Origin of the sequence: Streptomyces sp. AC558_RSS880 (assembly GCF_019049255.1) — a bacterium.
GTDB lineage: Bacteria > Actinomycetota > Actinomycetes > Streptomycetales > Streptomycetaceae > Streptomyces.
The window spans coordinates 172557-216656 of sequence record NZ_JAGMUJ010000191.1; the positions used below are offsets into that span (position 1 = coordinate 172557).

A 44100-nucleotide genomic window follows, 5' to 3' on the forward strand; every position below is an offset into this window, starting at 1 on the left:
CGGTGCCCGAGCAGCCGCTCCAGCATCCGGGCCGTGCCCGGGGTGTCGACGATGGTGCCGCGCTGGATGGGGTGGACCGCACCGGTGCCCGGGAAGGTCACGGTGGGCACGTCGAGGACCATGCCCCGCCCGGCGATCCACGCGCGTGTGCGGGCGCTGCCCAGGTCGAGAGCGATCCCCGAGCAGCGCCGGCACAGCGGCCGGTGCCGGTGCCGTACCGGCGCCGGGAGGGAACGCCGGATCACGGTCACCGGCCGGCCTCCCTCACCTGCTGGCAGCGCCCGCAGTAGCGGGCCTGGGGGACGATCAGCAGGCGGTGGCGTTCGACGGCGCGGCGGCACAGGTGGCAGGTGCCGTACTGCCCGGAGTCCATCCGGGCGAGCGCCGCCTCGACGTCGGCGAGCACCATGCGGGCGGACGCCGCGAGCTTGACGCCCACCTCGATCTGTGCGGCGTCCGTCCGGCGCCGGTCGTCGGCACGGTTCGAGGAGTGGACGGCGAACTGCCGCAGCTGCTCCTGCCGGAACAGCCGCTGCTCGTACAGGTTCTCGCGCAGCGCGGCGAGGTCCTCGGGGGTGAGGACCGTGTCGCGCTCGCCGATGGTCTGGTGGGTCACCACTGCACCCCTTGGGCAGAGCGGGAGAGGAGGACGGACGGGGTCAGGCGCGGCCCTGGCAGCCGACGCAGTACCGGGTGTGCGGGAGGATCTCCAGCCGCTCCGGCGGTACGGCCTTGGAGCAGCCCAGACAGGTGCCGTAGGTGCCGTCGTCGACGCGTGCGAAGGCCTCGTCGATCTCCGTGAGGACGCGCTTGATGGCGTCCCTCTGGTTGGACATCAGGTGGTCGCCGGGACTCTGCCCGGTTTCGTCGAGGGCCTTGAGCTGCGCCAGCCGGGTCGTGCGGGCGTGTTCGAGGCGCCGGCGGACCTCGTCGGCGGCCGGGTGGGCGGTACGGGGTTCGGTGCGGGGCAGGTCGAGCGACACGGACGGTTCTCCTCGGTGACGTACGGATGACGTCTTCACCCTCGTCCGTTTCCGCCTGGGCGCCCATCGGGCGCGGTACCCATCTGCGCGGGGTCCGAGGACCCACCGCGTGCGGCATGGGTCGGGCGGGCCGCGGGAAATGGGGCGCGGGGCCCATCGACCGGAGCCCGGCCCTGGTGCACGCTGGCCGGTGTCCGCCGGGACGAGGGGCCGCTGCCGCACCAGCGGGCGCGGTGACCGACAGTAGAGGCAGACGAGAAAGAGGAAGGCGTGACCTCCGTGTCCCTGTACTGGCGGATCTTCGGGCTCAACGCGGTGGTGCTGGGCAGCGCCACCGCGCTGCTGCTGTGGGCTCCGGTGACCGTGTCCGTTCCGGTGCTGCTGACCGAGGCGGTGATCCTGGTGGGCGGCCTCGGCGTCATGCTCGTCGCCAACGCGGCCCTGCTGCGCATCGGCCTCGCCCCGCTGGACCGGGTGACGCGGTTGATGACCACCGTCGACCTGCTGCGTCCCGGTCAGCGGCTGCCCGTGCACGGTGGCGGTGAGGTCGCCGAACTGGTCAGCACGTTCAACTCGATGCTGGAGCGGCTGGAGGGGGAACGCGTCGCGAGCAGCGCCCGCGCCATTCTCGCCCAGGAGGGTGAGCGGCGCCGTATCGCCCAGGAGCTGCACGACGAGGTCGGGCAGAGCATGACCGCCGTGCTGCTGGCCCTGAAGCGGGCGGCCGACGAGGCGTCTCAGCCGCTGCGCGGTGAGCTCCAGCAGGCGCAGGAGATCACCCGGGAGAGCCTCGACGAGGTGCGCCGGCTGGTGCGCCGGCTGCGTCCGGGCGTCCTGGACGATCTGGGCCTGGTCAGCGCGGTCACCTCGCTGGCCACCGAGTTCGCCACGCACACCGGGTTGCGCGTGCTGCGCCGCTTCGACTCGGATCTGCCCGTTCTCGACCACGAGACGGAGCTGGTGATCTACCGTGTGGCGCAGGAGGGCCTGACCAACGCCGCGCGGCACGCCGAGGCGCGGTGCGTGGAGGTGAGCCTGCGCGGTGCCGACGGGTGCGTCGTCCTCGAGGTGGCCGACGACGGCCGCGGCATCGGGGCCGCACGCGAGGGCGCCGGGCTCCGCGGGATGCGGGAACGGGCCCTGCTGATCGGGGCCGTGCTGGACATCTCGAGCCCCGACGGGACCTCCGCGCCGTCGGCCGGTACCCGGATCCGGCTGACCGTTCCCACCGCCAGGAAGCAGTCATGAACCACCAGGACATCCACGACGGCCACCGGACGGACGCCACGATCCGGATCCTGCTCGCCGACGACCACGCGCTGGTGCGGCGCGGCGTCCGGCTCATCCTCGACCGGGAGCCGGACCTGGAAGTGGTCGCCGAGGCGGGGGACGGTGCGGAGGCGATCGCCATGGCCCGCACCCACGACGTCGACCTGGCCGTCCTGGACATCGCCATGCCGCGGCTGACCGGCCTGCAGGCGGCCCGCGAGCTGACCGCGCTGAAGCCGGGGCTGCGCATCCTGATGCTGACGATGCACGACAACGAGCAGTACCTGTTCCAGGCGCTCAAGGCCGGGGCCGGCGGGTACGTGCTGAAGTCCGTCGCGGACCGGGACCTGGTCGCCGCCTGCCGGGCCGCGATGCGGGACGAGCCGTTCCTGTACCCGGGGGCGGTGACCGCCCTGATCCGCAACTACCTCGACCGGGTGCGGCACGGGGAGGAGGCGCCGGAGCAGTTGCTGACCCCGCGCGAGGAGGAGGTGCTCAAGCTCGTCGCCGAGGGCCACTCGTCGAAGGAGATCGCCGAGCTGCTGTTCATCAGCGTCAAGACGGTGCAGCGGCACCGCGAGAACCTGCTGCACAAGCTGGGGCTGCGGGACCGCCTCGAGCTGACCCGTTACGCCATCCGCGCCGGGCTCGTCGAGCCTTGACCGCCGACCGGCGGGGACGCCCCGCCCGCCTTCCGTACCGGGCCGCCGCGGCGGCCCTCGCCGCGTTCGCGGCCGTGCTGCTGACCCTCGGGTGCACCGGCGGCACGGAACCCGTCCCCGCCGCCCCACCCGCCCCGTCGGCGTACGAGTCCGACACCCGTCCGTACGGCGACGACGCCTACGTCGGTGCCCGCGCCCTGCTCACCAGGCCGGAGCGGGACGCCGGTGAGCGGACAGTGCCCGCCGGTCATCCGCTCTTCACCGCGGCGCACACGCCGCCGGTCCCGCCCCGGCCGGCCCGGCCCGCGCCGACGGCCGGGCACGCGCCGCCCGCCGCCGCGCACATGCCGTCGGACCTGGGGCGCGCCCCGCCCCCGACCTCCAGCACCTGAGCTTCCCCTCTTCTCTCTTTTCCGCGTGCCTGCTGGAGGCATCTGTGAAACGTCCCGCCCGCGTCAGGGCGTTGTTCGCGCTCGCCGTGATCGCCGTGTCCGTGTTCGTCGCCGTCACCGTTCCGGTCCGTCTGGGCCTGGATCTGCGGGGCGGCACCCAGATCGTGCTGGAGACCCGTTCCACCGAAACCGTGAAGGCCGACGGGGCGGCCACCGACCGCACCCTGGAGGTGCTGCGCGGCCGCGTCGACGCGCTCGGCGTCGCCGAACCGAGCATCGTCCGCTCCGGGGACAACCGGATCATCGTCGAACTGCCCGGCGTACAGGATCCGCGCAAGGCGGCCGACGTCCTCGGCCGTACCGCGCAGCTCTCCGTGCACGCGGTGCTCGGTGCCGCCACCGAGTCCGACAAGGCTCGGGCGAAGGGCGAACGCGTCCTGCCCGACGAGCAGTCCGGTGAACGGCTCCGGCTGGCCGCCGCGTCGCTGACCGGCCAGGACGTGAAGGACGCCGAGGCCCTCTTCGACCCGCAGAGCGGTGCCGGCTGGCACGTCACCGTGGACTTCGAGGACGGCAAGGGCTGGGCGAAGCTGACCGGTGAGGCCGCCTGCAACCCGGCGGGGGACCCGAAGCGCCGGGTCGCGATCGTGCTCGATGACAAGATCATCTCCTCGCCGCAGGTCGACCCGTCCGTCGCCTGCGGCGCGGGCATCACCGGCGGGTCCACCCAGATCACCGGTTCCTTCACCAGTGACGAGGCCAAGGAACTCGCCCTGCTGGTCAAGGGCGGCGCCCTGCCGGTGCCGGTCGAGACGGTGGAGCAGCGGACCGTGGGCCCGACGCTGGGCGCCGAGGCCATCGAGGCGAGCGCCTGGGCGGCCGTCGTCGGCACCGCGCTGACCGCGGTCTTCATCATCGTCGTCTACCGGCTGATGGGCGTCCTGGCCACGCTGGCCCTGCTCTGCTACGGCCTGATCTCCTACGCCGGTCTGGCGGCCCTCGGTGCGACGCTGACCCTGCCCGGTCTCGCCGGTTTCGTGCTGGCCATCGGCATGGCGGTGGACGCCAACGTGCTGGTCTTCGAACGGGCCCGGGAGGAATACGGCAAGCGCAACCGGCCCAGCGGCCGCTCGGCCCTGACCGCCGGTTTCAAGGGCGCGTTCAGCGCCATCGCCGACTCCAACGTCACCACGCTGATCGCGGCGGCGCTGCTGTTCCTGCTCGCGTCCGGTCCGGTGAAGGGCTTCGGCGTCACGCTGGGCATCGGTGTGCTCGCGTCCATGATCAGTGCCCTGGTGATCACGCGGGTGTTCGCGGAGTTCGCGGTGGCCCGCCGCTGGGTGCACCGCCGACCGGGGGTCACCGGTCTGGCCTCGATCGGCCGGGTCCGTACGTACCTCACCCGTCGCGACCCGCAGCTGATGCGGCGTCCGCGCCGCTGGCTGGCGGTGTCCGCCGTGGTGCTCGCCGTCGCCGGCGCGGGCATCGTGGTGCGCGGGCTGAACTTCGGTGTGGAGTTCACCGGCGGCCGGCTGATCGAGTACTCCACCGGTGAGGCCGTCGACCCCGACCGGGCTCGGGAGGCGCTGGCCGACGCCGGTTTCCCGCAGGCGATCGTGCAGTCCTCCGGCGACGACAGGCTGACGGTGCGCACCGAGGAGCTGACCAACGCGGAGGCGGTCGAGGTGGCCGACGCCGTCGCGGAGGTCGGCGGCGGGGCGGAGAAGGTCCGCGACGAGCTGATCGGCCCGAGCCTCGGCGACGAACTGCGGCGCAACGCGCTGATCGCGCTCGGTCTGGCGCTCGGCGCCCAGCTGCTGTACCTGGCCGTGCGGTTCCGCTGGATGTTCGGTGCGGGCGCGGTGGCCGCCCTGGCGCACGACGTGGTGATCCTCACCGGCGTCTTCGCCTGGCTGGGCAAACCGGTCGACGGTGTGTTCCTGGCCGCGCTGCTCACCGTGATCGGTTACTCGGTGAACGACTCCGTGGTGGTGTTCGACCGGATCCGCGAGCTGTGGCGCAAGGACGGCAAGGCGCCGCTGGCCCAGGTCACCAACCGGGCGATCCTGCAGACGGTGCCCCGTACGGTCAACACCGGTATCGGTGTGATCTTCATCCTGGCCGCGCTGGCCCTGCTGGGCGGCGACTCGCTCACCGACTTCGCGCTCGCGCTGCTCATCGGCATGCTCGTGGGCACGTACTCGTCGGTCCTGACCGCCTCGCCGCTCGCCGTCGAGCTCGGCGCGCACACCGGTGGCGGCAGGGGCGGCAGGGACGGCCGGGGTCGTGGCCGGGGCGGTTCCGGGCGGACGGAGTCCGGCGCCACGGAGCGCCAGGACCGGGCCGGGGCCGCCACGCGGGCACGGTAGGAGCGAGCGGAAGGGACGGACGGGGCGGGCCACCCGGAGGTGGTCCGTCCCGTCCGTCCCTTCCGCCCGGCACCACCTCTACGCCGCCACCGTCTCCTCCGACTGCCGTTCGAACTGGGTGCGGTACAGCTCGGCGTAGCGGCCGTCGGCGGCCAGCAGCCGCTCGTGCGTGCCGCGTTCCACGATCCGGCCGGCCTCGACGACCAGGATGAGGTCGGCGGCGCGGACGGTGGACAGCCGGTGGGCGATCACCACCGCCGTCCTGCCCTCCAGCGCCTCCGTGAGCGCCTCCTGCACGGCCGCCTCGGAGGTGTTGTCCAGGTGGGCGGTGGCCTCGTCGAGGATGACGACGCGCTGGCGGGCCAGCAGCAGCCGCGCGATGGTCAGGCGCTGGCGTTCACCGCCGGAGAGCCGGTAGCCGCGTTCGCCGACCACCGTGTCCAGGCCGTCGGGCAGGGCCCGTACGAGGGCGTCGAGGCGGGCGCGGCGCAGGGCGTCCCACAGCTCGGGCTCGCTCGCGTCCGGCCGGGCCAGCAGCAGATTGGCGCGGACCGTGTCGTGGAAGAGATGACCGTCCTGGGTGACCATGCCGAGAGTGGCGCGCAGGGAGGCGGCGGTCAGGTCGCGGACGTCGACGCCGCCCACGCGCACGGCGCCGGCGTCGACGTCGTACAGCCGTGGCAGCAGCTGGGCGATGGTCGACTTGCCCGCGCCGGAGGAGCCGACGAGGGCGACGGTCCGCCCGGGTTCGGCGCGGAAGGAGATGCCGTGCAGGACTTCGTCGCCCCCGCGCGGGTCGAGGGACGCGACCTCCTCCAGGGAGGCCAGGGAGACCTTGTCGGCGGACGGGTAGCCGAAGCGGACGTCGTCGAACTCGACGGAGACCGGGCCCTCGGGCACCTCCCGCGCGTCCGGCTTCTCCCTGATGAGCGGCTCGAGGTCCAGGACCTCGAAGACCCGCTCGAAGCTGACCAGCGCGCTCATCACCTCCACCCGTGCCCCGGCGAGCGAGGTGAGCGGCGCGTACAGCCGGGTCAGCAGCAGCGCCAGCGCCACGACGGCGCCCGGCTCCAGGGTGCCGCCGAGGGCGAGCCGGCCGCCGAGGCCGTAGACCAGGGCGAGGGCGAGGGCGGAGACGAGGGTCAGCGCGGTGATGAACACCGTCTGCGCCGTGGCCGTGCGGACGCCGATGTCCCGCACCCGGCGGGCGCGCAGCGCGAACTGGGCGGACTCCTCCTCGGGGCGTCCGAACAGCTTGACCAGGGTGGCGCCGGGTGCGGAGAACCGCTCGGTCATACGGGTGCCCATGGCCGCGTTCAGGGCGGCGGCCTCGCGCTGCATCCCGGCCATGCGGCAGCCCATGCGGCGGGCCGGGACCACGAACACCGGCAGCAGGACCAGCGCGAGCAGGGTGATCTGCCAGGACAGGGTGAGCATCACGGCGAGGGCGAGCACGAGGGTGACCAGGTTGCCGACCACGGTCGACAGGATGGTGCTGAAGGCCCGCTGGGCGCCGATGACGTCGTTGTTGAGACGGGAGACGAGCGCTCCCGTACGCGTGCGGGTGAAGAACGCGACCGGCATCCGCTGCACGTGGTCGAAGACCGCGGTCCGCAGGTCGAGGATGAGTTCCTCCCCGAGGGCCGCCGAGAGTCTGCGGCCGAGTACGCCGAGCGCCGCCTCCACGACCGCGATCAGCGCGATGAGCAGGGCCAGGCGGACCACCGTGCCCCCGTCGCCGCCCGAGACGATGGTGTCCATGACGCGCCCGGCGAGCACGGGGGTGGCGACGGCGAGCGCCGCGGTCGCCGTGCCGAGGAGCACGACCAGGGTCAGCCGGCGGCGGTGGGGGCGGGCGAAGGCGCCGATCCGGTGCAGTGTCGCCCTGGTGAGGGGGCGGTGCTCGTCCTCCGCGGTCATGACGCCGCGCAGCTGTGTCCACGCTGTGGTCTCCATGCTCATGTAAGCGAAGGTAGAACCTCAAGCATGATTGAGGTCAAGGGCGGCCCGGGCCCGCTCCCCCGGCCGCTGCCCAGCCGTAAGCGGACGTCCGGGCCGGTGCAACCCGCCGTTGGTGCGCGGCGGTCAGGCTCGGTGGATGTGACGGGGACGATCCGCCGGATCCTGATGGTGTTGCCGCTGCTGCTCGTGACCGTGGTCGCGGTGCGGCACCGGTCGGTGCTGGCCGAGGGGTTCGGCCAGCTGGGGACCGCCCGGTGGCCCTGGCTGCTCGCCGCGGCCGGCGCCACCTGTCTGACCTGGGTGGCGGCCGCGTGCACCCGGCAGGGCGCGGTCCCCGAACGGCTGCCCGCGCGGCGGCTGCTGGCCACGCAGTTCGCGGCGGGTGCCGCGAACCACCTGCTGCCGACGGGGCTGGGCGCGAGCGCGGTCAATCTGCGGTTCATGACGGTGTGCGGGCTGCCGGCGGCCCGCTCCTCGGCCGCCCTGGCGCTGTATCTGCTGGCGGAGTCCGTCGGCCGGGTGGGGCTGCTGGCCGTCCTGCTCGTGGCGTTCCCCGGCGCGCTGCGGTTCGGCTCCCTGCTGCCCGCGGGGTGGTTCGGCCCGCTGCTGCTCGCGGCCGGTGCGGTGGTGGTCGTCGCGGCGGTCGTGCTCGCGGCCGTACGGCGACTGCGGTCGGTGGTGCGGTCGTTCCTGCGGACGGCGCTGGGCGAGGCGCGGTCGGTGCACGCCCTGCCCTCCCGGGCGCTGGCGCTGTGGGGCGGGGCGCTGGCCTTCCCCGCGCTGCAGGCGGCCGCGCTGGTGCTGGTGGGGCTGGCGTTCGGGCTGTCGGTGCCGCCGGCCCACATGGCGGTGGCGTATCTGGCGGCGACGGTCGCGGTGGCGCTGGTGCCCACTCCGGGCGGGATCGGCTCGGTGGAGGCGGCGTTGATCGTGGCGCTGGTGGCGGTGGGCGGGGCCGCCGCGGTGGCCACGGCGGTGGTGCTGGTCTTCCGGATCATCACGGTGTGGCTGCCGCTGCTGCCGGGGGCGTTGACCCTGGGCGCGCTGGTGCGGCTGAAGGTGATCTGACCGGCGGGTTCCGGCCCTCGGTCCGTGCACGGGACCGTGCGGCCGGGCGTGGTGCGAACAGCTCTGCGGAATACGGCAGGATGAGCGATCGCGCCGACCGCGGGTCAGGGACGGCCGGCGCGACGTACATCCCGTAGAAATCGAGCAGGTGACGACACGTGACACGACTTCACATACGGCCGTCGGCCAGGGCGTTCGCCGGGGGTGAGCGGTGACCCGCGCGCTCACCGGCCACGACCTGCTGTACGCCGGCATCGCCCTCGCGGCCGGCCTGCTGGCGGCGTTCCTGCTGCGGATGCTGCTGCGCTGGCTGGGCCGGCACGCGGACCGCACCCGCTGGCACGGGGACGACGTCCTCGTGGACGCGCTGCGCATGATCGCGCCGTGGGCGGCGATCGCGGGCGGTGCGGCCTCCGCCGCGGCGGCGCTGCCGCTGACCCGCACCGTGCAGCACAACGTCAACCAGACGCTGACGCTGATGGTCATCTTCGCCGCGACGATCTCGGCGGCCCGGGTGGTGGCGGGGCTGGTGCGCTCGGTCACCCAGTCCCGCTCCGGTGTCGCCGGGTCGGCGACCATCTTCATGAACATCACCCGGATCCTGGTCCTGGCGATCGGTTTCCTGGTGGGGCTGCAGACGCTGGGCATCTCGATCGCCCCGATGCTCACCGCCCTCGGCGTCGGCGGTCTGGCGGTCGCGCTGGCGCTGCAGGACACGCTCGCCAACCTGTTCGCGGGCATCCACATCCTCGCCTCCAAGACCGTGCAGCCCGGGGACTACATCCAGCTGAGCAGCGGCGAGGAGGGCTACGTCGAGGACATCAACTGGCGCCAGACGACCGTCCGCAACCTGTCCAACAACCTGGTGGTCATCCCGAACGCGCAGCTCGCCAAGACGAACATGACCAACTTCATGCGTCCCGAGCAGCAGCTGACCATCCTGGTGCAGGCCGGGGTGTCGTACGACAGCGACCTGGAGCAGGTGGAGCGGGTCACCATGGAGGTCGTCGCCGAGGTGATGACGGAGATCACCGGCGCCGTGCCGGAGCACGAGCCCGCGGTGCGTTTCCACACCTTCGGGGACTCCCGCATCGGCTTCACCGTCATCCTGGGCGTCGGCGAGTTCAGCGACCAGTACCGGATCAAGCACGAGTTCATCAAGCGCCTGCACCGGCGCTACCGCGAGGAGGGCATCCGCATCCCGTCGCCGGCGCGGACGGTGGCGCTCCAGCAGGGCTCCGTGGTCTTCCCCCAGCAGCGCGGCACGGACTCCGCGACGGACTCCGCACCGGACGACATGACCACCGCCCGGCCCATCTGAGCCCACCGTCCCGGGTGATCTCCCGCCGCGCCGGAAGGACCGTGGCGGGAGGTCGGCCGGAAGTCGGCGCGGACCCCTGTCGAGCCCCGGTCGATCACGAGATATCTTGATGTCGAGCAATGTTGCAGACGTGGAGCGGAGCACCCGGTGACTGACTCGACCATCATCTATACGCACACTGACGAGGCCCCGGCCCTGGCAACGTATTCCTTCCTGCCGGTGGTCCAGGCGTACGCCTCGCAGGCGGGTGTCACCGTGGAGACGCGTGACATCTCGCTGGCCGGGCGCATCATCGCCCTGTTCCCGGAGTACCTGGCCGAGGACCAGCGCATCCCGGACGCCCTCTCGGAGCTCGGTGAGCTGGCCAAGACGCCGGCGGCCAACATCATCAAGCTGCCGAACATCTCGGCGTCGATCCCGCAGCTCAAGGCCGCGATCGCCGAGCTGCAGGGCCAGGGCTACGCGCTTCCGGCCTACCCGGACGACCCGAAGACCGACGAGGAGCGCGACATCCGCGCCCGCTACGACAAGGTCAAGGGCTCGGCCGTCAACCCGGTGCTGCGCGAGGGCAACTCCGACCGCCGCGCCCCCGCCTCGGTGAAGAACTACGCCAAGACCCACCCGCACCGCATGGGCGCCTGGAGCTCCGAGTCGAAGACGAACGTCGCGACCATGGGCGTCGACGACTTCCGCTCCACCGAGAAGTCCGTCGTGATCGCCGAGGACGGCGCGCTGCGCATCGAGCTCAAGGGCGATGACGGCTCCACCACCGTGCTGCGCGAGTCCGTCCCCGTCCTGAAGGGCGAGGTCGTCGACGCCTCCGTGATGCGCGTCGCCGCGCTGCGCGAGTTCCTGACCGCGCAGGTCGCCCGCGCCAAGCAGGAGGGCGTGCTGTTCTCCGTGCACCTGAAGGCCACGATGATGAAGGTCTCCGACCCGATCGTCTTCGGCCACGTGGTGCGCGCCTTCTTCCCGAAGACCTTCGCGCAGTACGGCGACAAGCTCGCCGCGGCCGGCCTGACCCCGAACGACGGCCTGGGCGGCATCTACAAGGGCCTGGAGGCCCTGCCCGAGGGCGCCGAGATCAAGGCGTCCTTCGACGCCGAGCTCGCCGAGGGCCCGGCGCTGGCGATGGTCGACTCCGACAAGGGCATCACCAACCTGCACGTCCCCTCGGACGTCATCGTCGACGCCTCCATGCCGGCCATGATCCGCACCTCCGGCCACATGTGGGGCCCGGACGGCCAGGAGGCCGACACCCTCGCGGTGCTGCCGGACTCCAGCTACGCCGGCGTCTACCAGGCCGTGATCGAGGACTGCCGCGCCAACGGCGCCTACGACCCGTCCACCATGGGCTCGGTCCCGAACGTCGGTCTGATGGCGCAGAAGGCCGAGGAGTACGGCAGCCACGACAAGACCTTCGAGATCCCCACCACGGGCACGGTCCGCCTGGTCGACGGCAACGGCGACGCCCTCATCGAGCAGGCCGTGTCCGCCGGTGACATCTTCCGCGCCTGCCAGACCAAGGACGCCCCGATCCGCGACTGGGTGAAGCTGGCCGTCACCCGCGCCCGCGCCACCGGCGACCCGGCGGTGTTCTGGCTGGACGCCACCCGCGCCCACGACGCCAACCTGATCGCCAAGGTCGAGCAGTACCTGCCGGAGCACGACACCGAGGGTCTGGACATCCGCGTCCTGTCCCCGGTCGAGGCGACCAAGCTGTCGGTGGAGCGCATCCGCCGCGGCGAGAACACGATCTCCGTCACCGGCAACGTGCTGCGCGACTACCTGACCGACCTCTTCCCCATCCTGGAGCTGGGCACCAGCGCCAAGATGCTGTCGGTCGTCCCGCTGATGGCGGGCGGCGGCCTGTTCGAGACGGGCGCCGGCGGCTCCGCGCCGAAGCACGTGCAGCAGCTGGTCAAGGAGAACTACCTGCGCTGGGACTCGCTCGGTGAGTTCTTCGCGCTGGTGCCGTCCCTGGAGCAGTACGCCGAGGCCACGGGCAACACCCGCGCCAAGGTCCTCGCCGACACCCTCGACCGCGCCACGGCGACCTTCCTCAACGAGGACAAGTCCCCGACCCGTCGCGTCGGCGGCATCGACAACCGCGGCAGCCACTTCTACCTGTCCCTGTACTGGGCGCAGGAGCTGGCCGCGCAGAGCGACGACGCGGACCTGGCGAAGGCGTTCGCGCCGCTCGCCGAGACGCTCACCGCCAACGAGGCGACGATCGTCGAGGAGCTGAACGCCGTCCAGGGCAAGCCGGCCGAGATCGGCGGCTACTACCAGCCCGACCCGGCCAAGGCCGCCGCGGTCATGCGTCCGTCCACCACGTGGAACGAGGCGCTGGCCTCCCTGAGCTGACGCGGGCAGCCCACGCGCTCCGCCCCGGCCGGCCATGCGCCCGGCCGGGGCGGAGCCGTCTCCCGGGGGCGTTGTCAGTGCCGTGTGGCATCTTGATCATGTCGTGCACCACCGAGAATGCCCCTGGAGCAGCCGTATGACCGATGTGCCGTCCTCCTTCGAGTTCGTCTCCGGTGATCCGGACTCCCCCGTGATCCTGCATGTGCCGCATTCCGCCCGGGAGATACCGGGGGACGTACGGGCCGGGATCGTGCTGGAGGACGCCGGTCTCGAGCGGGAGCTGGACCACATCACCGACTCGCACACCGCGTCGATCGCCGAGGCGGCGGCCCGGGCGGCCGGTGTCGCGCCGTGGCGGTTCGTGAACCGGTTGTCGCGGCTGGTCGTCGACCCCGAGCGGTTCCCGGACGAGCGGGAGGAGATGCTGGCCGTCGGCATGGGCGCGGTCTACACGCGGACCACGCACAAGGACGTGCTGCGGCCCGACGGGTTCGACGCCGAGCCGCTGATCGAGCGGTACTTCCGCCCGTACGCGCGGGCGATGACGGAGGCCGTCACCGACCGGCTCGCGGCGACCGGCCGGGCCGTGATCATCGACGTGCACTCGTACCCGAGCGCCCCGCTGCCCTACGAGCTGCACGGCGACGGTCCGCGGCCGGAGGTCTGCCTGGGCACCGACTCCTTCCACACCCCGCCCGGGCTGCTCGCCGCCGCCCGCGAGGCGTTCGCGCCGTGCGGGGAGACGGGGCTGGACAGCCCGTTCGCCGGGACGTACGTACCGCTGGAGTTCTACGGCAAGCGGGCGGAGGTGTCCGCCCTGATGGTGGAGATCCGCCGGGACACCTACATGACCGAGCCGGGCGGCCCCGCGGGAGAGGGCCTGTCCCGCCTCGCCTCGGCCCTCGCCACCCTGATCGACGCGGCCTCCCGCTGACACCGGCGCATATCAGCCCCTCCGGCGTTCGAGGAGCGGGGGTCCGGGGGCAGCGCCCCCGGGGGGACGGGGACGGGAACGGGAAGGGGCGGCGGGGGCGATGAACCCGGCCCCCGCGCAACAGCGGCTGCCCACCCGCCGCGCAGTGCCCTCGAAGGGCCGGGAGTCCGTGGGCGGGCCCGGTCGGACCCCCGGTTCCAGGCCCGGCGGGGTCATGCGCGGAGCCACTCCGTGACGACCACGTCGTCGTCGGTGCGCAGGCGCAGGGCGAAGGGGCCGGAGGGCGGGGTGGCGGTGGTGAAGCGGCCCAGGTCGTCGGTGGTGAGCGGGACGGTGGTCTGCGGGCCGCCGAGCACCTCGACGCGGGCCGGCCGGGGCGGCAGCACCTGGCCCATCAGGCCCTCCGCGGTCACCTCGACGTCCAGCGTCACCTCACCGGCGGTGAAGGTGAGCATGCGCGGCACGTCCGTGGCGCCCCTGACCGGGATGGCGTCGACCAGCGAGTCGAAGGTCAGCTCGGCCACGCGGGCGTCGAGGTCGTGCAGCGCGTAGGCGTCGACGGCGATCTGCAGCAGGGCGGGAGGCAGCGGGTCCAGGACGGCTGCCGCCTGCCGGAGTTCCTCCTCCAGCAGCCCGTCGTCGAAGTCCGCGTCGAATCCCGCGTCGTCGGTCATGTCGTTCACATCGTCCCCCGTGCCTCGAGCCGGGCCCGCAGCCGGCGCAGACAGCGCTGGCGCAGCGGCCCGATGCTGCCCACCGCGATGTCGAGCGCGGCGGACACCTCCTGATAACTGGGCGGCGGCGAGGCGATCAGCACCCGCAGCAACTGCCTGCACCGCTCGCCCAGTTCCTCGAACTCCTGCCACAGCCGTCGCACGCGTTCGCTCTGCGCCGCGGCCTCCTCCGCCTCCAGCAGCGACTGCTCCGGCGCACCGTCCTCGCTGACCCGGTCCAGCAGCTGCGGATCGTCCGTCAGCATCAGCCGTCGCGCGTTCCTGTGCACCTTCAGGCACTCGTGCCGCGCGGTACTGGCCAGCCAGGAGCCCGTCTTGTCGGGTTCCCGGATCCGCCCCAGGTGCTGGGCGAAACGGAACCACACGGTCTGGTAGACCTCGTGCGCGTCGGCGTCGGAGAGCCGGTGCGCGCGCACCACGGACCACACCAGTGGGCCCAGCCCTTCCACGATCGCCTTCCAGGCCGCCGCGTCGCCGTCGACAGCGGACCGGACCAACGCGCCGACTTCACTACGCTCCACGGTCCCACCCCTCGTGTACGGCACGTCATCGTACGCCGTGGAGGGGAGGACTCCGGTCCTCATGCCCGTGCCGAGGGTGGTGAGACCTGCACGGGGCGCCAAGTGGGCGGAAGGAGCGCGGGGACGTGCGCCCCGCGCACTTGCGCGTACTCGGTGGTGGCGTCGAGCAGTTGCCGGCGGGCCTTGCGCGGGTCGGTCTCCGCCTGCGCGGTCATGTGGGCGGCGACCATGCCGACGGCGACGGGGGTGGCGAACGAGGTTCCGCTCCACTGGGCGAGCCCCTCGAACATCACCTGGTCCGGCTTGCCGGAGCCGCCGTCCTCGCTCAACACGCCGGTGTGGCGCGGGTGGTGACACGTACAGGTGTACGTGAAGCCGTAGCGGCAGGCGTCGTAGGTGGAGTGCTGGTACACGTACGGGACGGGCGTGTCGAAGCCGGTGAGGGCGCTGGTGAGGCGCTCGCCGGGGGCGTAGGCCTTCACCCAGCCGCCGTGGTTGCTGAAGCAGGCGCCGAACTCGCCGTCCCCGCGCAGCGCGCCGACGGACAGCACGACGTTCTCGTAGCCGGGCAGATCGGCGTAGGCGGCGGGCCAGAAGGGCGTGGCGCTGCCGTTGTTGCCGGCGGCGGCGACCAGCAGGGTGGGCCGCTCGCGCAGCTCCCGCATGAAGGCGTCGACGCCGAGGAGTCCGTCGGTGCGGCCGTTGGAGGTGCCGGCGGAGAGGCTGATGACGTCGGGCCAGCCGCCCTGGTCGACGGCCTCGAAGAGCTTCTCGCCGAACTCGGACTCCAGGACCGCGCCCGCGTCGTTCAGCGTGCCCCGGACGGTGATGTCGGTGTTGGGGGCGACGGCGGCGACGAGTCCGGCGATGAACGTGCCGTGCCCGCAGTACTGCTTCAGGACGCCGTCCTCCCCGCACTCCTCGGCCTGGGCGTCGCCGTGGGTGTGGGCGAGCGGCGGGTAGGAGCGGTGGTCGTGCATGAGGCCGGTGTCGATGACGAGCACGCCGACGGCGGTGTCCGGGTCGTGCGCGGCGTCGGCGGCGGCCGGGTTGGGCTGCCCGCCGCGCGGTACGGGCACGGGCTCGTCGCCCGGGCAGGCGTTGACCGCGATCGACACCACGTGGTTGCGGCTGATCAGCCGGCGTCCGGCACGGCCCTCGGCCGCCGACAGCGCGCGCAGCGCTCCCGCGACCGCCGGGTCGCCGCTGCCGTCGCCCTGGCCGGGGTCGGCGACCCGGATGCGGGTGATGCCGGAGCGGTTGGTCTCCGGGCTCGTCCGGCGCACCTGGTCCGGGGTGAGGCCGGCGAACGTGGTGAAGTGCTGTCGCACGGTGTCCTCGACGACGCGGGCCTCTTCGCCGTCGCGGGCGAGGACGACGCCCTTCTCGTAGAGGAACTCGCCCGCGTCGTCCGGCCCCATCGCCAGGGGGACGTCGGGCATCGAGCGCTGGATCTGTGCGAACTGCTCACGGAATCGCTGTGGTGCCATGGCGTGTCCTCCACTGGTGCGACGGCGGCCGGTGCCGCGGAGCTGTCGTGTATGCAGAGCCGTGGAGCGGGCGTTTGATACAACGTCATACCTGTGAGGCGTGGTTGCGGACCACTACCATCGTGGGGTGACAGCCGGAAGCGACACGGTGCTGGAACTGCTGCCGATGGTGTTCGCCGCCCCGGGGGAGGCGCTGGCGAGGGCGGAAGAGGTGCTGGGCGACCGTCCGCCGCCCCTGCACGCCTCCGTCGCCCATCAGGTGATCGGCATCTGGCAGCGGGACTTCGGCGACATGCGGCTGGCCCTGGCGCATCTGCGCCGGGCCCGGGCCTGGGCGGCGCGCGCGGACTCGGCCGAGCGCGAGGCCGACGTCCTCGCCACGCTCGGGGTCGCGCTGGTGCACGCGGGGCGCACCCGGCAGGGCATGGACGCGCTGGGGCGCGGCGTCGAGCGCGGCACCGGGCACACCCGCGCGCGGGTGCTGTTCCGCCGGGCGTACTCGTGGTGGGTGCTGGGCCATCACAAGGAGGCACTGGAGGACGTACGGCGGGCCATTCCCGTACTGCGGCAGGCCGACGACGTGATCTGGACGGCGCGGGCACTGACCCTGCGGGCGACGGTGCACCTGGCGCTGGGTTCGGTGGAGCGGGCGAACGCCGACTTCACGGCGGCCGAGGCGCTGTGGGACACCACCGGCCAGGAGCACGACAAGGCGGACGCGGTGGAGAGCCGGGGGCTGGCCGCGTTCCGCGCGGGCGACGTCCCGGCGGCGCTGCGGCTGCTCGACGAGGCGGAGGAGCGGTACGCCAAGCTCGGCACGCCGACGTTCATGCTGAACATCCGGCGCTGCGAGGTGCTGATGGCGGCCGGTCTCGCCGCGGAGGCACTGGCCGAGGCGGACGCGGCGCTGCGGGCGCTGGACGGGATCGGCGGGCAGTCCACGCGCAGGGCGGAGCTGCTGCTGGCCGCCGCGCGGGCGGCCCGGCTGGCCGACGAGCCGGGGACCGCGATCGCCCGCGCGGCGCTCGCGGTGCGGCTGTTCGCGGGGCAGCGGCGCACCTGGTGGGAGACGCACGCGCGGCTGGTGCTGATCGGGGCCCGGCACGCGGCCGGGCGCGGTTCGGGCCGGCTGGTCGCGGACGCGGCGGCGGTGGCGGAGAAGCTGGCCGCGCTCGGTGCCCCGGCCGCCCCGGAGGCGTCCCTGCTCGCCGGCCGGATCGCGCTGGAGCTGGGCTGGACGGCGGACGCGGAGCGGCATCTCGCGGTCGCCGCGCGGAGCAGACACGGCGGGCCGCCGCTCGCGCGGATGACGGGCTGGGCGGCGCAGGCGCTGCGCGCCCGGGCCGCCGGTTCCGCGCGGGGCGTGCTGGAGGCCTGCCGGCGCGGTCTCGACGTGCTCGACGACCACCGGATGACGCTGGGCGCCTCGGAGCTGCGGGCCCGCGCCACCGCGCAGGGCGCGGAGCTGGCCGCGCTCGCGCAGAAGGCCAGTCTGGTCTCGGGCGGGCCACGGCGGCTGCTGGTGTGGAGCGAACGCTGGCGGGCCACCGCGCTGTCCGCACCGCCCACCCGGCCGCCCGCCGACCCGGCGCTGCTCAGCGGCATGACCGCCTACCGGGAGATCGCCGCCCGCGCGGAGGAGGCCCGCATGGAGGGCAGGCCCGTGCCGGCGCTGGAGCGGGAACAGCGGCGGCTGGAGCGGGAGATCCGTTCCCGGACGCTGCACATGCGCGGCGAGGCCCCCGGCGACGAGGACGGCTTCGACGTCGGCCGGCTGCTCGCGCGGCTGGGCGACAGCGACGACGGACAGCTGGTGGAACTGGCCGTGCTCGACGGACGGGTGCAGGTGCTGCTGTGCGGGCAGGGCAGGGTGCGGCGGTTCGAGGCCGGGCTGCTGGCGGCGGCGGAGACCGAGGCCGAGCACGTGCAGGCGGGGCTGCGGCGGCTGGCCCATCCGGGGGCGCAGGCGCGGCTGCCGGTGGTGGAGGCCGCGGGCCGCCGGCTGGAGGAGCTGCTGCTCGGTCCGGCCGCGGCACATCTCGGTGACGGCCCGGTGGTGATCGTGCCGCCGGGACGGCTGCACCGGGTGCCGTGGGCGCTGCTGCCCTCGCTGCGGGAGCGGGTGCTGAGCGTGTCGCCGTCGGCGAGCAGCTGGCTGCGCGCGAAGGAGACGGCGCCGCCGCCCGGGGAACGCCAGGTGCTGGTGCGCGGTCCGGGTCTCGCGACGGGTGGCGCGGAGGTGCCCGAGCTGGCCGGCCGCTACGGCGGTGCGACCGTCCTGGAGTACGACGACGCGACGGTGCCGCGCGTGCTGCGGGAGCTGGACGGGGCGGGGCTGGCGCACATCGCCGCGCACGGCACGTTCCGTGCGGACGGCCCGCTGTTCTCGTCCCTGCGGATGGCCGACGGACCGCTGATCGTGCACGACTTCGAGCGGCTGGACCGCAGCCCGTACCGCATCATCCTGTCCTGCTGCGACACCGCGCGGTTCGCCACGGTGGGCGCCGACGAACTCCTCGGTCTGGTCACGGCGTTGCTGCCGCTGGGCACGGCGGGGGTGGTGGCGTGCAGCGCCCCCGTCAACGACGCGGCGGTCGTCCCCCTCATGGTGGCCCTCCACAAGGCCCTCGACACCGGCCTCTCCTTGGCGGAGGCCTTGCGCGATGCCCGTGCCGGCCTCCCGGCCGACGCGCTGCACCGGGCCACGGGCTGGGCCTTCACCGCCTTCGGGGCGGCGTGACCCCGCCGTGGGCGGCTGCGGGTGGCCGGTGGCTGGTCGCGCCCACCCGCAGCCGCTGTCAGGCGATCTGCCGGGGCACGGTGGCGCCCAGCCGGGTGTACGCCCCGTACAGGTGATTTCCGACCGTGCGAACGGAAAGGGTGAGGCGTTCCGCGATCTGGCGGTTGCTCAGCCCCTCCGCGGCCAGCGTGACGATCTGCCGTTGGCGTGCGGTGAGTTCACCGAAGGCAAGGCCCGCGAGCGCCGGCGTGCGGGCGTCCTCGCAGCGGCGGGCGAGAGCGGCCGCACGCGTGCGCGCGGTGCGGGCGGCGTGCGGTTCCCGGTGGGCGGAGACGGCCTGCGCGTGCGCCTCCGCGGCGAACAGCAGGAAGCCCCGCCGCTCGAACTCCTCGCCCACCCGGTCCAGTGCGGGCCCGTCGGCCCGCGCGAGGGCGTCGGCGTGGTCGGCGAAGACGCCGGTGAGCCGGCCGGCGGCCCGTTCGGGGGTGCCGAGGCGTACGGCGTCGTACGGGTCGCCGTACGCCTCCGGGGTCCCCTCCGCGAGGGTGAGTTCGGTGCGGCAGGCCGGGTCGGCGGGGGCGGTGCGCAGGCCCTCGCGCGCCCATGCGGCCGCCTCCCGCAGTGCGCCGCGCAGCCGCGCGTACCGGGCGCGCAGGGCCGCGTACCCGGCCGGGACCGGCGCCCCCTCGCCCACCAGCCAGTCTCCGACGGGGGCCGGGACCGCCGCCACGTCGGCCCGTCCGATCCGCCGGGTCAGTTCCGCCGACTCGGCCTCCAGGGCGGGGGCGCAGTCCCCGGATGTGCGGGCGAGCCGGCGGGCGCGCAGCCGGCCGGCGGCGGCTCGGAGGAGCGGGCCGTGCAGGGGGTGGGCGAGGCGGACACCGCCGTGGTCGTCGACGTGGACCAGGCCCGCGGTCTCCAGGCGTTCCAGGACGGTGAGGTCGAGGTCGTCGCCGTCGAGCGGCAGGGGTTCGGCGAAGGCGAGGCGGTCGAGCGTCTCGCGCTCCTCGGGGCGGGCGCGGTCCAGGAGGTGGGCGGTGCGTTCGCGTACGGCCGGGGTCAGGGGCAGCGGGCCGCGCCATTCCCAGGTGCCCGGTGCCCCGGTGGGCCGGCCGTGTTCGCGTACCGCGTCCAGGAGGTCCCGCAGCAGCCGCAGATCCCCGTCGCACAGCCGGTGCAGCCGGTTCGCGGTGAGCGGCTCCGGGGTGGGGTCCGTGCCCGCCGCGAGCAGTCGCGCGGTGTCCTCCCGGGGCAGCGGCGGCAGGGCGAGCCGGGGCAGCAGTTCCCCGGTCCACAGCCGGGACACGGCGGCGGGCACCGGCTCGCCGTCGGCGACGACGACCAGCAGCCGGGTGCGTCCGTGCACGGCGAGCTGGTGGAGCAGGGCGGCGGAGGCGTCGTCGAGCAGATGGGCGTCGTCGACGAACAGCGTGCGCACACCGGAGAGCTGCCGCAGGGCGTGGTGCAGGGTGACGGGTTCGGGCAGCAGCGGGGCGAAGGCGGCGAAGGGCAGGTGCCGGGTCCCCGGCGTCCCGGTGACACGGGCGCAGTCGGTGCCCCGCACCGCCTCGGTGACGAGCCGGGTCTTGCCCCGTCCCGCCGGTCCGGTCACCACGAGCCCGCGCCCCGGGCCGGTCAGCGAGCGCCGTACCAGGTCGAGTTCGTCCTCCCGGCCGGTGAACGGCCAGGGCGGCCGAAGGGTCGTCGCCTCCTTCCCGTTCGGCTCGTACGGCCCGGTGGCATCCCGTCGCGAAGTCGTCACGAGAACAGGAGCACGGCTACTCAAGCCTGATACAGGGCCACTTGAGCAGACCCCGACTCAGGCGCCCGGCCGCACCGCACGGCAGTCTGTGATCCATGACCGCCCGCCACTGCTCGCTGCCGCCGCAGCCGGCCCCCGCGTATCCGCCGGGCCTGGCCGCCGAGCGGCTCGGCGCGCTGATCGGCGGGCGGCGGCTGTGGGTCAACGGCACCGTGCTGCACTACTGCTTCTCCGGCGACACCGCGGGGTCGGAGATCGCCGTTCCCGGAACCGGGCGGACCCGGTGGGTTTCGTGGGGCGGGGCCGAGGAGCAGCAGGACGTCGTGCGCGAGTGCTTCGAGGAGTGGCGGGGGCTCGGGCTGGGCCTGACGTTCACCGAGGTCCGCGACCGCACCGAGGCGGAGCTGCGCATCGGGTTCCAGCTCGGTGACGGCACCTGGTCGGCCGTGGGCAGGGACGCTCTCCGCGTCGGTGTGCACGAGCGCACCATGAACTTCGGCTGGGACCTGACCGCGCCGGGGGAACGCGCCACCGCCCTGCACCAGATCGGGCACGCGCTGGGCATGCTGCACGAGCACCAGAGCCCGTACGCCGGTATCCACTGGGACGACGAGGCCGTGTACGCCGAGCTGGCGGGCCCGCCGAACCACTGGAGCCGGGACAGGACCTACCACAACATCCTGCGCAGGCTCGGCCCGGACGAGGTCAACGGCTCCGTCTGGGACCCGCAGTCGATCATGCAGTACGCGTTGCCGCCGGGGCTGATCCTGGAGCCGGAGCAGTACCACGGGGGTGTGTACCCTCCCGGCACCCTCTCCCCCGCCGACAAGGAGTTCGTGCTCCGCCGGTACCCGCCGGCCGATCCGCCGCGGCCACCCCCGCTGGTGCCGTTCCGTTCGGTGCCGCTGGGTCTGGGCCCCGGTGAGCAGGCGGACTTCCGTATCGATCCGCCGGAGACCCGCGACTACACGGTGGGCACCTTCGGCGAGGCCGACCGGGTCGTCGTGCTCTTCGAGGAGCGGGACGGGGAGCCCCGCTTCCTCGCCGGCCACGACGACGGGGGAACCGCGCACAACGCGGCCATCGCGGCCCGGCTGGTCAAGGGCCGCCGCTATTACGTCCGTGTCCGCCTGTACTCCGCGTGGGGTCCGGGCGAGACGGCGGTCATGTGCTGGTGACGGCACACGACGGCCGCCCGCGGGGATCCGAGCCACAGTCCGGCGCCGGGGGAGCGGCCGGGGACGTCGCCTTCGGGGGAGGGCGGCGTCCCCGGCCCACGCCACGCCTGGTGTCCACACGGTATCCGTGCGGCCGGCGATGACCGCGGCCGAGCCCTGCGGCGAGGGGCGCACGGCATCGACGACGGGGTGTGCGGGAGGGTTCCGGCGGGCGTCGGCGGCAGCGAGGCCCCGCGTTGCGGGGCGTGCCGTGCGGGTGAAGAGTGGAATTACATCGGTCCCATATCGCCCGATTCACATGTCAATCTCTCCGCAGCGCCGCCCGCAAAAGGGCAGATCGCGTGAGAGGGACTCAATACGAGGCCAACCGCATCTGGAATCCTCATGGCCACAACCACCCGGCGACATGTATCACGCGCTGTCAGCGCATCCGTCGTGGCTGCGACGCTCGCGTTTCCCGCAGGTCTGACGGCTGCCGCGGCAGCATCTCACGCCGGCGACGGAATCACGGCGGGAATACCCGCCCAGACAACGCCTCCTCCGGCCACCCCGACGGCAGAGCCGACGCCCACGGAGCCTCCGCCGACGGAACCGACGGAACCGACGGGACCGACAGAACCAACGGGGCCGACGGAACCGACAGAGCCGACGGAACCGGGCGACACCTCGCCGAGTGATACGCAGAAGACGGACGGAACACCGGACCCCGACCAATCACCCGAACCCGGGGAGGATTCGCCTCCGCCGATGCCCGATCCCGTCACGGGCCAGGAGAAAGAAATTGAAAAAGTAACTGAAGAACTGAATCAGAAAATGACGGAAGCTCCTGAAGAACTGACGTCGAGCGTGACGCGACTGACTGACCTCCTGGAGACGGTGGGAGCCCCGGATGTGCCACCGCAGGAGAGGGAAGGAGTCATCGAGAGCGCACAGGACATCGCTGCCGCACTGGATGTGATCAATGACCCCGGAACACCCGCCGAGGTGCGGGAAAAGCTGATCGGGGTCGTGAAACGGATGATTTCCGCGTTGGACGCGGTCAGCGACCCGAGCGTTCCGGCCGAGGAGCGGGCCGTGACCATCCTGACCGTGCAGAGGTGTACCTCCGTCCTGGACCTGATCGGCGCCTCCGGGACGCCGCAGGAGCCGAGGGAGCATCTGGTCAACAGCATCAACCAGGTGTACCAGGTCCTGGTGCCGGACGAAGGCTCGTACCCGGGTGAAAGCTCGGCGAAGAGGGGGAGCAGCGCCGCGCGGCAGCCCCGCCAGGACGCGGCGACGATAGGCGTGGCGCTGGAGACCACCGGCCGGTCCGAGACGTCCGAGGGGAATCGGATCGGTCTCGCGCAGACCGCGGACGAAGCCAGTTCCTCACTGCAGGACAGCAGCGATCCCACGGTGTCGGACGAGGACCGGGAAGAAGCTCGGAGAGAGGCGGACGAACAGCTCGCCCGGTTGAACGAGCAACTGAAGAAGGTCGCCCTGGCCCAGGGTCTGCCGGATGCGCCGCTCGGTGAGTCGGCCGAAGTCTGCACCAATGCCATCTTCGCATCCGTCTCCGAGCGCAGTCTCACCCAGGCCCTCGAGGAAATGATTCCCGCACGCTGGAACAGCGAAGGGGTGAAGGACTACTGGAAGGCCAGGGAATCCGGGTCCGACGCCCTCGATGTCCAGGCCCAGTTGCAGAACAACACGTACGACAACGCCCCGATCGAAGTCGCACAGCTCATCACGGGGCTCGACCACGTCGTACCGGCGGACCAGCTGTTCGGCACCGTCGGCGTTCCGGGTCTTCACTGCCTGCAGTCGGCTCGGCACCTCGACCGGCAGGGGGTGGAGGCCGAGACATGGCTCCAGATGGCCGAGGAGGAGGCGTAGGGACTCGCCCCGGTCAGTCTCCGACCGCTCTCAGCAGTTCCGCGACGGGAACCGCCGTGTCGGCGTAAGCCGTCGAGACGTCATACCGTTCCACGTCCCTCCTCTCTTCCGAGCCCTCGACCCCGCCCTCGAAGTGGAACGACGAAATGGAATACATGGGAGTTCCTCCGGGGGACCAGACCGCCGTCACATAACGCGGCTTGCGCGTCACATTGACAAGATTGTTGTTGTGCCGCACCCTGCCGTGGTAATAGAGCTCTTCTCCACATTTTTCCGGAGGGCAGTAGTACCGGCCTTCCCTCTTGTCCCACGAGCGGTGTGCGCGCCGGAACTGAGTCACGTCGATTTTCCCCCGGTCCTTCCTCATGTACGTGATCTGCAGGTCGACGTTTACCGTGTCGAACTCGGAATCCACCGGGATCTGGACCACGCGCTCCATGGCGTACTCCTGCCCGACGTCGAGCGAGTAACCCGGGTGATAGAGACGCCCGCTGCTCACTTTGGTGAATCTCAACCGGTTGACGTAGCGTTCGGCGTCCTCCTCACGCTTCTCGTCCAGACTCGTTCTCCACTCCTTGAGCCGGTCCTCGCCCCCAGAGGGTTCGGCGACCCTGCCGTACACGGTGAAGTTGTTGTTGATGATGTAGACCGGGATCCCTCCGTCGTTCTTCATGTAAAACTTCAGCGGGACGTGTACGAACGGATGCCTGGGGTCGGCCTGCGGCTCGCCGAATTCTGCCTTCAGGACGAAGTGCGTAGGTGCTGCCGCGGGCTGGTACATGGTTGAGTACGCCAGGCTCACGGCGGTCAGGACCGCTGTGGCGACCACTCCGGCCGCAAACGTCTTCGGTCGCGGGGTCCCCTCCCACGCCTTCTCCCGCACGAGGAGCCAGAGCGCCCACAGGGACCATCCCAGGAGAGGCATGAAAACCAGCAGATAAGGCGTGTATTCTTTTTCGTCGAACCATATCAACAGCAGAAGACCGTCGGTGGCGAACGCGATAAGCACCCCCAGCAGGGCGACCGCCCCGGAAATTCTGTGCTGTCGCCTCCTCCAGTAGTCGAACATCGCGATCACCGCTGCGCCCTGCACCACAGCGGACAGAACAATCAGGGACCCGGTTATTCGTTGCGCGAAAGTGAGGGCGCCAAGGGCGTCCGGCCATCCGATCACCATGTTCAGGACCATGGAAGCGAGCATTCCCGCCACCATCAGCACGAGGATCGTGCGCCTTCGCCCGGCGCGGTCGGGCCATTCCCCGCTGTCTCCCCCGCGCCAGTACACGGACGCCGGGTCCTCCAGGTCCATGTCCTTCGGATAACCGAGGCGACCGAGTATTTCCCGCAGCTGGGTCAGTGACCAGGCACCGCCCACCGTCTTACCGCCTACGACGACCCGGCGGAGCCCCCGGTGGTCCGGAGCCTCGACTATCACCCATGGACGGATACTCATGGCCCCAGGCTCACGCCCGGGCCGGCACCCCGCATGCGGGGCTCCTCCGATCGGCGGCCCCAGAACGACCGAGGGCCCTGCCTCGCCGAAGCGAGACAGGGCCCCGAGCAGGGCCTGCTGCCCGTCGCACGTCGGGACGACAGGATGTGAACCTGCGACCCCTTGACCCCCAGGAGCGCGGGCTACAAGGACTATCTGGCTGAACCGCCCATTTCCAGGGCAGATACCGTGCGCTTCGCGGTGTCAAGTTCGGCATCGCGCATGCCGTTTGGTCCCCAACTGGTCCCCATGACGCAGGCCAGGTTTCAGTCCCACAGCCAGCTCCCAGGGCTCTGTCAGTGGCCGACGTCACCGTGAGAGATCAGCCGGATCGGTTCGTGGCCTCGGAGGGTGGCAGGCGTGGGTGACGTGGAGTGGCCGAGAGATCCACGGGCCTACGGACAGGCCGTCGCCGCCCTGGTCAGCTGCATGCACCCGCGGCTCCTGCGCGTCGATGGATCAGGCGGCGATGGCGGCAGAGACGCACAGCTCACGGATCCCGACGGGCTCCACGTCTTCGTACCGATCGACCTCAGCCCGACCGAGGAGAAGTGGTTCAGCGGCCTTCAGCAGCGGTCCTCGTGTCCCCTTTCGTGGCGCGGGGCCGCCTGGATCAAGGCCCGACCGGCCGAGCACCCGGCTGTGCGCCGGTTCTGTCTCGCTGGCCATCACGCGGAGCTGGGGCACCTGCTTCAGGAGATCGCACGGAGCCACATCTCGCCCATTGACACGGCGCAACGCTGCCGCTCACGCGGCCGGCGTGGGAGTTCCCCCTCATCCCTGGGGGCAGCCTGTCTGCCGGACCGGATCCAGGGGCCCGCGTGGGGCCTGCACCGTATGCTCCGGTGCCCAGTCCAGGATCCTCACCGCCGCGCCCGCCGCTTCCCGGCCACGGCAGTGCGCGTGGTGTCGTAGCGCGATGCCGTTCAGATCGAGATGCGCGGCGAAGGCGGGGTGTTCCGCGAGACGGCGGGCGTATGCCCACAGGTGCGGGTGGTCGGTGATGCGGTGCACCGCGCCGGCGTCCAGGTGCCAGCGGTGGACGGTGTCCAGTTGCAGCAGCGTCACCCACAGCTGGACGTCGGCGGCTGTCAGCTGGTCACCCAGCACGTAGGGCCGGCGGACCAGGGCTCGTTCGACCGAGTCCAGTCCCTGGAAAAGCGTTTCCAGTGCCCTGTCGCGTGTGCCGCAGTCGGTGGCGGCCTTTCCGGCCAACTGGGCGGCTGCGGTGATGTCCCGCTCGCAGAGCCGCTCGACGGCGTGGATCGCGCCATGGGAACCGGGCGGGTGGAGGGCGACGCCGAGGCTGCCGCCGAAGTGCCGGACCAGGTCGCTGAGGATGTCCGGGGTGTGCGTAGTGACGATCCGTCCCGTCCAGTCGTCGCTGAGCACCGGGGCCGTTGCCGGTCCGGGATACCGATGCGCGCTCGCCTCGTACAGCGGGCGCAGAGCCAGGTGTCCGCCGTCCGGCCCGTCAGGCACGGCCGGCAGTGGCTCTACGGGGAGGGTGTCGTCCAGGCTGAGCAGGCTGTGTGTGATCGCGATCCGGAGACAGTGTGGGCAGGCGAGTGCGAGGTGGAGCCGGTAGCGGCGGGGCGCGGCGTGGTAGCCGCTGCGGGCGTCACGACCGATCCTGCCGCGGAGGGAGGGGACGGCTGTCGGGTGGGTGGCGGGCATTACGTCTCCCTGGAGCGCTTGGTCCGGTAGCCCGGTCCGGAGCATCCGGCGGCGTCGGCGGGTGCGTGTCCGGAGCTGCGGAGCATCGGAGGGCCGGCCGCCGGCCCGTGGCACGGGTCCGGGTCCGGGTCCGGTGGAAGAGGGAATCAGGCGCCGTGGGCTGCCGGGGCGTGGGCGGTTCGGCGGTGTGCGGCCGACGCGCTGCACACGCGCAGCAGATCGATGTGGCGGCGGCTGGTCAGCAGAGGCAGGGATGCCGGTGCGAGGAGACCTTCGTCGGGGTCCCGCGCCGAACGGCCCATACCATCCCTACCTTTTCACTGGGGATTCCACTCCGGAGTGTGCGGCTGCTCCACCGTCGCGTCAAGAGCGCGTACTGCGGACACTCCACCGCCCGGTGCGGACGCCGGGTTCGCGTCGGCACCGGGCGGTTCCACCAGCCCCCCGGGCCACCGGTCCGTGGGGGAGACGCATCGGACCGGTCGACGGATCACGCGCGCGCGACAGCTCCGTCCGTCGAGGCGCCGGAGGCGACGCCGTACCCGGGCTCCAGCACCGTCTCGGGGAGAGCAGCACCGAGCGGCGGCCGTCCACGCCGGCCGGGGCGCCGCCGTCGATGGTGGCACGGCGCAGGGTGCGCTCGTGGTCGTCGGAATCGTCCACGCCGTAGTGCTGCGTGGCGCGGTCGTCCCAGAGGGCGACATCGCCGGCCCGCCACTGCCGGCGCACGGTGTTCTCCGGGCGCTCCACGTGCGACTGGAACACGCCGATCAGCGCGCGGGGGTCGGCGCCGCTGAAGCCGGTGAGCTTCTGCAGGAAGTCGCCGAGGATCAGGCTGCGTTCACCGGTTTCGGGGTGGACCCGCACGACGGGGTACTCGGTGCGGAACCTGGTCGGTGTGAAGACCTTGCGGTGCTGTTCCAACGCCTCGGAGAGGGCGTCCGGGCGTCTCGTCGAGTCGCCCACCGCGTGGGTCATCGCGGCCTCGCGACGTCCGCGAGAGCCACCTGTGCCGCTGACGACGACGCGACCACGCCGGGGTGGAACGGGTGGGTCCACAGACCCTGTGCCCGAAGCCTCGGCAGGACGCCCTCGCCGAACCAGTACGCCTCCTCCAGATGCGGATAGCCGGAGAGGACGAACTCGTCGATGCCGAGTCGGTGGTATTCGGCGATCCGTGCGGCGACCTCGTCGTGACTGCCGACCAGCGCGGTGCCCGCGCCACCCCGCACCAGCCCGATCCCGGCCCACAGGTTGGGATGGATCTCCAGGTCGTCCCGGCTCCCTCCGTGCAGGTCCAGCATGCGCCGCTGTCCCTCGGACTCGCTTCGGGCGAGGCCGGCCTGCACGGCCCGTACGGTCCCCGCGTCGAAGCCTTCGAGGAGCCGGTTCGCCTCGGCCCACGCCTGCTCGGAGGTGTCGCGGGTGATGACGTGGAGGCGGATGCCGAAGCGGATACGGCGGCCTTCCCTGTCGGCCAGCGCCCTGATCCAGGCGATCTTCTCGGCGACGGCGGCGGGTGGCTCGCCCCAGGTGAGGTAGACGTCCGCATGGCGTGCCGCGACCTCGCCGGCGATGGGTGAGGAGCCGCCGAAGTACACCTCGGGTACGGGGTCGGGCAGCCGGGCGAGCCGGGCGTCCTCGACCTGGAGGTGTTCACCTCGCAGGTCGACGGTCCCGCCCTCCCACAACCCGCGTACGACCTCCAGGAACTCTCCGGTACGGCGATACCGGGCGTCCTTGTCGAGGAAGTCGCCGTACGCCCGTTGCTCGCGGCTCTCACCGCCCGTGACCACGTTCAGCAGGAGCCGCCCACCGGTCTGCCTCTGGAAGGTGGACGCCATCTGCGCGGCCAGGGTCGGCGAGACGAATCCCGGGCGGAAGGCGACCAGGAACTTCAGGCGCTCGGTGTGCTGGCTGACCATGGCGGTGGTCAGCCAGGCGTCCTCGCACCAGGCGCCGGTCGGGGTGAGCGCGCCGACGAAGCCCAGGTCCTCGGCGGCGCGGGCGATCTGGGTGAGATAGGCGACGGTGGGCGGCCGGTCCCGGCCGGACGACGTGGCGGGGGTGCCATGACCGCCGCCGACGACGTGGCGGCTGTCTCCGTTGGTGGGAAGGAACCAGTGGAACGTGAGGGGCACCTGGGTCTCCGATCAGGGACGCACTCGGAACGGTGCGGGAGGACTGGGCAAGGGGGTCACGCACGCAACGCTCATCCGGTGGCCGCCAGCAGGGTCGTACGGCCACCCAGCGCTGCGGAGAAGAGGTCCGACACCTGCGCCAGGGGCTCGGCCGCGCTCGGCGCGAGGGTCAGTGCGCCGTCGTCGCCTCCGGTGATGTCCTTGTCGAGCGTGAACCAGCCGGGGACGATGTGCGAGGCGCCCATGGAGCTCAGCACGGGGCGCAGGGCGTAGTCGATGGCCAGGACGTGGGCGGTGCTGCCGCCGGTGGCCAGAGGGAGGACGGTCTTGCCCTCCAACGCGTACTGCGGGAGCAGGTCGAGCAGCGACTTCAGCAGCCCGGAGTAGGCGGCCTTGTAGACGGGGGTGCCGATCACGACCCCGTCCGCCCGGTCGAACAGGGCGGTGGCCTCGACGATCGCGGGGTGCCGGAAATCGGCACCGAGCAGCGCGTCGGCGGGGAGGGTGCGGACGTCGAGCGCGATCACCTCGTGCCCCTGCGCGATGAGCCGCTCGTCCAGGTGACGCAGCAGCCGGGCGGTGCGGGAGGTGGCGGAGGGACTTCCGGAGACGGAGAGGACGGTGGCCATGGTGGGTGAACCTTTCAGGAGTACCGGGCGGGGTGGGCGGTTCGCCCGGTGACGAGGTGACGGCCGGGGTCGGGGTCGTCGAGCTCGTCGGGCGAGGAGGTCATGCCTTCCGTGGTGGGGAGGAGCGGCCCCGGCGGTGCCACTGCACGGGGCAGGCGGACTTCACGACGCCGCCCGTTGCTCGCCGCGTGCGTCGTCGGGGTGGGCGAGGCCGAGCTGGTGCCGCAGGGTCGGGCCCTCGTACTCCGCGCGGAAGACGCCCCGTTCCTGGAGGAGGGGGACCACCTTGTCCGCGAAGACGTCCAGGCCGCCCGGTGTGATGTGGGGGACGAGGATGAAGCCGTCGGAAGCGTCGGCCTGCACGAAGTGGTTGATGTTCCTGGCGACGGTCTCCGGGGAGCCCACGAAGTTCTGGCGGTTGCCGGTGTTGATGACGAGATCGCGGATGGACCAGTTGTTGGCCGCGGCGAGCTCGCGCCATTCTCGGGCCGTGGCCAGCGGGTCGCGGTACATCCGTACCTGGGCACGGCCCTCGGCGATGTGGTGGTCGCCGACGTCCGGGTCGATGTCGGGAAGCGGCCCCTCCGGGTCGTACGACGACAGGTCCCGGTTCCAGACGAACTCCAGGTGCCTGAGGGCGGTGGCACCGCTGACCTGCCGGCGGCGCACCTCCTGTGCCAGTTCCTCCGCCTCCGCGTCGGTGTCGCCGAGCACGAAGGTGGCGGCGGGCAGGACGAGGAGCTCGTCGGGGCGGCGGCCGTACGTGGCGAGGCGGTGCTTGACGTCGGTGTAGAACGCCTGGCCCGCCTCCAGGGTGGCGTGCCGGCTGAAGATCGCGTCGGCGCCCGCCGCGGCGAACTCACGGCCCTCGTCGGAGTCGCCCGCCTGGAAGATCACCGGGCGCCCCTGTGGGGAGCGCGGGACGTTGAACCGGCCGTGGATGTCGAAGTGCTGCCCCGTGTGGACGAAGGAACCGGCCTTCGCATCCCGCAGGAAGGTGCCGGTGGCCTGGTCGGCGACGATCTCGTCGCCGTGCCAGGAGTCGAGGAGTTCGTTCGCCGTGGCGAGGAACTCCTTGGCACGGCTGTAGCGCTCCTCCTGCGGGAGGAAGCCGCCGCGACGGAAGTTCTCGCCGGTGAAGGCGTCCCAGGAGGTGACCACGTTCCAGGCTGCGCGGCCGCCGGAGAGGTGGTCGAGGCTGGCGAACTGACGGGCGACCTCGTAGGGCTCGTTGAAGGTGGAGTTGATGGTGCCGGTCAGCCCGAGGCGCTCGGTGACGGCGGCGAGCGCGGCCAGGACGGTGAAGGTGTCGGGGCGGCCGACGACGTCCAGGTCGTAGATCTTTCCGCCCTGTTCGCGCAGTCTGAGCCCCTCGGCCAGGAACAGGAAGTCGAACTTGGCACGTTCGGCGGTCTGCGCGAAGTGCACGAACGAACCGAAGTCGATATGACTGCCGGCCTCCGGGTCGCTCCACACGGTGGTGTTGTTGACGCCCGGGAAGTGGGCGGCCAGGTGGATCCGCTTCAGCGGCTTGCTCATGACGGTCGCGTCCTTCCGGCTCAGGCGGCGTAGCGGTTGGCGGGCCGGGCCAGTCCCAGCAGCCCGCGCAGGGTGTCGGCCTCGTAGGCGAGGCGGAAGGCTCCCCTGCGCTGGAGTTCGGGGACCAGGCTCCGGGTGATCGCCGGAAGGTCGTGCCCCAGGACGGCGGGACGCAGCCGGTAGCCGGTGAGGCCGGCCGACCGCCACTCCAGGAGCAGATCGGCGAGTGCGGCGGGTGTGCCGGTGAAGACGCGGGCGTCGCTCGTGTACGGCTCACCCGCGAGGGCATCGAGCCGCTCACGTCGGGCCGCCGCGGCACCGGGGTCGTCGTCGAGGAGGACCACGAGATCGGCGAAGACGTGCAGCGGCTGTCCGGCGCGGCCGGCCGCTTCCTGCTCGGCACGGATCTCCGCGACGATCGCGCGGGCCTGCCCGCGGTCGTGCGGGGTGACGTAGCCGACGTCGGCCTGCCGGGCGACCAGCCGGTACGGCACGGTCCGGTGGGCGAGGGCGGTGACGACGGGCTGGCCCTGCGGCGGGCGGGGGGTGATGGACGGACCTCTGACGCTGAAGTACCTCCCCTTGAAGTCGATGTGGTGCAGCTTGTCCCGGTCGACGAACCGACCGGTGGCCACGTCCCGGATCTCCGCGTCGTCCTCCCAGCTGTCCCAGAGGCGACGTACGACCTCGACGTGGTCGGCGGCCTCGTCGAAGAGGTCGGTCATCACCTCTCGCGCGGCCGGGCTGTCGTAGGCGTCGATGCGGGGGATCGTGCGGCGGCCGAAGTGCGCGGCCTCGTTCGGGCGCGCGGTGATCTGCGCGCGCAGACCGGCCCGGCCGTTGCTGACGTGGTCGAGCGTGGCGATCGCCTTGGAGAGATGGAAGGGCTCCGTGTGGGTGACGACCGCGGTCGGGACCAGGCCGATGTGCCGGGTGAGGGGCGCGACCCGGGCCGCTGTCTGGACGGCGTCCAGGCGGCCGCGGACCTGGTCGGTGCGGTCGTCCGGTTCGAGGAAGTGGGAGGACTGCGGGCCGAGACCGTCCTCGATGGTCACGAAGTCGAGCAGCCCGCGCTCGGCCTCGGTGACCAGATCGGCCCAGTAGCCGGCGGTGAAGAGCTCCTGGGGGCGGGCGGTGGGCTCTCGCCAGGAGGCCGGGTGCCAGCCGGTGCCGTCCAGGGCGACGGCGAGGTGCAGCGGGGTGGAAGGGGCTGAGGACACGAGTGGGTACCTTCCTGGCAGGAGGCCGGTGCGCGGGGACGGGCGGCGGCCGGACGACCGCCGGTGGGGCTACTTGTCGGTCCTCGGCAGGCCGGGCGGGTTGATCTCCGACTTCGTCACGGCCTCGTCGGTCAGGCCCCAGCGCTCGAGCACCTTCGCGTACGTTCCGTTGTCGATGACATGGTTGAGCGCGTCGGCGAGCGGCTCGACCAGGCCGCTGTCCTTCTTGGTGGTGGCCGCGATCAGTCCCTGGAGGGTGGCGCCGGCGCCGGAGTAGGTGCCGACGACCTCGGTCTTCCCGGTGGTGGCCGCGTGGTGAGCGGCGGTCGGGTTGGGGCCGAGGTAGAGGTCGATGCGGCCGGACCGGAGGGCGAGGTAGGTGTCGCTGTCGTTCTGGTAGTACTTGATGTCCACCGGCTCGCGGCCGGCCTTCTCGTTCTCCTTGCTCCACTCGATCAGCAGCTTCTCCTGGTTGGTGCCGCTCTGGACGGCGACCGTCCTGCCCGCCACGTTCTCCGGCCCGGTGACCTTCAGGCCGCTGCCCTTCTTCGCCTCGAAGCCCAGGTTGTCCTCGCGGTAGGTGGCGAAGTCGTACTTCTCCTTGCGCTCCTCGGTGACCGTGATGTTGCTGAAGCCGACGTCGTACTTGGCGCTGTCCAGGCCGACGAAGACGTTCTCCCAGGAGACCGTGTTGATGTGCGGTTCGAGGCCGAGCACGTCGGCGACCAAGTACGCGATGTCGGACTCGACACCGATGACGGTCTTGTCGTCGGTGGCGTAGAAGGTCAGCGGTGCCGCGGAGCCGGAGGACTGGACGAGCTCCAGCGTTCCTCTCTCGCGGATCCTCTCCGGGACCTCGGCGGCTATGGAGTCGACCTTGCCGGTGGTGACGCGGTGCTGCTGCGGACTCAGGTTGATCTTCGTACCGGCGCCCTTGGTGGCCGCGACCTCGGTGGTGCCGCCGTCGGAGGGGTTGCCGCAGGCGGCAAGGACGAGGGCGGAGGCGAGTCCGAGCGCGGCAGCGGCGGTACGGCGGGGAATCGAGAGGGACACGGTCGGGCTCCTTGCGAAGGGAAACGGGGTGAAGTGCGGTCAGAGGACTTTGGAGAGGAAGGCGCGGGTGCGCTCGTGCTGTGGGGCGTCGAGTACGGCTGCGGGCGGGCCCTGCTCCACGACGACGCCGCCGTCCATGAACACCACGGTGTCGGCGACCTCGCGGGCGAAGCCGATCTCGTGGGTGACGACGATCATGGTGGTTCCGGTGCGGGCCAGGTCCTTGATGACGTCGAGGACTTCGCCGACGAGTTCCGGGTCCAGTGCCGAGGTGGGCTCGTCGAAGAGCAGCACCTTCGGTTCGAGGGCGAGTGCGCGGGCGATGGCCACGCGCTGCTGCTGGCCGCCGGAGAGCTGCTGCGGATAGGCGTCGGCCTTGTCGGCGAGGCCGACTCGCTCCAGCAGGCGACGGGCGGTCTCCGTCGCCTCCTTGCGCGGGCGGCGCAGGGCGGAGACGGGGGCCTCGACGAGGTTGTCCAGCACGGTCAGGTGCGGGAAGAGGTTGAAGTTCTGGAACACGAATCCGATGTGGGTGCGCTGCTTCAGAATCTCTTTCTCCTTCAGCTCGTACAGCTTGCCGCCGGAGCGGCGGTAGCCGATGAGCTCGCCGTCGATGCTGATCCAGCCGCGGTCGACCTTCTCCAGGTGGTTGATGGTGCGCAGCAGCGTGGACTTTCCGGAGCCGGACGGGCCGAGGACGACGGTGACCTCGCCGGCGCGGACCTGGAGGTCGGCACCGCGGAGCACCTCCAGCGGTCCGAAACTCTTGTGGACGTCGTGGACGTCCACCATCACCTCGCTCATCGGCTGTCTCCCGAGTGCTTCAGGGGTATGACGGGCTGGTTGGGCCGCGCTGCCGCCGTGCGCAGGTCGCGGACGAAGCGCCGGGCGCGCTGGAGTGGCGTGGGTGGCGGAGTGCGGTTGGTTCCCCGGGCGAAGTGCCGTTCCACGTAGTACTGGGCGGCCGACAGCAGCGAGGTCAGTACGACGTACCAGGCGGTGGCGACGAGCAGCAGCGGGATCACCCGGCCGTTGCGGCCGTAGATGACCTGTACCTGGTAGAAGAGTTCGCCGATGGCCATCACATAGACCACCGAGGTGCCCTTGAGCAGGCCGATGATCTCGTTGCCGGCGGTGGGCAGGATGGCGCGCATCGCCTGGGGCAGCACGATCCGGCGGATCTGCCGCAGCCGGGGGATGCCCAGGGCCGCGGCGGCCTCCACCTGTCCGTGGTCGACGGAGATGACGCCACCGCGCACGACCTCGGCGGCGTAGGCGGCCTGGTGCAGCGTCAGTCCGATGACGGCGGCGCCGATGGTGCCGATGAGGCTGTTGCTGTCGACGGACCAGAACACCGGACCGAAGGGGATGCCGATGCCCAGTTCCTCGTAGAGCGCGCTCAGGTTGAACCAGAACACGAGTTGGACGATCATCGGGATGGACCGGAAGATCCAGACGTAGGTCCAGGCGACGGTCTGCAGCACGGGGCTGCGGGACAGTCGCATGAAGGCCAGGACGGTGCCGAGGACGAATCCCAGCACGGTGGCGTAGGCGGTGAGCTGGAGGGTGACCCAGACCGCCTGGACGATCGTCTCGGACAGGATGTAGTCGCGGAAGACCCCCCATTCCCAGACGGGATTGGTGGCCAGACCGTGCACGAACTGGGCGGCCGGCACGATCACGGCGACGGCCGCCGCCCATCGGGCGTAGTGGCGGGCGGGGACGACCGTGAGCGAGGTCGGATCGTCCGGGGCGGGCGGGGCGTGGGGGCCGCCGGACGGTACGGCCGAGGCCGACGGCGTGGTGCCGGTGATGAGGTTCATGGTGGAGGTTCCCGCCTGCTCACGTGTGTTCGGGCGGGTTGACCCGCGACGTCTCGATCGCGGAGGCGGAGGTGCCCCACTTCTTGAGGATCCGGGCGTACGTACCGTCCTTGATCAGCTCGTTGACCGCGGCCTGGAACGCCTTGGTGAGCGGAGAGCCCTTCTTGAAGGTGAAGCCGACGTCGAGGCGGTGGAACTCGCCGAGGAACGTGGTGTGCGCGGCGGGCTGTGACGCCTGGTACCGCAGGCCGTTGATGGTCGACATGATCACGTCGATCCGGCCCTGCTGGAGCGCGGTGACGGTCGCCCCGTTCTCCGAGTAGACCTTCACGTCGTAGGGCTTCTTGCCGGCCTTCTCGCACACCCCCTTGTTCGCGTCCAGTGTCGCCTCGAAGGTGGTCCCGGCGCCGATGCCCACCGTGCGCCCGCACAGCTGGACCAGGTCCGTGACCTTCTTGCCGAAGGACGTGTCCCCCTCCTTCACCGCGAAGCCCTGGCCGTCGTCGATGTAGGTGACGAAGTCGATGGTCTTCAGGCGCTCGGCGGTGACTCCGAAGTTGCCGGTCCCGAAGTCGTACTTGCCGCTGCGCAGGGCGGGCAGGATCGTCTCGAAAGAAGCGTCCTGGCGTTCCAGTTCGATACCGAGGACCTTGGCGACGGCGTCGGCGATGTCGATGTCCTGGCCCTCGGGCCGCTTGTCCGATCCGTTCGGGTAGTACGCCGCGGGCGGGGCGGCGACGGAGCTGCCGACCCGGAGTGTGCCCGACTTCCGCACGTCTGCGGGGAGCAGGGCGGCGATGGAGTCCACCTTGCGTACGCCGGCGACCGGGTCGTCGGTCGGCGCGGGAGAGTTCCGCGCGCCGGCCGCGGCGGTGTGGTCGGGGTCGCCGGAGCCGCACGCGGTCAGGAGCAGCAGGGGCACAAGGGCGGCAGTGGCCAAGGCGGGGCGCAGACTGCCGCGGAGGGCGGGTGGCTTCACAGGTCGGTGGCCTTTCCGGTGCGGGGTGCGACAGTGAGGTGCTTCTCGAAGGGCAGGGGGCCGATGGCTTCCGGGTCCGCCTCCGGGTCGAACAGCGGTGTGTAGCCGGTGGCGAGGTACAAACCGAGAGCCTCGGGCTGGCGTGGGCCTGTGGTCAGGTAGATCCGCCGGTAGCCGCGCATGCCCGCTTCGTGCTCCAGTTCGGCGACGACTCGGCGAGCCAGGCCGCGACGCCGGTGGGCGGAGTGGGTCCAGATCCGCTTCAGCTCGGCCGTCTTCACGTCGTACCGGCGGAAGGCCCCGCCCGCGACCGGCTCACCACCCGCCAGGAGCAGAAGCAGCACTCCGCCGTGCGGGGCGGTGAACTCCTCGTCCGGGTAGCGTGCGAGTTCGGTGTGGGCGTCGCTGCCGTACCGGGTGGAGTACTCGTGGCCGAGTTCGCGCAGCAGCGGTGTCACACGCGGGTCGGAGACGGGCACGTGGACGACCGTGAGATCGGGGAGCGAAGCTCGGACGACGGAACTCACTCGCCCACCGCCGCCAGGCTCCGCGGACCACGCGCCGCCCGGACCGCGTCGCGCTTGGCGACCTCCTCGCGGACGATCGGGATCACGTACCGGCCGAAGTCGATCGCGTCGCCCAGCAGGTCGTAGCCGCGGGCGGACAGGATGTCGACGCCGAGATCGTAGTAGTCGAGGAGCGCCTGGGCCACGGTCTCGGGAGTGCCGACCAGGGCGTTGGAGTTGCCCGCGCCGCCGGTGGCGGCGGCGGTCGGGGTCCACAGGGCTCGGTCGTAGCGCTCCCCCGCCTCGGCGATGGCGATCAGCCGCTGCGATCCCGTGTTCTGCGGGACGCCGCTTCGACGGTGCCGCACGAGTCCCTTCTCGCGCCGTTCCCGGATGGCACCGACCGTACGGTGGGCCTTCTCCCAGGCCAGCTCCTCGGTCGGGGCGATGATCGGGCGGAACGCCACCTGGATCCGCGGGAGGTCGGTACGGCCCGCGGCCTTCGCCGCGTTCCTCACCGCCTCCATCTGCTCGGCGGTCCTCGCCAGCGGCTCGCCCCACAGGCAGTAGATGTCGGCTTCCGCTCCTCCGGCGGCGTAGGCGGCGGGCGACGATCCACCGAACGAGACGTTCGGACGGGGCTGCTGGACGGGGAAGACATCGCTCACGAAGTCGTGGAAGCGGTAGTACTCGCCCTCGTGATCGAACGGTTCGTGAGTGGTCCAGATCTTCTTCACGATCCGGATGTACTCGCGCGTGCGGGCGTATCGCTCGTCCTTGGTCAGGGTGTCGCCCTCACGCCCCTGTTCGTGGTCGTCGCCGCCGGTGATGAAGTGCACGGTCAGCCGTCCTTCGCTGATCCGGTCGAGGGTGGCGAAGGTCTTGGCGGCGAAGGTGGGGTAGGAGACGTTGGGCCGGTGGGCCAGCAGGATCTGGAGGCGTTCCAGCCGGCCGGCGAGATAGGCGGCGGCCGGGGCCGGATCGGGCGAGCCGGAACCGTAGGCGAACAGCACCCGGTCCCAGCCGTGTTCCTCGTGTGCCCGGGCGAGGCGGAGTGTGTACTCCTTGTCGAAGGCGGCACCGGAACGGGGCGTGGTTTCGGAGCCGTTGTGGGTGGCGGCGATGCCGAGGAACTCCACGGGCATGGCAAGGACCTTTCGGAACGAAGTCGCGTGCGGGCACGGCGGAGCAGCCCGCCGGGTACGCGGAACGAGGGCCGTCGGGACGACGGGTGACTACAGGTGTGACGACGCCGGTACGTCGGGAGAGGCAGTGCCGCGGCAGCTCACGCAGGGACGGATTCCGGCCCGCAACGGGTCACCGAAGGAGGGAAAGGGCCGGTCCTGCGGCCTGCTGCCGAGTCAGACGCAACACGCGGCGGACCACACCCGACCGAAGTCGATGTGGTCGCGCGAGACCAAGCGTTCCTGGGCAGCCATGCCCTTTATTCAGCCGTGCGGACGGCCGCGCGTCAAGCGCGGACCGCATACCGTCCCGCACCCTGGGACCGTGTGACGGCAGCGTGTACGGGCCATTGCAACTTCTCCGGAGCGATTGACCGTTCACGCTCTTCGAGGGCTAATCTCGGCGGAGGACCAGCCACGCGCCGCAGCGCGGTGGACGCTCCGGCCGCGTTGAGGGACGCGACATGTGTGACGACGCGCATGCCCGCACTCATTCCTCCCTCCGGAGCTCTTCTCGATGGTCACGCCTTCCGATGTCACGTCCGTTCCCGCTCCGAAACCCTGGAGAGGAACCGAGCCGCACGAAACCGACTCGCCGCGGATCGTGCCGCGCCGGAACGTCGGCCGGCTGCTGGCGGCGGCCGTGGCACTGCTGCTCTTCGCCATGACGGTCAACTCCGTCGTCCGCAACAGCGCCTTCCAGTGGAACGTGGTGGGCCGGTACCTCACCACGAGTGCCGTGCTCGACGGGCTGCTGCTGACCCTCTGGCTCACTGCGGCGGTGACGGCACTCGGCTTCCTGCTCGGCATCCCGCTGGCGGTGATGCGGCTGTCCGCGAACCCGGTACTGCGCACGCTGAGCTGGGGCTTCGTCTGGATCTTCAGGTCCACTCCGCTGCTGGTGCAGTTGCTGTTCTGGTTCAACATCGGAGCCCTCTACCCCACTCTCGGGCTCGGCCTCCCGTTCGGTCCGGAGTTCGTGACCGTCAAGACGGTGAACCTGCTGGGTCCCACCCTCACCGCCGTGATCGGCCTCACCCTGCACGAGGCGGCCTATGCCGCCGAAGTGGTACGCGGCGGCATCCTGTCGGTGGACTCGGGCCAGACGGAGGCCGCCCAGGCACTGGGCCTCGGCAGGCGGCGCACGCTGCGCCGGATCGTCGTTCCGCAAGCGATGCGCTCGATCGTGCCGACGGCCGGGAACATGCTGATCGGCACACTCAAGGGAACGAGCATCGTCAGTGTGCTGGCCGTACACGACCTGCTGTTCTCGGTACAACTGATATACAACCGCACATACCAGGTCATACCCCTTCTGCTGGTCGCCACGCTGTGGTACATCGCGGTGACGACCGTGCTCAGCGTCGGCCAGTACTACGTCGAGCGGTACTACGCGCGCGGTGCCGCCCGCGCCCTGCCTCCCACTCCGCTGCAACGGCTCCGTGCCGGCCTGGCCGTCTCGCGTGCCCGGCTGAACCGGGCGACCGCCGCGGACGCCCGCTCCACCCTGGGCGGTGACCGGTGAGCACCACACCCTCCGCGGCCGTCCTCGTCATCGTGGGCGCGGGACCACGCGCCACCGGACTGCTGGAGCGCATCGCCGCCAATGCTCCCGAGCTGTGGGACAACGGCAGGAAGCTGATCATCCATCTCGTGGATCCGCACCCGCCGGGACCGGGCCGGATCTGGCGGCACGGGCAGTCGCCGCTGCTGCGCATGAACTCCATGGCCGAGGACGTCACCATGTTCACCGACGAGACGTCCACCATCGAGGGGCCCGTGCGGCCGGGCCCGTCCTTGGCCGAGTGGGCCGCCTCGTTCTCCGAAGGATCCGAGGCGCCGCGCCACGCGCCGCACACCGATCCCGCCGACCCGGACGTGCTCGCCGAACTGCGCACCCTCGCCGGCACGGACTTTCCCACCCGCCGTGCTCAGAGCGCCTACCTGGACTGGGTGTTCCGCCGAGTGCTGACCGAGCTGCCCGCTTCGGTCACGGTGGAGTGGCACCGCACCACCGCGACCGCCGTCTCCGACGCCCCGGACGGACGTCAGCTCGTGCGCCTGTCCGGCCGCACCGCCCCTCTCCGTGCCGACCGCGTGGTTCTCGCCCAGGGGCACCTGGGCTCGGCTCCCACCGTCGAACACCGCACCCGCGCCGCCTTCGCCCGCCGCCACGGCCGCTTCCACCTGCCACCGAGCTTCTCCGACGACGTCGACCTGTCCGCGCTGCGGCCGGGCGAGCACGTCGTCCTGCGCGGGTTCGGACTCGCCTTCATCGACCTGATGGTGTTGCTCACCGAGGGACGCGGCGGCACCTACCGCACCGAATCCGACGGCACGCTGACCTATCGCCCCTCCGGCCGTGAGCCGGTCCTCCACGTCGGCTCGCGACGCGGGGTGCCCTACCACTCCAAGACCCGCTACCCCCTCCTGGGTCCCCGGCCCCCGCTGCCCCGCTACTTCGGTCCCGGGGCCGTCGACACGCTGATCGCCAAGGGTCGGCCGCTGGACCTGCGCCGCGACGTGTGGCCACTGATGGCCAAGGAGATCGGCTTCGGCCACTACCACGAACTGTTCCACGCCCACCCCGATCGCACGGCGCTGTCCTGGCCGGAGTTCCTCACCGCCTACGACCGCTTCGGCTGGTACTCCGACGAGATGACGGCTCTCACCACCAGGGCTGTCCAAGGCCCGGCGGACCGCCTGGACTTCGAGGCCCTGGACCATCCACTGAAAGGGCTGACTTTCGCAACGCCGGAAGCCTTTCGGAGCCACTTGCGCGACCACATCGCACGGGACGTCGCCCGCCGCGAGGACGCGACCCACAGTGCGGACCTGGGCGCCTTCCTCGCGCTGCTCTCGGTCTACGGGCAGTTGCCCCCGCTGGTCACCGCCGGACGGCTGACGGCCCGCTCCGTCGCCGACGATCTCGACGGCTGGTGGCACGGCTTCTTCAGCTTCCTCGCCTCCGGCCCGCCGGGATTCCGGCTGCGCCAGCTCCTGGCCCTCTCCGAAGCCGGGCTCGTCCACTTCCTCGGCGCGGACCTCCGCATCGACACGGACGAGACCACCGGCACCTTCATCGCCACCAGCCCCACGGTGCCCGGCCACACGGTGCACGCCACGGCGCTGGTCGAAGCGTACCTGCCGGACCCGAACCTCGACCGCACGCAGGACCCCCTGCTACGGCACCTGCACCGCCACGGCACCCTCACGGAGGAGGTCATCTCCGACTCCACACACACCCACCGCTCCGGCAGGCTCAGGGTCACCCCGGCAGGCGGCCACGTCATCGACGCGGGTCTGGGCGGCCCCCACCCCCGCCTCGTCGCGCTCGGCGCACCGACCGACAGCCGCGCTCAGGCCGCGTTCGCCCGGCCCCGCACCAACGCCCCCGCCTTTCGGCAGAACGACGAGGTGGCCCGCACCCTGCTGCGGTCTCTGAGCTCCGTTCCGCCCAGCAGGCCCAAGGGCCACGACGGCAGCGCTGTCGGCCTTCAGGCGCGTGTCGGGGGTTGACGCGCGGCGGGATCGCCGGGCCCGAGGGGCACGACCGGGTTCGTGGCGCGCGGCAGGACGTCGGCCGGAGCCAGGCGCCGTCCGACAACGCGACCGGCACGCGGCGCGGATCACGGCCCCACCGGGTGTCCGTGCCCACTGGCGCGCCACGTTCCCCCAGCTCGCCCCGGACGGCCGGGCCTGGCCGGCGACACCTTGAGGGCCTCGGCGAAAGACCCGCACCCGAGCCCTCACCCGGCCCTCAGCCACCGCGTCGAACGTGCTGCTGTTCATGGTGCTCCGCGGCGGCACCCTCCACGGCCCCCGCACCCCACGGCTGCCGAAAGGCCTGGAGCCCCCGGCACCGCGTACGCGTGGCGGTAGCCCACCCGACAGGCACTGCCGGTACGCCGCGGGACTGTGCTCCGGACACCGCGCGGGTCCGGGTCAGCCCTGTGCCGGCCGACGCTCCGTCGCCAGGGCCTCACGGGCGAACCGGATCCCCTCCTCCGGGGTGAGCCGGGTGCCCCTGCCATACGCCTCCGAGAACACGTCCGGCCCCAGCACGGCCCGTGCCGAGGCCGTGATGCGATCGACGTCGGTGCGTTCGGCGGGCGGCAGGGGAGCTCCGGCCCGGCGCCGGGCGGCCGCCGCGGCGCCGAGCAGGACGGCCGCACGAGTGGCGGCGGGGTGATGCCCGGAGAGGGCCGCCGCACCGGCGAGGCCCTCCAGGGAGAGGGCCAGGGCGCGGGGCTCAGCGAGGGCGCGGGCGATCTCCAGACCCTCCAGGTGGCGGGCGGCCGACCCGTGCGCGTCACCGCGCAGCTCGGCGACGAAGCCGAGCTCGGCCAGGAGCAGGTGGTCACCCGCCTGGGAGGAGACGTCGGCGTAGCCGTCGCGGATGTGGCGCAGGTGCGCCTCGGCCCCGTCGAGGTCGCCCGAGCGGCGGGCGCCGAGGGCCAGGCCCATCTCGGAGTGGATCTCGCCGTACTTGTAGCCCTGTTCAGCGGCGATCCGGCGCGCCTGTTCGTGCAGGTCGCGGGCGCGGTCCCAGTCGCGGGCGAGCAGCGCGAGCCGGCCGAGGCCGGAGAGCCGTGCGGACACCTCCGCCTCCAGTCCCAACTCCCGGGCCATGAGCAGTCCTTCGCGCTGGCGGCGCTCGGCGTCCTCGTACGCTCCCTTGATCTCGGCGAGCGCGGCGAGCGGGGAGACGGTCTGCAACTCGCCCCACCGGTCTCCCAGTTCGCGGAAGATCAGGGCGCTGCGCGTGCCGTCGCGGCCGAGCCCGGTGAGGTCGCCGCGGACCAGCGCGAGCGTCGCACGCAGGCCGAGTGCGGCGGCGGTGCCCCACCGGTCCTCGGCGGCGGTGAACAGGGTGAGGGCGCGGGCGTTCAGCTCGCTGCTCCCCGCCGCGTCACCCGCGCTGAACAGGCCGAACGCACAGAGCCAGAGCGCGCGGGCCCGGCGTACGGGGTCGGGGACGGCGTCGAATGCGGGGGCGGGACCGTGACCGTCCACCGCGATGGCGGCTGCTCCGGGATCTCCGGTCAGGAGCGCGAAAGCGGCGTGCAGCGAAGTCAGTTCAGGCGGCCCGTCCGTCACCGCCAGCACCGCGCCCAGGCTCCGGCGGGCCTCGGCGAGGCGGCCGCGCAGCAGCCACCACCAGGCGAGGGCGGTGGCCAGCCGGACCGCCTCCTCCGGCTCCCCCGCGCCCGCCCGGCGCACCGCCTCGTCGAGTGCCGTACGGAGGTTGCCGGCCTCCGCGTCCAGCCGGTCCAGCCAGGGCCACTGCCCGGCGCCGCGCAACTGCGGCTCGGCGTGTTCGGCCAGGGCCCGGTAGTGGCGCAGATGACGGTCGCGTACGGCGGTGAGGTCCTCCATCTCGTGGAGCCGCTCGGTCGCGTACGCGGCGACGGACTCCAGGAGCCGGTAGCGGGGGCCGGTGGGTCCGGCCACCACGACCACCAGGGACCGGTCGACCAGCCGGGTGACCAGGTCCAGCACCTCGTCCCGGGCCACGCCGTCCCCCGTGCAGACCGCTTCGGCGGCGGCCAGGTCGCAGCCGTCGCTGTGGGCGGCGAGGCGGCGCAGGACGATGCGTTCGGGCGCGCTGAGCAGCTCCCAACTCCAGTCGATCACCGCGCGCAGCGTCTGCTGGCGGGCCGGGGCACCGCGCTGCCCGAAGGTCAGCACCCGGAAGCGGTCGCTGAGCCGCTCCGCCAACTCCTTCACCCCCAGGGCCCGTACGCGGGTGGCGGCGAGCTCCAGCGCGAGCGGGATGCCGTCGAGGCGGCGGCAGATATCGGCGACCGCCCGGCGCTCCGACTCGTCCGGCGCCTCCGGATCACGCGGGAAACCGGGGGCGGCCGCGGCCGCGCGCTCCATGAACATCCGGACCGCGTCGGTGGGCTCCAGCGGCTCCACCAGGAACATCGCCTCACCCGCCAGGCCGAGCGGCTCCTGCCCGGTGGCGAGGATCCGCAGGCCGGGGGCGGTGCGCAGGAGGAGCTCGGTGAGTTCGGCGGCGGCGTCCACGACATGCTCGCAGTTGTCGAGGACGAGCAGGGTGCGGCGGTCGCGCAGGGCGGCGGCGAGGCGGTGCGGGAGGGAGGGTGCGGAGGTGCCGGTGCCGGGCAGTGATCGGGGGGCGTCGTCGCGGATGCCGAGGGTGGCGGCGACGACCTGGGCGAGGTCGGCGGGGGTGCCGGCACGGATTCCGGCGAACTCCA

Annotated in this window: 34 protein-coding genes and 1 pseudogene (1 of these 35 cut by a window edge); 13 read left to right on the forward strand and 22 right to left on the reverse strand. The window is 72.0% G+C overall.

Going from position 1 to position 44100, the window contains the following annotated elements; all coding sequences use genetic code 11:
* The 3 genes in view from KUM38_RS40480 to KUM38_RS40490 are tightly spaced (at most 43 nt apart) and all read right to left on the reverse strand, a layout consistent with a single transcriptional unit that may run on beyond the window.
* Window positions 1–251, reverse strand: the beginning of a protein-coding gene (locus tag KUM38_RS40480) for a rod shape-determining protein (RefSeq protein ID WP_217137140.1). The gene continues 553 nt to the left of window position 1, outside the view; the window shows 251 of its 804 coding nt (coding positions 1–251); the start codon lies at window positions 249–251; its stop codon lies beyond the left edge, outside the window.
* Window positions 248–616 (reverse strand): TraR/DksA C4-type zinc finger protein, encoded by a 369-nt coding sequence (locus tag KUM38_RS40485; RefSeq protein ID WP_217137141.1) that lies wholly within the window; start codon window positions 614–616, stop codon window positions 248–250. The genes KUM38_RS40480 and KUM38_RS40485 overlap by 4 nt, the downstream gene beginning before the upstream one ends.
* A 43-nt stretch (window positions 617–659) precedes the next feature.
* Window positions 660–983, reverse strand: a complete 324-nt coding sequence (locus tag KUM38_RS40490; protein ID WP_217137142.1) for a TraR/DksA C4-type zinc finger protein — start codon at window positions 981–983, stop codon at window positions 660–662.
* A gap of 270 nt (window positions 984–1253) precedes the next feature.
* Here KUM38_RS40490 and KUM38_RS40495 point away from each other — a divergent pair, with 270 nt between their 5' ends.
* The 4 genes from KUM38_RS40495 to secD are packed head-to-tail and all read left to right on the forward strand — an operon-like array spanning window position 1254 to window position 5675.
* On the forward strand, window positions 1254–2231 hold the full coding sequence (locus tag KUM38_RS40495) for a sensor histidine kinase (protein WP_217137143.1): 978 nt from the start codon (window positions 1254–1256) through the stop codon (window positions 2229–2231).
* Window positions 2228–2914 carry a response regulator transcription factor gene (locus KUM38_RS40500; protein WP_217137144.1) on the forward strand — a complete coding sequence of 229 codons (687 nt, stop codon included), beginning with the start codon at window positions 2228–2230 and terminating at the stop codon, window positions 2912–2914. Before KUM38_RS40495 ends, KUM38_RS40500 begins: the two co-directional genes overlap by 4 nt.
* The gene (locus tag KUM38_RS40505) at window positions 2911–3306 is read left to right on the forward strand and encodes a hypothetical protein (protein ID WP_217137145.1); all 396 of its coding nucleotides are present in this window, start codon (window positions 2911–2913) and stop codon (window positions 3304–3306) included. The genes KUM38_RS40500 and KUM38_RS40505 overlap by 4 nt, the downstream gene beginning before the upstream one ends.
* A 44-nt stretch (window positions 3307–3350) precedes the next feature.
* Entirely contained in the window at window positions 3351–5675 is a 2325-nt protein-coding gene (secD, locus tag KUM38_RS40510) for a protein translocase subunit SecD (protein WP_217137146.1), read from the forward strand.
* A 78-nt stretch (window positions 5676–5753) separates the two neighbouring features.
* Here the strand turns inward: secD and KUM38_RS40515 are convergent, their stop codons facing one another.
* A complete protein-coding gene (locus KUM38_RS40515) occupies window positions 5754–7631 on the reverse strand; it encodes an ABC transporter ATP-binding protein (protein WP_217137179.1) in 1878 nt (625 codons plus the stop codon).
* A gap of 174 nt (window positions 7632–7805) precedes the next feature.
* On the opposite strand from KUM38_RS40515, the gene KUM38_RS40520 reads away from it, so the two are divergent.
* The 4 genes from KUM38_RS40520 to KUM38_RS40535 all read left to right on the forward strand — a co-directional run bounded on the left by KUM38_RS40520 (window position 7806) and on the right by KUM38_RS40535 (window position 13327).
* Window positions 7806–8705, forward strand: coding sequence for a YbhN family protein (locus tag KUM38_RS40520; protein WP_308409162.1), 900 nt, complete (start codon window positions 7806–7808; stop codon window positions 8703–8705).
* Window positions 8706–8916: 211 nt separating this feature from the next.
* The gene (locus KUM38_RS40525; RefSeq protein ID WP_217137148.1) at window positions 8917–10026 is read left to right on the forward strand and encodes a mechanosensitive ion channel family protein; all 1110 of its coding nucleotides are present in this window, start codon (window positions 8917–8919) and stop codon (window positions 10024–10026) included.
* A 147-nt stretch (window positions 10027–10173) separates the two neighbouring features.
* On the forward strand, window positions 10174–12393 hold the full coding sequence (locus KUM38_RS40530; protein ID WP_217137149.1) for an NADP-dependent isocitrate dehydrogenase: 2220 nt from the start codon (window positions 10174–10176) through the stop codon (window positions 12391–12393).
* 136 nt (window positions 12394–12529) lie between these two features.
* Entirely contained in the window at window positions 12530–13327 is a 798-nt protein-coding gene (locus KUM38_RS40535; protein WP_217137150.1) for an N-formylglutamate amidohydrolase, read from the forward strand.
* Between the two features lie 212 nt (window positions 13328–13539).
* Here KUM38_RS40535 and KUM38_RS40540 read toward each other — a convergent pair whose 3' ends face one another.
* Genes KUM38_RS40540 through KUM38_RS40550 form a run of 3 tightly spaced genes read right to left on the reverse strand, consistent with a single transcriptional unit; the run spans window position 13540 to window position 16072 of the window.
* The gene (locus KUM38_RS40540) at window positions 13540–14001 is read right to left on the reverse strand and encodes a hypothetical protein (protein ID WP_217137151.1); all 462 of its coding nucleotides are present in this window, start codon (window positions 13999–14001) and stop codon (window positions 13540–13542) included.
* Between the two features lie 5 nt (window positions 14002–14006).
* Window positions 14007–14582, reverse strand: a complete 576-nt coding sequence (locus tag KUM38_RS40545) for an RNA polymerase sigma factor (protein WP_217137152.1) — start codon at window positions 14580–14582, stop codon at window positions 14007–14009.
* Between the two features lie 59 nt (window positions 14583–14641).
* Window positions 14642–16072: a S8/S53 family peptidase gene (locus tag KUM38_RS40550; RefSeq protein ID WP_217137153.1), complete on the reverse strand. Its 1431-nt coding sequence runs from the start codon at window positions 16070–16072 to the stop codon at window positions 14642–14644.
* A gap of 166 nt (window positions 16073–16238) precedes the next feature.
* Between KUM38_RS40550 and KUM38_RS40555 the strand changes: the two genes are divergently transcribed.
* Entirely contained in the window at window positions 16239–18812 is a 2574-nt protein-coding gene (locus KUM38_RS40555) for a CHAT domain-containing protein (protein WP_217137180.1), read from the forward strand.
* A gap of 58 nt (window positions 18813–18870) precedes the next feature.
* Here KUM38_RS40555 and KUM38_RS40560 read toward each other — a convergent pair whose 3' ends face one another.
* Complete coding sequence (locus KUM38_RS40560) at window positions 18871–20574, reverse strand: LuxR family transcriptional regulator (protein WP_217137154.1); 1704 nt, start codon at window positions 20572–20574, stop codon at window positions 18871–18873.
* Window positions 20575–20669: 95 nt separating this feature from the next.
* Between KUM38_RS40560 and KUM38_RS40565 the strand changes: the two genes are divergently transcribed.
* Window positions 20670–21752 carry a hypothetical protein gene (locus KUM38_RS40565; protein ID WP_217137155.1) on the forward strand — a complete coding sequence of 361 codons (1083 nt, stop codon included), beginning with the start codon at window positions 20670–20672 and terminating at the stop codon, window positions 21750–21752.
* Window positions 21753–22499: 747 nt separating this feature from the next.
* Window positions 22500–23630 carry a hypothetical protein gene (locus tag KUM38_RS40570; RefSeq protein ID WP_217137156.1) on the forward strand — a complete coding sequence of 377 codons (1131 nt, stop codon included), beginning with the start codon at window positions 22500–22502 and terminating at the stop codon, window positions 23628–23630.
* 13 nt (window positions 23631–23643) lie between these two features.
* Here the strand turns inward: KUM38_RS40570 and KUM38_RS40575 are convergent, their stop codons facing one another.
* The 13 genes and pseudogenes from KUM38_RS40575 to KUM38_RS40635 all read right to left on the reverse strand — a co-directional run bounded on the left by KUM38_RS40575 (window position 23644) and on the right by KUM38_RS40635 (window position 37834).
* Window positions 23644–25083, reverse strand: a complete 1440-nt coding sequence (locus KUM38_RS40575) for a Yip1 family protein (protein ID WP_217137157.1) — start codon at window positions 25081–25083, stop codon at window positions 23644–23646.
* 813 nt (window positions 25084–25896) lie between these two features.
* Complete coding sequence (locus KUM38_RS40580) at window positions 25897–26799, reverse strand: glutathione S-transferase C-terminal domain-containing protein (RefSeq protein ID WP_217137158.1); 903 nt, start codon at window positions 26797–26799, stop codon at window positions 25897–25899.
* 490 nt (window positions 26800–27289) lie between these two features.
* A pseudogene (locus KUM38_RS40585) lies at window positions 27290–27747 on the reverse strand (TauD/TfdA dioxygenase family protein); the annotation flags it as partial.
* Between the two features lie 26 nt (window positions 27748–27773).
* Window positions 27774–28940, reverse strand: coding sequence for an LLM class flavin-dependent oxidoreductase (locus KUM38_RS40590; protein ID WP_217137159.1), 1167 nt, complete (start codon window positions 28938–28940; stop codon window positions 27774–27776).
* Between the two features lie 71 nt (window positions 28941–29011).
* Window positions 29012–29569, reverse strand: coding sequence for an NADPH-dependent FMN reductase (ssuE, locus tag KUM38_RS40595; RefSeq protein WP_217137160.1), 558 nt, complete (start codon window positions 29567–29569; stop codon window positions 29012–29014).
* A 162-nt stretch (window positions 29570–29731) separates the two neighbouring features.
* Window positions 29732–31108, reverse strand: coding sequence for an NtaA/DmoA family FMN-dependent monooxygenase (locus KUM38_RS40600; RefSeq protein WP_217137161.1), 1377 nt, complete (start codon window positions 31106–31108; stop codon window positions 29732–29734).
* Window positions 31109–31128: 20 nt separating this feature from the next.
* Entirely contained in the window at window positions 31129–32328 is a 1200-nt protein-coding gene (locus tag KUM38_RS40605) for an LLM class flavin-dependent oxidoreductase (protein WP_217137162.1), read from the reverse strand.
* 69 nt (window positions 32329–32397) lie between these two features.
* The gene (locus tag KUM38_RS40610) at window positions 32398–33381 is read right to left on the reverse strand and encodes an ABC transporter substrate-binding protein (protein WP_217137163.1); all 984 of its coding nucleotides are present in this window, start codon (window positions 33379–33381) and stop codon (window positions 32398–32400) included.
* A gap of 39 nt (window positions 33382–33420) precedes the next feature.
* Complete coding sequence (locus tag KUM38_RS40615; protein WP_302181350.1) at window positions 33421–34185, reverse strand: amino acid ABC transporter ATP-binding protein; 765 nt, start codon at window positions 34183–34185, stop codon at window positions 33421–33423.
* Window positions 34182–35204: an amino acid ABC transporter permease gene (locus KUM38_RS40620; protein ID WP_217137164.1), complete on the reverse strand. Its 1023-nt coding sequence runs from the start codon at window positions 35202–35204 to the stop codon at window positions 34182–34184. Before KUM38_RS40620 ends, KUM38_RS40615 begins: the two co-directional genes overlap by 4 nt.
* Before the next feature lie 19 nt (window positions 35205–35223).
* Window positions 35224–36144: an ABC transporter substrate-binding protein gene (locus KUM38_RS40625; RefSeq protein ID WP_254398504.1), complete on the reverse strand. Its 921-nt coding sequence runs from the start codon at window positions 36142–36144 to the stop codon at window positions 35224–35226.
* A 35-nt stretch (window positions 36145–36179) separates the two neighbouring features.
* Window positions 36180–36710: a GNAT family N-acetyltransferase gene (locus KUM38_RS40630; protein ID WP_217137166.1), complete on the reverse strand. Its 531-nt coding sequence runs from the start codon at window positions 36708–36710 to the stop codon at window positions 36180–36182.
* On the reverse strand, window positions 36707–37834 hold the full coding sequence (locus KUM38_RS40635) for an LLM class flavin-dependent oxidoreductase (protein ID WP_217137167.1): 1128 nt from the start codon (window positions 37832–37834) through the stop codon (window positions 36707–36709). The genes KUM38_RS40630 and KUM38_RS40635 overlap by 4 nt, the downstream gene beginning before the upstream one ends.
* A 556-nt stretch (window positions 37835–38390) precedes the next feature.
* Between KUM38_RS40635 and KUM38_RS40640 the strand changes: the two genes are divergently transcribed.
* The gene (locus KUM38_RS40640; RefSeq protein ID WP_217137168.1) at window positions 38391–39398 is read left to right on the forward strand and encodes an amino acid ABC transporter permease; all 1008 of its coding nucleotides are present in this window, start codon (window positions 38391–38393) and stop codon (window positions 39396–39398) included.
* Entirely contained in the window at window positions 39395–41392 is a 1998-nt protein-coding gene (locus KUM38_RS40645; RefSeq protein WP_217137169.1) for an FAD/NAD(P)-binding domain-containing protein, read from the forward strand. The genes KUM38_RS40640 and KUM38_RS40645 overlap by 4 nt, the downstream gene beginning before the upstream one ends.
* A gap of 426 nt (window positions 41393–41818) precedes the next feature.
* Here KUM38_RS40645 and KUM38_RS40650 read toward each other — a convergent pair.
* On the reverse strand, window positions 41819–44100 hold a 2282-nt coding region (locus tag KUM38_RS40650), incomplete at its 5' end, for an AfsR/SARP family transcriptional regulator (protein ID WP_217137170.1).

Bases quoted from the DNA above. Each gene is read 5' to 3' on its own strand.
- ssuE (WP_217137160.1), bottom strand. From the start codon at position 29,569: ATGGCCACCGTCCTCTCCGTCTCCGGAAGTCCCTCCGCCACCTCCCGC.
- KUM38_RS40555 (WP_217137180.1), top strand. From the start codon at position 16,239: ATGGTGTTCGCCGCCCCGGGGGAGGCGCTGGCGAGGGCGGAAGAGGTG.
- KUM38_RS40575 (WP_217137157.1), bottom strand. From the start codon at position 25,083: ATGAGTATCCGTCCATGGGTGATAGTCGAGGCTCCGGACCACCGGGGG.
- KUM38_RS40515 (WP_217137179.1), bottom strand. From the start codon at position 7,631: ATGGAGACCACAGCGTGGACACAGCTGCGCGGCGTCATGACCGCGGAG.
- KUM38_RS40565 (WP_217137155.1), top strand. From the start codon at position 20,670: ATGACCGCCCGCCACTGCTCGCTGCCGCCGCAGCCGGCCCCCGCGTAT.
- KUM38_RS40550 (WP_217137153.1), bottom strand. From the start codon at position 16,072: ATGGCACCACAGCGATTCCGTGAGCAGTTCGCACAGATCCAGCGCTCG.
- KUM38_RS40540 (WP_217137151.1), bottom strand. From the start codon at position 14,001: ATGACCGACGACGCGGGATTCGACGCGGACTTCGACGACGGGCTGCTG.
- KUM38_RS40570 (WP_217137156.1), top strand. From the start codon at position 22,500: ATGCCCGATCCCGTCACGGGCCAGGAGAAAGAAATTGAAAAAGTAACT.
- KUM38_RS40620 (WP_217137164.1), bottom strand. From the start codon at position 35,204: ATGAACCTCATCACCGGCACCACGCCGTCGGCCTCGGCCGTACCGTCC.
- KUM38_RS40535 (WP_217137150.1), top strand. From the start codon at position 12,530: ATGACCGATGTGCCGTCCTCCTTCGAGTTCGTCTCCGGTGATCCGGAC.
- KUM38_RS40640 (WP_217137168.1), top strand. From the start codon at position 38,391: ATGGTCACGCCTTCCGATGTCACGTCCGTTCCCGCTCCGAAACCCTGG.
- KUM38_RS40600 (WP_217137161.1), bottom strand. From the start codon at position 31,108: ATGAGCAAGCCGCTGAAGCGGATCCACCTGGCCGCCCACTTCCCGGGC.
- KUM38_RS40580 (WP_217137158.1), bottom strand. From the start codon at position 26,799: ATGCCCGCCACCCACCCGACAGCCGTCCCCTCCCTCCGCGGCAGGATC.
- KUM38_RS40615 (WP_302181350.1), bottom strand. From the start codon at position 34,185: ATGAGCGAGGTGATGGTGGACGTCCACGACGTCCACAAGAGTTTCGGA.
- KUM38_RS40500 (WP_217137144.1), top strand. From the start codon at position 2,228: ATGAACCACCAGGACATCCACGACGGCCACCGGACGGACGCCACGATC.
- KUM38_RS40635 (WP_217137167.1), bottom strand. From the start codon at position 37,834: ATGCCCGTGGAGTTCCTCGGCATCGCCGCCACCCACAACGGCTCCGAA.